Consider the following 57671-nt stretch of genomic DNA (forward strand, 5'->3'; position numbering starts at 1 on the left):
CTTTTACTTTTCATAATACTGCAATTTACTTAATTATTAATTTTGATTGCAGTCCATTTTGATGGGGTAACTATAGTGCTTTGTAGGGGTGTTGCATTGCAACGTCCGCACGAACCACAAGACATAAGCATTTACTTTTCAATTGGAATTTCTACAAAAAATTGATGTTTTAATTTTCTTCATTTTTTAAGCAAAAAAGTCCAATCCTAGTAAAAAACTAAAAGTTTGGACTTTTTATTAAGGACCTAATAAAAAGGTTTTAGAACTAATAATATGAGTTACAAACTTATTTTAAAGTATTTCAGCGTGACGTTTTCACTTAACAGTCAAAACAGATGAGGGAAGTAAATAAGTTATAGAGTTTGCATCACTTAATTTCTTAATGAGCAATCTAAAACAAAAGATTTAATCAATTTATTATCGTTTGAGAGTTTATCTGCCTCTTCGTTGTAAAATGTTTTAGCTTCAATTAGAGTTGATTTTTCAGTCTTATTTGAATGACTAACCAAAGCATCACAATTAAACCAACCTACCAAATAGATTCCATGTTTACAATTACTTGTTTCCAAATATCTATCTTTTAGTTGAGTTTCCATACTTGTATTTACACCCTCATTCCATGAGCCTTTGATTTCTATAATCACTTCAATTGCCTCTTTAGATTTGGGGTCTGTAAAAGACACAAAAATATCAGTTACTTCACCTTGTTTTCCTCCTGGTATATAGTTTGGTTTTCTCAGTTGCACCTCACGATATGTAGAAATACCATTCGCTCTTAATTCGTTATCCAAATGGTGTTTTATATAGTCAGACAAATGTTCTTCCGATTTAGGTTTAAATTTCTTACTATCAATTTTATCCCAAAGAACTCCTGATAAAGAGTTACTCCCTTGTAAAATAAATTCCAAACGTTTTAATGAATCAAGAACAAGGTTTTGTAAATCTGCTGGATTTAGAATTACCCTTACTTTAGAACTTTTCGCAAGCAATAATAATTCTTTAGGAGATAACGGTTCCCAATTATTAATTCGGAAATTAGTTTTTGCTTCAACTAGATAAAAATCAATATTTAAGTCTTTTCTTTCCGACTTGATTTTATCCAAAGCTTGAATTGATTCTCTAGTTCCTTTTCCAGTTAAATCACGTAGTATTTGGTCTCTAAAATTAGCAACACTCTCTCGTTTACCTACCATATGAGCTCCTTCAAAAACAGGATCTTCCTCACGAGGGAAAGTGTCAATTAACCATAAAAAGAGTTCAGAACTTTGTAATTCAGACAACCTTTCTAGTAAAGGAATCATATTAACATCATAGGTATTGACGAATGACAAGAAAAAATCTTTTCCAAAATCAGGATTAGATCTAATTTCACTCATTATTATATCCCAAATCTGACTATTACAGAAACTTGCAAGAGATTTAGCATAAAGAACCTTCTCTTCCCCTTTTGATTTATTGAACAACTCAATATTGTAGTTACTCGCATCTTTATTTTCTTTTTCCAATAACTTGGTAAGTAATATGTTTTTAATTAAGGGTTTTAGCGTTGAGTCTTTTACCTTTTCCAATAATGCATTCTGAAATGCGTCATCAAGGCATGAATCTATTTTGTGTAAGAATGTTAAATGATTATCATCATCTCGATTAGCAATGTCTATTTTTTCTAAAATTATATCAACAATTCCTTTGGGTATTTTGGAGTACGCTAATGTAATTAAACTAAGATATGTTTCATCTTTCCCACCAATACCATATGATTCTGGATAATCAATCAATATATGTTTCCAATTTTCCCAAATAGTAGAACAACTTTTTTCAATAAAAGAATTCTGTAAATGAAACAATAGAACTAATGACTTGTAACCTGCCGTTGCTGGACGATGAAATGTATTTGTACCAAACCATTCTGATTTATTGTCATTGAAATTATTTACATAAAATTTTGCCGATTCAATTATTCTTATTTTTAAATTAGAATCAACATATTCCCATCCAGGTAAATTTAAAACATTTGAATTTAATTCATCTCCGTAATGTGTACTTGACTCACTGAGTGTTAAATCCATGAACAATTGATACCAAGAACTTATATTTCGATCCGATTCAAATTGTTCAATGTCATTAGTTATTCTTAATGCAACGTCAATTTTTCTTGTTTCTTTTGCCTTATCTCTCTCTTTTTCTTCCTCTTCCCATTTTTTACGTTGTTCTAAATCTTTTTTAAGCTTGTCAGCTTCTTCTGAATCAATTTCAATCGTTCTTAACCAATGTGAAAAGACACTTTGAAATTCCTTATATTTTTGACATAAAGTCAGAATTATATCAATACTCTTCGAGTCCGAATAGTGAAAGTAACTTAATACTTTAGCAATTTTTACAATTAATTCTGAATTTTCAATTTGTTTAATAATGTTAATCAACTCCTCAAAATCATTCTTTTTTATTATTTCATTATGAGTAACAAAATGAATTTGTTCAATACCAACAATTTTAATTAATTCTTTAAATATAGAATATCTTACTTCATTACCAACAGACAAAGAATTCCATGTTTTATGTATTTTCTGAGGGGTAGGAAAAATTGTTTGATATTTCTTCATCCTCAACAATAACACCTGTGCAAAAAGGTTCTTATCCTTGATGTTTTGGTAGAAATTCCAACATTGATTTATAATGACATCTTCAAGGTTCCCAAACTTATAATGTATATTTTCTTTAAAAGAAATATTATTTAGTATCCATTTAAGTCCAGAATCCAAATCAGATTTTGTAATACTATCATGTAGCAAATACATAAAGAATACATAACCACCACTATAATTACTTCTTTTCGGAGATGTTAAAAATTCAAAAACATCGTTAGTAGTTAAAATATCAGGCCATAATGCTTGTAAAGCGTAGCCTTTTAAATCATCATCTTTATCTAGCTCTTGGGGTTGAGTTGCAAGTGGAATTAATTGTTTTTTAGTTTCTGAATCTCCAATTTCAATTAAAGCATGTACAACATGACTTCTTATATGAATATCTTCAGTCTCATCAAATACAACTTTCAAAAGACAAGAATTTAATTCATATAACTTACAGGCTTCTGCAATATCAATTGCAACCCTACGAGGTAAAAAATTTCTCTCTTTATCTTCAATATATGGCTTCAATTGTTGATAAAGGTTTGGATGATTAAGTTTCTTATATTGTTTATGTAGTCCCCAATCTCCATCTACAATTGTATTCTCACTAAATTTCTTTAATAATGAATCTACTATCTTTTCTTTATAACTAATACTTAAAACATCCAAATCGCCATGCAATATATTTTGTGGGTCATTTTTTATTGTTTCTTCTGCAACTTTTGTGTCAATGATACTAAGCCATGAAGCAACTCCTTTCATTTGAGGTATGACCTTATCTTCGTCGTCTGTTGAAAGAGAAATCAGGGATTTAATCTGCTCTATTTCCAAGTGATTATTTGCAATAAATTTTGAAGCTAAATATTCAGCAAATGCTAAATGAGTAAAACCAAATAATAAATTTCCTCGACTTGTAAAAAGTGAAGTATTAGTTATTGTATCAATTAAATCTTGCTGAATATATTCAAAACTAAAATCATCAGTATTTTCTTCTCCTTCAAGAAGTAAATCAACAGTTATTCTATCATTAGAATATGTTTTAATTTTACCTAAATCAATTACTCCTTTATTACAAAAAATCATAACAGCCGCAATTCGTGAAGCAAGAGCTATTCGTTTTTCAGGGGAAAGGTTACTTGTTTTGTAAATCATTTGACGCTCAAAATTCGGTTCTGAGCATAAAGTTTTACAACCATAATAGAATAATTCTTGCTTGGAAGAAGGAAAACTATTTGTTTTAATATATTCTTGGATTAAGAAGTCTAATGTTAAAGGATTTATAGCTAACGGCTGTAACTCCTTATCTATTAATTCATTAATGAAATTTTCTGAATTTAAACCAATTTGATTGGTTGCTAATTTAACATCTAATTTCTTTAAAGGTGTAAGTTCATAAGCTTCAACATTCTCACCTCCAAATAGTTTTTTCAAATATAGAGTTAGGTAATCAGACCAAAATCCAGTACGACAAGTAATTCTTATAAAAAGTCTACTTGAAATATCTTTAAAGTTATCGAATTGCCTCTTTAGAATTTGAAATAATCGTTTTATTTCAAGCAAACATTCATCGAAGCTGTCTAAATAGTAATACAAAGGCTTATCTGACTTAAACCATTCTTCTATCTCCCTTGATTTAAACACTTCATCAATGAGTCTATTTTCATCACCATATTCACCTAAATCTTTATAAATGAAAATAGCTTTTTCCTTCTGTTTTTCTTTATGTTTTAGATACTCTTTTCTTAAAGTTGTAGATTTACCAATTCCTGGTTCTCCTAGTAAAATAAGACAGTGTAACTTATTAATTTCTGAGTATTTAACAACGTTCGTTTTACGATAAAAACTTTTCTTAGTATCTGGGTCAAATAAAAAACCAGACTCATCAAGTGCAAAAATGTAACCTTGTTTACACCACAATCTGTCCCAATTCAGTTCTACCTTATCTAAATATTTCATGTAAGTATTATCTGAGTTAACACAAAAGTTGAACTCTTTTTCAAATTTTCGTTTGAGCGTCAACCTATTTGGTTGACAAATATATAAATAGGATTCTCTAACTAGTATCTAGAAACAAATGCCACTTTACAAAAAAAATATCTTTCTTATACAAACTTTAAAATCAATTATACAATAATTTAAATCAAGTTATTATTAGATAGTGCTATCTCATAGCAATGTATACAACATCAAAGATACCTATATTTTATTGTACTATATTTCTCTACATTGTTTAATTAAAACCTCTCACACCATCACACCAAGTCTTTAGCTAAAGTTCAAAAATAAGTCCGCTTGTTGTTTTAGTTTTTGTAAGAGATGCTTGAATTTAAAGAATTTACAAATAACAAGAAACAAAACGGACGTAAAATTTGTATTTCGTTTCAAAAATAACATACAAAACACGTTGGTTTGTCCTATTTTAGGGGTTACATTCTATATGTAGTCCGTTTTTGGTGGTTATGAGGACGTTGCAATGCAACATCCCTACATAGAGATTTTTGTTTTGAGTGGTGCGTGTTGTGGTTCTGAAAACGTTGCAGGCAACGTTACTACAACGGTATTTATATCGATTGTCGTTTGTGATAAAAAAAAGTGGAAGTAATAAAAAAAGTTCTCAACGAAAAAAGAACCTTCCGTAAAGCGAAAAGTTCTTCCTTATTTCCATACAAGGAATGTATGATAATCAATACTTCTTTTGTTCTACTTGAGTTTATATTTTTGGCCTTTCAGACCAAACTAAGCCCTAATTATTGTACACAGTTAATCTACTTTGGACTGCTCGTATTTTTCAATTTTGGTCATGATTGATTTGTAGTCATTAGAATTATTCATTTGTGTCCATTCAGCTTTCAATAAATTAACATTCTTTTCACCTATAATTGGGAGTAGAACAATCATTTTATTTCTAAACGATACATTCTCTTTAGTTATAGATTTGTTCAAGGCATAATTGGAAAAAAGCAAAATAACCATGAAAGAAATTAATATTGTCAACGTCAAAAATTTGTTGCTTTTCTTTTCTAATACAAGGGAGAGGTTTTCAGTTGATGTTTCTAATTCTTCTAATTCTTGCTGAACTATGCTCTTATCAATTTCTTTTTTCTCTTCTTTAATTTTTTCTTTTAAACTCCGTATCCTATCAAGGTTGGATGTTGCTTTAGTTATCAATTTATTTCTTCTTTCAAGAAAATTCTTTAATAGCTCAAGAAAAAATAGAACGGTACCAATAGTTAATATATAACTATTAAAATCGTCAAATAAGAAAGGATTATTGAATGCAATACTTCCATAATATGATTCGCTAAAAGAATCACTCGTAAAAATTAAAAAATCAACTACTTTGTTTCCTATGTAACTTAAGATCGGCTGTATGTAAAAAATAAATACACCAATTACTAATGATATTATAATTGAGCTTAAATGTTTCTTTAAGTATTTCATTGATTTATTCTAATTGTGTACAACATTTGATAAACAACATTATGTCACATTATTGAAATAATATGACAGTAGCATTTACCTGTAAATAAAACCTCTCACACCACCACACCAAGTCTTTAGCTAAATTTCCTTATAAGTTCGCTTGTTGTTTTAGTTTTGTAAGAGATGCTTGAATTTAAAGAATTTACAAATAACAAGAAACAAAACGAATATGAAATTTGTATTTCGTTTTCAATTTTTGAGAAAATGCAATTTTCACAAATGATAAGAAGTGTAAACTAATTTTGGATAGTTGAAGGTTTAGTAAAATACAACAAAAGGATTAAGGTTGTTTCGATCTGAAATCTGATTCAACATTTGGCAAAAATCTGAAAGCATACCCTCATCAATATGCTTGATACTATAATCAGTCATTCCTGAGGCAATATGTATAAAGTTAGATTGTGAAATAACAATTAAATCTTTTTGAATTTGAGGATCAATTCCTGCTGCTTGAACCTGAGAAAGTAGGTTCACATTTTGTTTAAATTTAATTGCAGCTCTATTAATTACCTCATTATAATTTTTTCCATTTATTATTGTTAAACTAGTTGGGCTTTCTTCTATTAGCACATCAAATGATTCATTAATCAATGAATCATCAACATTAATATTGCTACTTAAGTCAAAATTTCTAATCCTATCCAAAAAATCAACTTCACAATATTGAATAAAATCCACCTCTAAATTGTCTGAATTTATCTGAGAACTAATAATTCTAAACGGTATTAATAATTCTAATAACATTAAATTAGCTCTTCTTTCATTTAACAAACCAGTAGTTGTACCTGTTCCATCAAACCTATGTGAAATTTCAACAACATCCTTAGTTAACTCATAATGCTTATTTTGCCCATCTTGTGGATAAAAATAAATATCAGTCAATATCTTTTGTTTCGTATTTAGCAATTCAATAGGAAGTGTTTTTATAACTGCTTCCCCATCTTTTGTAAATTCTCCTCTGCGAATACCTGTTGGTAAATAAATTTCTACATTTGCTTTTCTTTCTGAAAATACAATTTTCCCATCTAAATCAACAGCACGTACGGTCAAATCAAAGTACGACTCTCTTGGTATTAACCAAAAACCTCCAAGAATAACTAAAAATGCAAATGCTGCAGGCCCACCTAGCTGAAATCGTATATCATTCCAAACACCCTCTACTTCTGCTAAAGACTTTGACTTAATCACTCCAAAAACAAAAATTGCGGAGAATATACCTAATAAAACAAGTAAAACATAAAATACTCTATCTTGAAGAATCCCTAATATTTGTAAAGGTTTAGCAAACACCATCAGAAGCAATAAACCAATCGCTACTAAAAGCGATATGACAATTAGAGTAAAGGTATTTTTTTTATTCATATCGTTAGTTGATAATCTAAAACTTGATAAATAATTGTTAGAATAAATATTTCATTATTAAAAAAACCTCTCACACCATCACACCAAGTCTTTAGCTAAAGTTCAAAAATAAGTTCGCTTGTTGTTTTAGTTTTTGTAAGAGATGCTTGAATTTAAAGAATTTACGAATAACAAAAAACAAAAGGAATTAAAAAATTGTATTTCGTTTTCAATTCGTGAGCAAATGCAATTTTATTTTAGAAGGCCGGGGAAGTAATATATAGAAAAGTTCTCAACGAAAAAAGATCTTCCTAATTCCCATACAGCTAAAAGTAAGAAAATTTACAGCACCTTTGTTCAACTAGAACTTAATTTTTGGATCTAAAGACCAAACTAAGTCCTAGTTATTAATAACCTATTTTTTCATATTTCGATTTAACACATATCCAGATATTCCGCCTAGCAAAGTTCCTAAAACTTCACCAGTTATCATTTTGGCTAAACCAAGAATAAGAATAGTCATTGTTAATAATAATACGGTAGCTACATCCAATAGATATTGTTTGTTGTTTGCATTCGGGTCAGTGGTTTCTGTTTTTCTTTCTAAATAATATGGAAATAGAAATAGGATTAAAATTGTTATACAAAAAGCCGGCAGACCTAACCAAATTGCAACCTTATGTAAATCGGAGCTTTGTCCTTTGTTAGTGTAGAGAGCTTCCAGTTTTGAATGATTATCTGATACTAATAATTCTAAATTAGATTTTAATTTATTGATTTGCATCATTCCATTTCCAACAGATCTAGTAACTTCGTTTAAATCACCTTTAATTTTACTGAAATCAAAATTTTGGGATGGGTAATCTTCGGGATAGAATACTCTTTCTAAAAGAATATCTAATTTGAACATTGAGCGTGAAACATCCCTTCCAATACTTTTAAGATCATAGTTTTCAAACTCCTCATAATCAGACCTACTCAATCTTACAAAACCTTTGGACTTTAATGAATTGAAAAGTGATGACGAGTCATTAGAAGACTGAATTAAAGCCTTCAATTCGGACTCAATGGTTGAAAAAGTATTTCTTAACCGGTCACACTCCTTCATCTGTTTTTTGTATTCTTTGCTTTCATCCTCTAATTCATCGATCATTTTATTTATCAAATACTCATTTTCAGGTGCTTTGAAAGATGATTTTTCTTCTGCAAACAAATAGGAAAACAATATTGAAAAACTTAGAACTAAAAATAATTTTTTCATGATTTAGACTTTTGGTTACTAACATTAAATAAACACCATATTAACTTTAATCTAAAAAAAGTAACAATAGCACATATCTATTAATAATAACCTCTTACTCTTCTCTATTACACCAAGTAAGTATTTAGCTAATTTTCAAAGTAAGTTTGCTTGCTGCTTTTAGTTTTATTGTAAGAGATACCACAATATAGATGATTTGTTAATAACACCAAATAAACTGAGTGTTAAATTTGTATTTCATTTTCGATACATGAGAAGATCTGATTTCAGATTTAAAGCAATTATTAAGAGACAATTAGATGTTTTTTTAAAAGGCAAAATATATTGTTAACTAAGTTTTTGACTATTTATCGCACTTAGAAATCAGGAGATTTCTGATGATTAGTAGGACAAAAATGACGCTGCCGCTTAACATTTGCGACAGTGAAATTACTACCCTATTAGATTGGTAGTGCCTCGGCATTGAAGGGAAAAGCGTTAAGAATTTCATGGATTGAGCCGTAAAAAATGGTTTTCTTGTTTGAGCTTTAGCGAGTTTAAAATCATTGAGGCGAAAGGAAGGAAATTTAGCTTTTGAATTCAAAGCCTAGATTTTTTGCTTCGTTTTTCATCAATGGAAAAATGAAGAAGAGGTGGAGCTTGGAAGTAGAACATAGAAAAACAGGCACAAAAAAAGGCTACTCACCATGAGTAGCCTTTCATTTCAAGAACTTGAATCAGCTTATGAAAGTTGAACGTTTACCGCATTCAAACCTCTTCTTCCTTCTTCAACTTCAAATTGTACTTGATCATTTTCTTTGATCTCGTCAATACAACCTGAGATGTGTACAAAGATTTCGTTGTTTGTTTCGCTATCTACGATAAAACCAAAACCTTTTGTAGCGTTGAAAAATTTGACTGTTCCTTGTTTCATAACTATATTTAATTAAAACCTTCTTTTCAGAATTTATATATAAAATATACTCTTTCATTCTTACACTACACAAAATAGTGTTTCAATGAAAAAAGTATTACAATACTAATTGATGATTGAATTGCTACTGATGTTGTAGACTTCAAACATGATTACTCTTTAGGTGCCTTTGTAATATCAATACAAGATCTACCTCTTGGTGTATCTTTTAAGTCAAATGACACAAAGTCCTTTTCTTGAATGTTATATTCCTCATCTACATCGCTGATATGGAAGAAATAACGTTCTCTCGAACCTTTTTCTATGATAAAACCAAACTTTTTATCTGGATTGTAGTAATCAACACGACCTTGTCTTTTTTGTTCCTCAATGTCCTCTTGACGCGAAGTTGAAATTTGAATGTCTTCTAATTTGATCTTCTCTTTTGGCTTATCAGGATCTGGTGGAGTAGAGGTAATATTACCAAACTCATCCACATACGCCATCATATTTTCTAGATCGCCTTTGACTCTATTCTTTTTCTGCTCTTCTTTTTTAGCTAGTTTTTCTTCACGTTTTTTCTTTTTCTTCTTATCCTTCTCTAATTTATTAAAGGTCTGTTGAGATCTACCCATATTGAATCTTTAAAAGTTACTGCCAAGTATAACCTGGTAAGTATTCAACATTCAATAAATAAATTTTTTGGAAAAAGATTATATCTCAAATGAAAAGTAAATACAAAGTTATGTGTATTCAAAAAAACGAATACCTCATGCACTACAAAGGTAGGCATTTATTTTTCAATAAAAATATTTTAAATCAAATAGTAAACTTTAATAACATTCTAGCTTTCAAATAGAAACTATTATTAAGTTTTAAACATAGAGACAATAGGACCTAATACTCAACTAAGTTTTCTTTAACTTTCAATTGATCTTTCTACAAGATTTTATAGGGTCTGCTTTCAAACTTCTTTCTTCTTCATTTTTGTCTTGAAACAAAAACGAAGCAAAAAATTCAAGGCTTTGAAGTCAAAAGCTATATTTCACTCCTTTCGCCTAAATGATTTTAAACTCGCTGCGCTCAAACAGCAAAATCATTTTTAACGGCTCAATCCATAAAATTCTTAACGCTTTTCCCTTCAAGGCCGGGGAAGAAGTACCAAACGAATTGAGTAGAAAGTCCACTGACACGAATGTTAAGCAATAGTGTCATTCGTCTCTTACAGATCAGCAGAAACCTCCTGATTTCTAAAAACCACAAATAACTTAGTTGACAAAATACTACATGATTTTGTAGGACCTGCTTTCAAATTTCCTTCTTCTTCATTTTTTTCTTAACACCAAAACAAAAAAGACTACTCCTAATGAGTAGCCTTATAGAATAGAGGGTTGGGTAAAAAACACTGTATTATTTCTTCTTCATCACATTGATGGTTATTTCTTGGCTTTTAGGAGGATCACTTCGTTCATCTTGCACATAGAAAAAGAACTTATGTTGACCTACTTCAAGGTCATTCAATACTTCTTTCATCAAGTAAACTGTCGCCTCGGTATTTCCTTTTACGTGATAATAATATTTACCATTCAGTAAAGAATAATGAACTTGTTCTTCATAATGAGACTTGGTTTCCATGGCCAAATCAATACTCATATCTTCATTTTCTACCAGAAGGTTCGCTATTTTTCCAGGTGCATAGATCCAAATCTTAACGGTATCTGTAAATGACCCTTGTTGTTTCGTTATGGATGTTCCATGTGATAGTTCAAAAGTGGTCGTCTTAGGTATTGCCTCATTGAGTGTCCTTTCCTTGCATGAACTACTACATACAATTAGCAACAAGCCTAAGAAAAACGATAATAACTTTTGCATACCTTATTATTTTATTAGTGGAACAATGGACGAAAAGTGAGTTTACAGTACAATTGAAAACAAACTACATTAATTCATACGATTGATTAATTTTTAAAGTTTATACTATTATCATTCATTAAAATATGACATAGAAAAAGGCCATTACATACGTAATAGCCTCGTTTTCAATCTAAACTTAAACCGTGTTTATTTTTTTACTGAAACCAATGTGTCAGCTTCCACATTAGATACTTTTACCTCTTTTTCTTGGTATCCAGGAGAGGCAGTGCTATACATCATTGTGGTCACAGCAGCAATAGCAATGATTATAACAGCGATAATTGCAAAAACAGTTTTCATAGTAATAGTAAATTAATTTTTATTTTGAGCTAATTTGAAAAACGTCGTCACTCTTAAGCAATAGGCATAGGGTTGACAGACTTCCTAGAAAATTTTCCATGACGATTTGTGTGGACGCTGCAAAGCAACGCCCCTACGGCACTACCTGAAAAATAATCTAAAACTCTCCGTTAACTTTGTCCCAGTACTTCCTTTAATTTAAATGAGCGAAATAATTTTGAGCGACAAATAATTACTTCTGCATTGATACAATTGTACCAACATTGGCCTTTGTGATTGTTACCGCTTCATCTTCTAACCCCGGCAAAGCCGAAGTATACATCACTGTCGTAGCAGTGGCGATAACAATAATTAGGGCAGCAATAATTCCAAAAACAGTTTTCATAGTAATGGTAATTTAATTTTTGTTTATCAATTCAGACCAGCCTTTGAGCGAAAAAGACTGAGCTATTTAAAAGTTTCAATCCAATAAAGGACCATAACCTTCCGGTGTACTCAGTTTTTTTTTATTTTTTTCAAAAAAAAATCATTTTACCGAAAAAGAGCATGTTTAACCCCTTATTTTCATCAAAATAAAGTGCTAAACATGCTCTTCTTAATTTTTTTTTAATACTATATCTACTCTTCTTCTAGAAGGTTTTTGTCATATTGCTATTACATATAATGGTAAATTCGTTGGTTCCTTTGTTTTCATCAGATAGTTTTGAAAGATCAGTTTGCTGCCCAAAAGCAATAACACCTGCTTTCAAATTTTTATTATAATGATTGACATACCAAACAGTTCCTTCATGATTTTTGGAATGGAAGTCACCATTATAGTGTAAGAATAATTTGCCCTTATTTTTCTTCTTCAATCCTTCCACAATAGAATATCCCATTGTTGCATCTTTGATGGCTTGTGCTTCTACAAATTGCTTTGCTTTTCCGGTCATGCCGTGCCCTGCCATCATTTGCTCCATTTCTTTGTAAGATGGATTTTCGTAAGGTACTTCGATAGGCAAAGGGGCAATGTAGTTTTTCTTCGCTTCTTTGCTTAATGTCTCCAACTCTGCCAATCCTTTTTTAGAAACAAGACTCGCGTATCTTCTTGGTACGTTAGTGGCAATAAATGGGATGTTATGTACTTTAGCAAAATCTACTAAAGGAGCATAATCCGTTTTATAATTGTCCCATGCTTTACCGTCTTTGATTAAAACCGCTTCTTTGATAAAACCTTGTAAATACTCATCCAATACTAATTGATTGTCCTTTTCGAACATTTCTGCTCCAAGCACAATCTCATTGTTTTTTTGTTCTGCTAATGATTTTGTTAATTCAAATTGTAACCAATGGGCAATTGGGTTGTTGTGCAATTCTCCAAAAAACACAACATCATAGTTCGAAAGACTTTCGGCCATTTCCTCAAAAGTGACTTCTTTTCCTTCTTTGTCAAAGATTTGGTAAGCTTTCAATGGCGTTTGTGAAAATGCTGCTACTGCATAAAGGGTCAATAGCAAGGTGATAATATTTTTTTTCATGACTTTAAGTTAAAGACTTTTTGTGAAATTCGACGAGTTTAATTTTGATGGAATGCAACTTATTTTCTGGTATGAAAAGTGGCTTTTCTCTTTCTAAATTGTGATGATTTCAATAGAAAATACAGAATAAACTACGTTATCATCAACTTTTAAAAAAGCGTTAAACACGCTGTAAACTAAATTACCGTAAACTTTCAATCAATTATTATGCAAGCTTTTATGTCCTACTTTCAAGCTTCCTTCTTCTTCATTTTTCCATTGATGAAAAACGAAGCAAAAAATCTAGGCTTAGAAGTCAAAAGCTAAATTCCATTCCTCTCGCCTAAATGATTTTAAACTCGCTAAAGCTCAGACAAGAAAATCATTTTTAACGGCTCATTTCATGAAATTCTTAACGCTTTTCCCTTCAAGGCCAAGGGAGATACTACTAAATAATGGTCTGATTACATGCCGAAAGACAAAGATTTTATAATAACCTTCTAAAATGCAGTTCTGTAGGGACGTTGCATTGCAACGTCCTCGCGAACCACAATACACTACCATTAATTCATCATAAAAGGAGTTGTATTAATTAACGAAAATTTAGTTTACAATGTGTTAAGCACTCAGATGTTTCGTGCACCATAGTTAAAACTATGGGCAGGTGATAGTTCAACCTCATCAAGACTGAAGTCTTGAAGGTTGGTAACATAAGTAACACTTTAGTGTTGATGGAGGCTGTATCACTTGCCCATGACTTCAGTCATGGTGTGCGGTATTTTGTCAATTTACTTTGACAGATACTCCACAAACGAAACTAAAAATGATTTACAATACACTAAACCACACAATTAACCGTATTGTTTTTACAGAATGAAAACCGTAACCTTATAAAAGGCCACGGCTTTACACACTTCTTAATTAGATTAACAAGGACTTCATCCTTGCAGATATCACGATAATTATTCTGCTATCAAACGTTGGAATTTGAAAGCAGGATAACCTTGCTCTAAATCATCGTTGTAGAAACCTGTAAATGCTAATTTAAAGAATACTCCATCAGTCGTTTCAATAATATAGTATTGGTTTTCAACGATTTTATAAGTGAATGTAGCAAAATCTAATGCTTTCCAATCAGAACCAATTGCATCAACTTCTGATGACAATGTTAAGTTCATTGCGTCTTCGTAAGAAACTTCATCATAAGAAATGAAAGTCTCTCCTTCTTCTTCCAATTCTTCTTTGTTCAAACGAATCGCTTTTACTTCACCTTTGTTGATCAAACCACCTGTCATCATATAAGGAACATAATCTGTACCGTCATGTGCTTTACCATTGTAATAAGCCAATACGATATCCCAACCTTCAGAACCTTCTGCATGATCTTTATCCGTATCCCAAACATCAAATTTCACATACTCTTCGTCGTTGTAGTGATACCCAAGCGTATCTGCATTTGAAGTTAATGAAGCTGCATCAAGGTCTACAAATACTTGACGGTTGTAGCTCAATTTTATTTCTTCTACTTGTTGTGTGTGGTGATTAAACCCTTCTTCATATACATCTGGAGTGCTGTATAATGGCACTTGTAATTCATAAGATGAACCATCCAATACCGGTGGTAATGGTTGAGTTATTACTACATCCTCTTCTTCTGAACATGAGAATAAGGCAGCTGATAATAGTAGACTAGCGAAAATTGACTTTTTCATCGTAATTAGTATAAAAATTTGTTGTTATAATTAAATCTTGTTGAGATGATACTTTAGAGAAATAAAATAAGTTCTTCCCCAAGCAATCAACATATTCGATCCTCCAGAATGTGCCCCTCCCTGAGTGGTATTGGTCACATCTGTTACATCTAAAATGTTCTTCACTCCTGCGTTGAGAGCAAAGCGTTTATTCTTAAAATTCTTTGTTACTGAATAATTCAGCATGTTGTAAGAATCTACAGTTCCTTCTTCTAATTGACTTTCTTCAACATCTACCATAAGCAACTGCACCCTTCTACCAGTATATTTATAGTCCAACTGCATCGAGAGGTCTAACTTCGGCCAGAAATAAGCCGCCATTGCCACGAAATCTGTTGAATAAGTAAAATCAAAATCTCCTGAATCAAAAAAATCATAACCAATCCCTGTCAGTGTTACACCTGCATTCATTTTCAAGCGGTTATTATTATTATAATTCACGGAAAAAGTCCCACCATGTGTTCTCTTCTGAGAAACATTTTGATAGAAGTAAGACACTCCGTCTTCGCCCATTGCTAGTTCAATGACATCATTGAGATGATTATAGAAACCTGATATTTCATATTTCAAGGCTGAGGTTTCGGTTACATCTATTGCTTTTGAAACAGTAGCCGTTAGACTGTATGAAGTTTCTGGTTTTAAGTTTTCATTCCCAAAAATCCTATGATTAAAATCTACAAACTCCATATAGAGTTCCTTCATACTTGGTGCTCTAAAACCTTTGGCTACCGATATTCTACTCGACCAGTTGTTCTCCGTGTTCCATTTTAAATGAGTAGAATAGATCAAAGGAGCGGCGTAAGTATTATGGTTGATGTATCTCACTCCAGGCTGTAATACCAATTGTTCTGTCAAATTAATTTTAAGATCTGACCAAAGAGAGTTTTCAATCAATGCCGTTCCAGATTCTATTTTATCTCCTTCACCTGTTTCATGATTCAGTTCGTATCCCAACTGCCATTTCAACCATGCATTCAATGCTTTTCCATAAGAAAGACGTGCATTCAGAGTTTCAAATCGATCGACTGTAGGATCTCCTTTTTTATCTTCTTCATTCAAGTCTTCTTTCACCACATACTCCTGTCCTGTTCTTTTGTAAGTGTTATAAGAGATTTGACCTACCAAAGAGGAATTATCTCTAAATGTTTTATCAAATTGACCATAGTAGGTCATTCTTTGTGTAATAAAATTCTGATCAATTGCTCTATAAGGTGCCAAGTAATCTCCTTTAAGCGTAAGGTCATCATTACTTAATCGTATCCCGAATTTTGTATCCCAACCTGACAGTTTTACACCGTAATAAGCATCCGCATTGATTTGTTTTTTAGGATTCCAATTCATACTGCGATCAGACGGATCCTTATCATGACCATTGAAATATCTATAACCTCCTGAGATACCAAATTTTGAATTTCCTTTATTTCCCTGAGCACTGACATTACCATTCAGTTGTCCGATAGATTCTGCATAAGCTCCTGCATCAACAGACATACTATAGTATTTATTCTCTTTGGTAATGATGTTGATTGTTCCTGCCAGAGCATTCGAACCGTAAACCACTGACATTGGTCCTTCGATAATTTCAATATGATCTACCTGCGACATATCAATTTGAGACAAATCTATATTTCCATCCTGACGACCAACGATAGGCATCCCATCAATTAAAAACTTCACATGCTGTCCTTTCAAACCTTGCATGATGATCTGACTACCAAGCACACCATCTTCTACAAGGTTAATGTTCGGTTGAAAACGTAACGCATCTCGAATATTCTGTACCCCTTGTTTCTCCATATTATCAGCAGTGATAATACCTATTCTATAAATAGACTGATCCACACGTTCGGGTTCCACACTTGCTGTTTTCACTACTTGATCCAGCATTAAAAGATCTGTCTTCAATTTCACCTTGATTGTTTTACCTTCTTCAAGCACTAGCTCTTTGGTTTTAAAGCCAGTGTAAGAAACCGTGCATTGCATTTTTTCATTAAATGCTATGACCGCTTTTCCTTTCTCATCCGTTGAGTAATAATGCTTTTCACCCGAAGCTGAAATCAAGCAAACGTGTGCTCCCACCAATGGTAAGCCCTCCGCTGTATCTACAACTTCCAAGGTTACTTCGGGAACTTGTGCTAATGCATTCAATGTACAGAAGAACATCAACACACAAATTGTAATTTTATTTATCATATCTATTTTCCATATTTTGTATGGATTTATTAGTTCTTTGTAAACTATCAATCGATATTCCTGCAAGCTTTCAATGGTCTACTTTCAATCACCCTTCTTCTTCATTTTTTCCATTGCTGAAAAAACGAAGCAAAAAAAGCTAGGCTTAGAAGTCAAAAGCTAAATTCCATTCCTCTCGCCTAAATGATTTTAAACTCGCTCTGCTCAAACAGGAAAATCATTTTTAACGGCTCAATACATGCAATTCTTAACGCTTTTCTCTTCAAGGCCGTAGGGAGTACACTACCAAATTAATAAGGAGTGAATCCAATAGTTCGAATATTAATGTGCACCATGACTGAAGTCATGGGCTAGTGATATTGACTCCAACAACACTAAAGTGCTGTCTCCGTTGCAGTGGTTCTTCAAAACAACATTCTATTTTAAGCACCACCCCACGAACCATTACCTCTTCCCTTTTCCCTCTTACCTCTTACCTCTTACCTCTTCATTCTTTCCTCACAACACCTCTATCTCGCAACTACGGCAACTTTCTGAGGACGTTGGATCGTAATTTTCTTGCCCGTCTTTTTCGCATTTTTGACAGTAGAAAGGTCTTTCAAACTATCCAATACGCATCCCGTGGGACATGCCACTCTACACCAAAGCATCGGGTATTTTACCGATATTCCTATGAATGCAAGAGAGACGTAAAACCAATACGATGAGAATTCGCTACTGAATAAATCGGGGAACAACTCATAGTTACCAAACTCTTTATAACCGTAGACAAAACCTCCGAAAAGAACGATTGTCAAAGCATATCGGATGTATTCCGCTTGTTTGTTGGTGATGAATAATTTCTTTGATTTGAATGGTGAATATTTCAAAGAGATCATCTGTGCTGCTCCAAATGGACATACATAAGAACAATAGGCATTTTTGCCCCAAATTGCTGAAAGTAATGTCATCAATGCATATATGCTCAAGAAAAGAGAGACTTCCGTTCCCATAAATGGCATCAGATAAGTGATGTAAGTGAACGAAGAGTTCATTCCAAAACCGATATAAGCCATTGTGAAAATAGAAACTGCCAATCTAGTTTTCTTTGTTTTCTTAATCTGTGGCAACATTGCAAATAAGAATATTGCTCCGATGACAATGATGTGTACAATCCACCAATACGTTAATTCTGCTTGTACATGGAAGCCGTCCAAATCATAGTCATAATAGGTCGACAAAATTTGAGGTGCCGTAACTGTAAACGCTTCCGTAACCCCATCTGCCATTGCTTTTGTAGTAATTGTTGCTCCTGAAATGGCATCAATCACATGATCATTATCTCTTGTACTTAAGTTTCTGTACTGGTCTAAATATGAACTTCTTAATACTTTTCTTAAGTAGCTTTCAGTTTCTTTTGAAGTAATGTAGGATACTTCATTCAACATGCCTCCCAAGGTCATTTCCATTCCCATATAAATAGGTCCAGAAAAGCCTTGAACAGTGTTGTGAAGCATATTCTCAAAGTAAAGTGATCTTAGTCTTCCGCTTTGATAAATTTCTGCATAGCAAAGGTCTCCTTTCATCTTTACGACTACCTCTGCATCATTTTCATATTTCTCTTTTAGTCTTGTTGCAATGTCTTGGGCCCACTCCTTATTGTGAAGTGATTCGCCCATTCCAGAATGAAAAGAAATCATTCCAGCTTCTTTTGTTCGTTTTTTAGCAATTGGTCTTACCATACCATATTCCCCCAACACATAACTTCTCCCCTCTGAAATCATCCCTGCTTGCACGGTATGCTTCACAGCAAAATCGGTTACTAATTTTGGAGCAAAGAATTCATTTTCGATGGTCGAAATATTCTCATGTAAGTCAGTTCTTTCCAATGGACCATAATATGCGAAGAATCCAAACACACCAAAAACAAGGATAGTAAGAATAGACTTTCTATAATCTATTTTTAATTGCTGTTTCATAAATCTACTTCTACAAAACCGGTATTACACTTTCAAATAACGGAATTATATAAACTTAATATTGTCTTTCTTTAATATCGCAAGTGTTAAGCCGGTAGGCGTCACTTGTGATACAATATTGGCGAAGTCTCCCGACTTCGAAGTACAGGAGGTCTTTTGTCATCGAAGTCGGGAGACTTCGCCAAAAGTCAGTTCCAAGTGACGCTATCGCTTAACACTTGAAACATATTAATTACTATTTAGTAGCTACTGTTTTACCTTTTACTTCAGCAACAGTTTCCGCTACGATCTTGACCACCCACTTATTGATATTCGCATCTGGAAGAATCGCATCTTGCTTGTAAACTACACGCTTTTGATCTGCTACCATATCCACACCTTTTTGGATGATTTCACCTTGGAAGTGCTCATCATTGGCTACTAATACTGGGATAACGATTGCTCTTTCTTCTAAATCTAAGATTTGATCAATGGCTTTTTTCGTAGGTTCAGAAGAGTATCTTACTAAGTGACCGCACCATCCGTAAGAAATAGAACCAATACCTGTTTGTGCTTTTAAATAACGACCGATATCCTCTACCATTTCTTCCCATTGTTGGTTAAACTCCTCATCACCATAAGCGATTAAAGCTACACCTTCGTCACCAGAACCGTTAGATAATGCTTTGGCTCTGCGTGTAATATTTTTCTTTAATACTGTAGGGAAATCTAAAAGTGGTGTTACAATCACTCTTGCTTTAGAAGTATACGTCTCTATTCCTTCTTCTTTTAAGCTTGCTTTTACCTTAGGATCATTGGCTAATCCAACAATGTTCGGAATATCGTTAGAGGTATGTGATGAAATCGTCAAGAAGATGGGCACTACAATTACTCTATCGTAGTTTTCTTCATCAAATTTCTTCATTTGAGTAGCAATTGATGGCTCTGTATACTCCATAAATGCTGTACGAACGTCAGTGATTTCACCACTTTTCATGATATCATCTTTGACGTCTATCTCAATATCTTTTAGCATTTGTCTCCACCCTTTAGAGTGAGATCCATGATTTACCAATAATACACCGATTTTTTCACCTGTAGTTGAATTGGATGCAGTTTCACTCTCTTGGTTTTTCTTCTCTCCTGTTGCACAAGAAAAAGCAACCAATGATACTAAAGCGAAAAGGAATGAGTTGAATAATTTCATTGTTATTTGTAATTAATCTAAATAAGGATACTACAAATGTAGGGTGAAAGATGCTTAAAGGTTTATCGAAAACGGAAATCATTTTTTCGAAATCGGAAAAACATTACTTACACCATTCGATAAAACACCTCAACAATAACAGTAAATAACTGATTACTAGATTAATACAATTTAATTATGTTTATAAAAACAGAATCACAACTCTTTTACTATTTTTAATTAATCTAAATTAAACTACTTTTGTGATAGAAATTATTAGAGAAATCTATTATAATTCGACACTACAACTAATCAATTTAATTAGGTTATCAGATTTTTTTCCGATCAGAAAATAAAGCAATGCTTCACTTTTTTAATAAAATAAATAAGCAGAATACAGTCATTATTTCTTCAAAAGAAGAATTTGGATTATTAAATGAACATAGGCAGTATTTACCTCACTTCGGAACGGGTGATGTGAAAGCGATCTCTTATGAGTCATGGGCTATTTATTTAATTCAACTAGAAAAATGTTTATTTAAACATGAAGCATTTCATGTAGCCACAAAGAGTAAGTGTATTGTATTTAACTTAGATCAAAAGAACGAAGTGGAGTGGTCTTCTCATCAAGAAAAAGTTCATAAGATCAAACCTCAAACTGCCACCTTTTTTAATACAATTGACAGGAGTTTTGAGTTAAACCTTACCAAACCGATCAATATTTTGATCATCGAACTAAGAGAAAATTACTTTGAACAAGGGCTTTTCCATCCTTCTTTAAAGCAACTTATACTGGCGGTATTTAATGATAACGATCGATTATCTTTTTCAATTTCTAAACAACTTTCTGTTTACATAGAAGAAATCAATCAATCAACCAAAAGGGGTGTTTGTCAGTTGATGTTTCTGAATGCGAAGATATTTGAAGTGCTTTCTGAAATTACCGATGACCTTGAAACACTACCTGATATTGACTCCATTCATCCCTACCAAGAACAATTGGATCAAATCAAAAGCCTTATTGACTCAAAGCTTCATATTCAATTTTCGATTACAGAATTAGCCAAGAACGTAGGGTTAAACACCTCCTATCTAAAAAAGTATTTTAAAGAAGCTTTCAATGAAACGATCTTTGAATATGCCACCAGAAAAAGAATTGAATACGCTAAGGAACTTTTAGAAACAACAGACCTACCAATATCTTCTATTTCTGAAAAAATAGGCTATCAACAAGGAGCACATTTCTCCTATGCCTTCAAGAAAAATACTGGACAAACACCGAATCAATACCGAAAAAACTTCAATTAACATCTTTTAAATCAACCACCTACCATCTGTTAATTTGGAATTATTAAAAAAGTAACAATCCGCAAAATGGAATCAGTCTAAATAAAGGATTATGTTTGCAACTGAAACAATTCACTTTATTAGACCATGACTATTTTAAGACTTACCCTAATTTTATTACTATCTCCAATTATTCTGTTAGCTCAACAATCCGTGTCAGGTAAAGTAACAGATCAAAATGGAGAAGCACTTCCGAGTGTAAGTGTGGGTATACTCAATACAAGTATCAGTCAAACGACTACTAATGAAGGTCATTTTACATTAAAAAATGTCCCTGAAGGTCAACACCAACTTATTGCCTATTTTGTTGGTTATGAGAAATCTGTCACAAATATTGAGATCAAAAGTGGAGAAGATTTGAACCTGTCTCTTACTTTAAAAGAAAATACTAGAGAACTTCAGCAAGTAGAAATACTTGGAGTAGAAGAAGAATCCTACAACAACTCCTATACTTTTAGTGCAACAAGAACGGGGACGCTTATCAAAGATGTTCCTCAATCCATTTCTACCGTTACAAAAGAATTAATTATCGATCAGCAAGCCTACTATTTAGGTGATGTTGTAAGAAATATTGCAGGTGTAAGTCAGTACACTATATATAATGACTTTGCAGTGAGAGGGTACAGAAACCAAGATGGTCAATTGGTCAACGGTCTGAAAACCAACTTAAATTCATGGACTCAACCTATTATTGGGCTTTATGAAAGAGTGGAAGTTATCAAAGGACCAGCCTCAGCTTTATTTGCCAATGCTAACCCGGGTGGTACCATCAACTTCGTAACCAAAAAACCTTTAACTACACAACAAGGTACAGCAACCGTTTCTGCAGGTAGTTTTAATACGTACAGCGCTAATGTTGATGTTACAGGTCCACTTACTAACAACAAAAAATTGCTTTATCGTTTAAACGCTGGATACCAAACCACAGATACTTTCAGAGACAATAGTGGTGGCGAATCGTATTATGTTGCCCCATCCATTTCATACATTCCTTCTGATAATACAAGGTTCAATGTGGACATGGTTTACATGAAAAACAATACAATCCTTGACCGAGGGAAACCCAATTACGAAGGAAGTAAAGATTTGAATCAAACGCCTATCAACTTGTCTACTTCTCAGCCGGGAGATCATATGAATAATGAAGATTTATACATTACATTTTCTTGGAATCAAAAAATTACAGACTGGCTGTCGTTTAACTCTTCTTATTTGATGTTTAGATCTAATTCAGATTTAGCTGAGCACAGAACGAACGGAAAGTACATTACTCCAAGTGTACTTGAGATGCGTTACGTGGAAAGAGAGGAATACAAGAACTCTGATAATATCACCAACTACTTTGTTTCAAAATTCAATACCGGTAAAGTAAAACATACTGTAATGGTAGGAATGGATTACAGTGAAAAAATATATGATAAAAACGAGAGACAAGCTCGTGGTGAAGCTCAGGGTGTTCCTAATTTTGATTTGGATAATCCTCAATACGGAAATAGCAACCCTGCGGATTATGATTTCGACCCGAAAAGAACTATCCACATGGGAACTACAGCATATACTAAAAACTACACCACTGGTTTTTACATTCAAGAACAACTCAATTACAAGAAATTAAATGTATTAGTAGGGCTCCGTCAAGAGTTTTATAAAGATGTACGTTTGGAAAATGGTAATGAACTAACCAAAGAGCAATCGGCATTACTTCCCCGTTTAGGCATCACCTATGAGTTGACGAATACCATTAACTTATACGGTACGTACACTGAAGGTTTTGAACCACAAGACTTTGGTATGAATGCTGAGCAAAATGGAGGACCTTTTGATCCGAGAATCTCCAGCATGTGGGAAACAGGTTTGAAAGGAGAGTTTTTCGATGGAAGGTTGTCTGCAACTACCTCTGTCTATTGGATCACGGTCAACAATATTTTGGTACAAGACCCTAATGATGTGGATCGTCTGATACAAAGAGGCCAAGAACAATCGAAAGGTTTTGAAATTGAAGTCAACGGACAAATCACAAAAAACCTAAGTTTAACGACTAATTATGCCTTCAACAACGCCATTATCACCGAGTCAGATAATCCTGATGAAATCGGAAAACAAAAGGAAAATGCTCCTCAAAACCAAGCAGGTTTTTGGGCTAAATATGATTTCCTAGAGGGTACTCTAAGAGGGTTTGGTGTTGGCTTTGGTGGTCAATATATTGGTCAGAGAAATACGAATACTACAGATCTTGTCTTGGACGATTATTTGCTTTGGGATGCGGCTATGTATTATAATTTTAAAAACTTCAGAATCTCAGCCAATCTCAAAAATATTACAAACGAAACTTATTATGTAGGCGGTTACAGTTATGATAGAGTTTTCCCTGGTGCACCAAGGAATTTCACTATTGGTTTGACTTATAAATTCTAATACCTTTTTCGGGGTACACAAAATATACAGCGGGCAGTCACATAGGACTGCCCCTACGGAACAATATGATGAATAAAAAGAAACTTTGGAAATGGCATAGCTGGCTAGGACTATATAGTGGTCTTGTAATCTGTATATTGAGTTTTACAGGTGCTTTGGCTGTTTTCAAAGTTGAAATAGATCACTTATTAAATAAGGAATTATTTTATGTTCCTCCCCAAGAAAAGGTAGGAAACGTCAATCAATACATCTACGCTATTCTTGATACATACCCCGAACATAGCGGTTATATTGTTGAACCTGCCGAAGCTGTTGATCGCTCATGGAAAGTATCATTTAGACTTAAAGAAGAAGGACGTAATATTGCAAAAGAAGTTTTTTTCAATCCCTACAATGGTGAGGTAGTAGGAGAAAGAGACATGTATAAAACTGTGTCGTTTTTTATTAGAAATATCCACGTTAGATTATTTGATCACTGGTATGGAAGACAATGGGTAGGACTGGCAGGCGTATGTATGCTCATTTCACTTACCGTGAGTATTCCATTGTATTTTGATTTTACAAAAAAGCAAAAGTTTGGTAAAGTCAGAACCAAAAGAAGCCGTCAGAAATGGGCTGACCTCCATAAATTTATTGGTTTGGCCACCATTGTTTTCCATTTGATCATTGCCATTACTGGGGCTTGGCTGGGATTGCAACCCAAAATCCAAAAACCTCTAATGGGCGACCGTCCAGGTATCTACAAACCTACCGAATTTCCTTTGTCAAAATCAGAAGATAACCGAACAGCGATTGATTTCATCCATCTTCAGACACAAGTCAAAAAAGAATTTCCTGAGTTGACTTCCTTAAAAATCAAATCCTCTGCTGACGGTAGTCGAACGGTTTCTGTTTTTGGTAATATACCTAGAATGCCCTATGAAAGGCAAACCAATTTTGTCGTCTTTGATAAAGGCGATTTATCACCGGTTTATAAACTTGATCTACGAAAAACAGGAATAGGAAGCCATATTTTCTATATGCAAGAAGCCTTGCATTTTGGAGATTTTTGGGGTACAGGATTGAAAGTGATCTACTGCTTTTTGGGGTTGATTGGAGGCTTTTTAGGGATCAGTGGTTTCTTTGTTTATTACAAAAGAACGGAGAAGAAAAGAGTGCAAAAACATCCTCTCTTGACGACCTCCAATATCATTTATGGTTTTACTTTAGGAATTTTATTGATCACCCTATTGATCGCTTACTCAAGTATTACTTTTGGCGCCGACTACCCTACAAGTACTATTACTACTCCTGCTTTTTATGGACTGATCTGCATCTATATTCTATACCGACTTATTCGGTACTTCAAAACAAAAAACCTCAACCATATAAATAGTTGAGGTTTAAATGTGATTAAGATTTTCTAATCTCATAAAAAATTATAGGAAACTTCAACGAAGAATCATCGTTGATCGACACTTTATCATGACTAGAACCTCTAGCCGATAGGGAATTTTATAAACTTATCTCATATAGCAAGTTTATTGGGTTATGATGCTTTGCTCAAGATCTTTTCTGTTTCAATCATTAATAGGGCAATCTGCATTCCTGTCTTCAGGTCTTCAAACTCCTCATGACTCAAACAGTAATTCACTTGTTTATCTTTTGTCTTCAAAATCAACCTTCCTTCTCCATCATCAAATTGAAATGAATGTTGATGAAAATCGATACTTGATATCTTTTTAGCGTAATTGAAAAATTCATTTTGTTCAAAATTGAATAATAGGCCTTTCAGATGTATACCTACTTTTTTACAATCCTGACATTGACTTATAATTAGTTCTTTTTCTGAGTATAATTTCTTTGCTCTACACATTTCACAATGCTTTTTTATGACTCGATTGTTTGTTTATTATTTTTATTTAGATCAAATATAAATAACAAATTTTGATTTACAATGAAATGCTCATAAATTATATGAGAATAAACATATCTTAATACTTTTTTCACTAACTTTGGTTTACAATTTAAGTCGATAATATGGGGTTTATAGATACACTAAAAAAGAGGTGGAACGTTAAAAGTGGTTGGCAAGTAGGTGTTATATTACTTGTCTTTGCACTCACTGGTACAACATTTATGTACACTGTAAAGCCTTATGTTTATCCATTATTTGGCATTACCAGTGAGACCAGTACTTGGATCAGAGTACTTGCATTTTTCTTTATTGGTCTCCCTTGTTATCAGGTGCTTCTTCTTATTTGGGGAACACTTCTGGGACAGTTTAAATTTTTCTGGGAATTCGAAAAACGAATGTTTAGAAGAATGATTGGCAAAAAATAGCTCTTGTCACACTCTTGTTCCTTCAACTTTCATATTATTATTTTCTGGGCCAGCAATTTTATTTATGCTTCTTCCATTTACTGTATCTAAAGAGGATGACCACTTACTAGCTTTATACCGTCAAGAACGTATCAGAAAGTGCTATTCTGCCATACCTTTTTTCTTTATAAGTTATCTGATGATCATCTCTTACTATGTATTAGATGACTTTAGAGTATTTGAACCTTCCTCTCTTTTTACATTCAGTAGAATTCCTTCTATCATTTTTTCTTTAGTTTTAATCGTTCTTCGTTTTACAAATTCAAAAGACGGAAAACTAAAAAACTATTGGATTCCAATGTATACCGTCACCATTACCTCTATTATTTATAGTTTGTATGCCGTGGCTTTTCTCGCTTATGAGCAACCCGATTATTTTCTTTCGGGGTTATACGTTATTACTGGATTTCAATTTACGGCATTAATATATAGTATAATGCCCACCTCTGTTGCAATTGGTATTATCGGTGTTGGTGCCTCTACTTTTACAACCGCTATTTACTATCAATACGGAGCTTTTTCCTCTTCTTATGATATTCCTAATTTCATTGCTGTCAGCATTATCAGTATCGTTGTACTTTTTGTCAAATACAACAATACCTTCAGGCACTTTAAAAGTCATATTTTACTAAAGGAAGAAAAAACAAAATCGGACTCGTTGTTCCAATTGACTTTAGAGCAAAACGAAAAACTCCAATCACAAAAAGAATTTATCAATCAACAAAAAGATATACTTTCCAACCATTACAATGATATGCAAGAAAGCTTGCAGTATGCACAACGCATTCAAAATGCTATGCTGCCACTGCCTTTCTACAACGTTGAAAAGGTAAAGGAATATTTTAATTACTCTGCTCCCAAACATATTGTAAGTGGTGACTTTTACTGGTTTGGAAAATCCGAAAATGCTCAAATCATTGTTGTCGGTGATTGTACCGGACATGGCGTACCCGGTGCCTTAATGAGTATGTTGGGCATTTCTATTCTGAACCGTCTTGTTACACAAGAAAATGTAGATGATCCTCTCTATATTATTGAGAAAATGCACCTTCGTCTTAATACCTTATTACAACAAAACTCTACTCATAACAATGATGGTATGGCTTTATCAGTCATCCGCGTGCCTCTTTACCATGACCAAAATAGTATTACTTTTTGTGGTGCTAAAAGCCCTGTTTTATTTGTAAAGAAAGAAGGAATAGAGTTTTATAGAGGAGGTCGTTACTATATCGGAGGAAATATTTCACCTATCAATAAATGCCAAAATATTACAATAGACATTGAGCCAGGTATGATGATGTATTTGTATTCTGATGGGTTCAGAGATCAGTTTGGAGGTATTTTAGATAAAAAATACACTGGCAATCAATTCAGGTCTTTCTTACAGAAAATCGCAACTGAACCAACTGCGATACAAAAGCAATTGTTGGATTCAGAATTCCTTAAATGGAAAAATGCCAAGGATGAAGATAATACTCAGGTGGATGATGTGTTGGTTGCTGGGTTCCGTTTTTGATAGTAATAGTTCATAAGACTGAATACATTGTAAACTAAATTTTAGTTAATTAATATAACTCCTTTTATGAAGGATTAATGGTAGTGTATTATGGTTCGCGAGGACGTTTTACTAAAACGTCCCTACACCACTGCATTTTAGAAGATAATTATAAAACCTTTGTCTTTTGATATGTAATCAGATAATCATTTAGTAGTCTCCCCCTCGGCCTTGAAGGGAAAAGCGTTAAGAATTTCATGGAATGAGCCGTTAAAAATGATTTTGCTGTTTGAGCGCAGCGAGTTTAAAATCATTTAGGCGAGAGAAATGGAATTTAGCTTTTGACTTCTAAGCCTTGAATTTTTTGCTTCGTTTTTGTTTCAAGACAAAAATGAAGAGGAAAGAAGCTTGGAAGTTAATTCTATAAATGCTTGCAGAAAGGTCGATTGAAAGTTGACGATAATTTAGTATAAGTACTAAGACAAAATTATATACCACTAATTCTATTTATTATTTTGCGATTACTTCCTTTAAAAAACGCTAAATAGAACCACTATTCATACGTTTTTTAGCGTTGTACTCCCAAAAAATAAATAAGAATTAGTTATCATTTATTTTTGACTTAGTACTTACAATGTAATAAAGGATAAGGAAATCAGATGGACTTCTTCCCTCATCCTTCTTTTTACAATTTTAGTGAATCATAATTTGATCAATCTCCCATTTCCCTTCATTCACACCCACTGCAGGCTGTAGTGCCACTTGCATAATTCTTGATTTTATATCTGAAAATTCCGCTAGATCTATAGTGTATGTTTTGAATTCACTTTGATTGGGAGTAATTGGAATACTAACCCACTGCTGAGCACTCCAATCCAGCTGTCCTGTACCTGTTTTCCAGAAACCTCTCCCCTCATCTCTAGAATAAATTGCAAATTTCATTTCTTCTGCCTTCGTATTATTTTTTATTTGGAAAGTTACTTTCGAACAAAGATCAGACTGCGTATATAGCCAAGGAGCACTTTGAATAGTTGCATTATTTTCATCAATTTCTCCCTTAATTTTACCTTCATCATAGACCACTTTTGTGCCATTGAGTGCCATCCACCCCATCGTACTTTTCTTAAATTGGAAAGGCCTTCCTGGAGCAGGATACATTCGGTCATCTTCAGGAATCAAAATGGTATTGTCTTGATTAAAAAATACTGGTTTTAAGCTTGCTCCTCTGTAAAAAGCACTGATATCATGATTTTCTTGTAAAACATACAATTGTCCATCAGTCCATTCGAAAAAGCTCGTATGACCTCCTTCCAAAAAGGCGCCTTGAAATTCATAAGGACCGTAAAGATTTTTAGCCATAGCGTACTTGTCACCATACACCAGATAATACCAATCTCCTCTTTTAAATAAAGTCGACTTATCACTCACTCTCACTTTTTTACCTTCCTTCGTTTGTACCAAGATAGGTTGAGGTTCTGTGGTAAGCGATTTCATATCCTCTGAAAGTGTAGCCATATAATAAGTTCCACTACCAAAACAGATCGTATAAACGCCATCTTCTTCAAAAATTTCAGGATCATAAGGCGACTCTTTTATGATATCTGTTGGAAGTAAGGGTTCACCAAGTAAATCTTTGTACTCACCGTCTATTTGATCAGCTGCAGCCACACCTGTATTATGATATCGATTAGAGAAAAACCAATAATACTTGCCATTTCTCTCGCAGATGTCCCCAGCAAAACAATTGGGTAAATCACCTATATATAAATCTTTAGGGTGAATGCTCCTATGGTATTCCCAATCTTTCAAATTAGTAGTGGACCATACTTCCCATCTATCCATGGGGAAAGAAGTCATAGGATGCCAAGTCTGATCGTGTCCACAGATGATATAAAGTGTATCTCCTTTCATCAGAGCATGTGGATCTGCCATACCATGCTCCTCTACAATTACATCTATCTTCAGTGCATCGGGGTTAATCCCATAGGTAAGTTGAGGAGATTTTTGGGATGTTGAACACCCTACAAAAATACAAACCATCAAAAGGGGTAGTAGTCTCACAAAATCTTTTAAATAATCACTCATTTTATTTACATCATTACATTAAGAAAATAATGTCTTCAAAATAAAAAGGAGCATACAAAAAATAGGGTGAGGTATTTACAAACCACCTTAGTTCGCCTTAATTTAGCCACCACTTTAACGGGTAATCCATAAGTTCTATCTTACAAACCGCAACCTCTGTGGCTCTGAATACTTTGTAAACCAATTTTTCAAATGTTCATGATATTTGGAAATCAGGAGGTTTCTGATGACCTGAAGAGCACTGATGACACTTTCGTTTAACATTCGCACCATTGAGCTCTATATCATTTTAGTTTGGTAGGAATATCCTTAAAGATAGCTGAAACCTCGATTGATAATTTAATTACAATATTTCTACCACTTTCACTATCTCATCCAGCCTTACCTTCTCCCCATTATCAAGTACGGCATATTCTACTTTTTCCTCTACAACAAGCGTTTTTATCACTGCTTTAATCTCACGTTCTTTTAATTGAAAATGAAGAGGTGTTTTATGCATGGCCCATATTTCATACTGATCATAAGTGGCACATGCTATGGGTTGATAACTTTTATTTTCTGACATCTTTGTACGTTTTTTAATAAGTAGTAATCGTATCCAATAACTGACAAAACCTACCTATAATTTCATCATAAAAAAGCGGAAAATATAGTTTTTACTCCACACCTTCCGCTTTATAAAATTTTCTTTCTTCAAGGTTTAGATAAAAGTCTAAAAAGGATTTGTAACCTCCTCTCCATTTTCTTCTCCTTCCTTGATAAAAAACTACTGAGTAACAACAACCACTTCTTCTTTACGGATTTCTTCTTGTCGTTTTCCCTCATACTTCAATGCTTTTCTCATACCCAAGGCATACCCCAAATGTACTCCTTCGTGTACATTATTAAATTCCACAGCTTCTGCCACTGTGTGAACTCTAACACCAAGACCTGTCACATACGATTGGTATTTTCTAAAAATACCTGTTACCTGATCTTCATCTAATTTCTCCAATAGATAAAGTGCCAAGTACTTCAGTTCATTGACTTCGTCTTCAGAAAGGCTTCGTTCTGGTTTTGATCCTTTACGGAACATCTTGATCCATTTCTTGTCCATTGGTGGCGTCAGGCCAGAAAGGCCATAAGTAAGCAGTTGATGGGTGACTATTGCGTGTCCGAAATTCCAAATGATGTTGTTGTTGTATCCAACAGGAATAGTATTTAATTCCTCTACAGAGAATTGATTAATAAACTCAATAAATCTCTTGCGTAATTTTCTAGTAGTGTTCAACATGAAATAGATCCTTAGGGATGATAGTACTGCGTTATGTTGACTGAATTTACAAAAAAAAGATAGGACTTTTAAAGTATTTTAAGAAAAAAAATAAAGGTCTTGCAACACAATTTTGTATTACAAGACCCTGATATTGTACTTTTTATATAGAATCATAACTGGCTGAAAGAAGGTTAGTTTTGATGCATATTACATGTTTCCAATAGAATAATTCGATCCATGTACGCATTTATCTCTTCCTCCACATTATATTTTAAGTCTTTGCTAAATTGGATATTCACAAGACGATCTAATTCTTCTTGTAAATCCGCAATTTTTGATTTTAAAGAAACTCTTCTGTTTAACTCCTCAATAATCGCCTCTAAATGCGGCACATTGTGGGCAGTTATAAATACCTTCAATTCCTCTTGATCATCTGGTGCTAACCCCTCATGCGCAATACGTGCTAACTTCAACCCCTCTACTAGATCTGCAGAACTAATATATTCGTAGAATTTTTCCTTTAAAATTTCTGATAGAAAAGATGATGAGATATTCATAGTATTTGTTCCTTAAGTATTACAATGCTTTCATTTCTTACACATTAACTACTTCAGCAATGAAATGGGTTAATAATGTTTACTTTATTTTTAAACTCCTAAGTGCCTCATAGCGTTCGATTTATTGATTTGCATTAACAATTAACTTTGAGAAATAGATTAGAACATCTGAATTTTAATACACTTTTAACTCGTTTTTCGTCAACTACCAAATTACATTTCTACAAACTTTCAAAGCCGATGAAAGCATTACCATACTAATGGGTAGAATGGTCACTGGTACGAATGTTAAGCAATAGCGATGTAACTTGTAGACGACAGAAATCTCCTGATTTCTAAAAACCTTATAAAATAAAAAAGAGCTCCGCAAAGCAAAGCTCTTTTCCAACCCAAAAACTAACTATTTCTCATTGCTATAATCTTTAATGACTGATTTACTCAATACAATCATTTTTATATCTTCAATTCAAAATGAAGCAATCACTCACTTTAAATATTATGCTCTTTTGTGTTTCCTATATCTTATACACCTCACCCCACTTTCCCCCTACCTTTTTTATAATAAACAAATGTTAATTTTAATCTTTTTTTTACTACACATTCAAAGTCAGTATTTTACATATCACTTTTCTTTAAAAATTTTTGATAAAAAGAAATTAATTTATCTAATCCGTCCCTTTTCAATTCAGTATCATAGAGATAGAATGATATAACATTAAAAATTATTTAATGATTATTTTTTAAACATAAATTGATTAATAAATAAACATTACTATATTTACAACTGCTCTCCCTTTAGCAATTAGACACTATCAAAAAATATCGATTCAACATTTAAAGGAAATTAGAAAATGACAAGAGACTTGTTAGGGAGACCTCAACATAAATATGCACTCATTGATTGTAATAGTTTTTATGCATCATGTGAAATTGTTTTCAGACCCGATTTGGAAGATAAACCCGTAGTTGTGCTTTCCAATAATGATGGGTGCGTAATTGCTGGCAATAAAAAAGCGAAAGCACTCGGCTTTAAGATGGGAACACCTTTCTTTAAAATGAAATCTGTAATGCAAAAGCAAGAAGTGGCCGTTTTCTCTTCGAATTACGCACTGTATGCTAGTTTATCACAACGTATCATGGCATTATTGAGACAATATGGTTCTGCTATTGAAGTCTATTCTATTGATGAGGCTTTTCTGGACCTTACAAATACTGAAGAAACCACTGGTATTGGAACATTAATCCGGGAAAACATCAAAAAACAGACAGGTGTTCCAGTAGCGGTTGGGATTGGAAGTACGAAAACCTTGGCAAAACTAGCCAACCACATTGCCAAAAAAGATCCTAACTTCCCAGGAGTTTGTGAGCTAAGGTCTTATCAGGAAGATATAAAATACATTGCACATTGGCCCATTGATGAACTTTGGGGAATTGGTCGGCAGCACTGCAAATCATTACAAGAGCATAATGTATTTACTATTGGCAGCTTTATGGAACTTCCAGAAGCTTATATTAAGAAGAAATGGCATGCGCCTGTTTGGCGTATCTATAAGGAACTACAAGGCGTTAGGTGCCATAGCTTTAAAGAAAGACCTCCTGCAAAACAAGGTATAGGTACTGCTAGAACATTTGCCCAACCTATCAATGATTGGTATAAGCTGAAAGAGATCATGTGTGGTTTTGTGGCTTCAGTGACAGAAAAGCTTCGGAAACAACATAGCCTAACACAACAAATTTCTGTTTTTGTAATGACAGATAAACACAGAGAGCAAAATCACTACTATGCCAGTGAGAAAATTACATTAGATGTTCCAACCGATGACACCGCCATCTTAATAAAAATAATGACGGTTTTGTTAAAAAAAGTTTTCAAAGCAAAACATAACTATAAAAAAGCAGGAGTACATCTTATGAAAATCACACCTAATCAGTCTTTTCAACAGACACTAAACAATGTGCACGACAGTAATAAGGTTGAAAAAAAATTTCATCTATTAGGCACGCTAGATCGTATTAACAGAAAGTATGGAAAAAACACCTTAGTCTTTGCTTCTCAACGGTTATCGGCTCGTCAGCCTTTTGACATGAAACAAGAAAATAAATCCCAGAAATTCACAACAAATATTAACGAAATTGCTTTTGTACGATAATTTTACTAGAAATAACCAAGGAAGTATACACAATTTAGGTAGTTTGAAGCATTTAAAAGTGGACTTTTATAACATAAACAAGAAAAACATTACGTAAGCCTCAACTTTTTCTATCAAATGCATTGCATAATTATAGGATTTTACTGACATTTGTAATGTACATTTCTAAGAAGGAGTTAAAAGGTACTAAAGTTTAGTTCTTAAGGGAACAAAAAGTACAGAAATTCAGTTAGATAAGTACGAAACAAAAAAAGTCATAAAAGTACTCTTGATTTATCATCAAGAGGATATTTATAAAGAACTCATTTTTAATTGGTTTTAGTTTTTAGCTAAGTTGTTAAAGGTCCTGCTCTATGAGCACGACCTTTTTCTTTTTATGATATTTTAAGAAATAGAACCCAATAAAAAAGGCCTAAACCCTATTTCATGGATTTAGACCTCCCTTTTGCAACACACTAGTAATACTTATTGTAATCCTTTTGTCAGGTACTCAATGATTACTTCGTGTTCTACTTTTATATCTCTTGCAAGCATTGATTGTGCTCCTAACATTACAGTACCAGCAAAAATCATCTTGTTGACATCCCCATCAAAAAGCGACATATACGCATCTCGTATGTATCTCATAAACGGGTTTGCCCCTCTTCCTTTTGATTCTAAAAACTGAATGAGAATTTGATTGTCATAGAAGAAGTCAATTTCAAAACGATAGAAGGCAGCGATTGTTTGTTCTAATTCTTGGTATTGCTTGGCTTTTCTTTCACCAATAAGCTTTACGATCTCATCTACCAAGCCGTATTCACCATCAAAGCGAGTATAAAAAACCTTGGTAGTTGTACCACAGTGTGCCGCTAATTTTCTTAAAGACCACTCCCCACCATCTAAAACATACTGTATAGTCATCTCAACCATGGATTCTTTAGAGGGAGCCGCATTTTTTCGAGTTTTAATCATTTTCGTACTTTTCGTGCTAATTATTTAATTCGTAGTATTGTGACAGTCATATGAAAAAATGAAACATCGTTTCAAATATGATATTTTTTCAGGAAAAAACAAGTGACTTTAGGCAAAACAAACAAGTTCATAAAGCGTTTTAAGTCCTGTTAAGAAGTCATTAACAAAAAAAGTGGAAGACAATAAATAGTTTTGCAATAAAAAGAAAAACAAATCTATGAAGGCGAAAGAATTACATCAACAATTAACCCAAGCGTTAACCGCTGTATACGAAGAAAATGAGGCACAAAGTATTGCCTATATTTGGTTAGAAGAACGCCTTCAACTCGAAAAAGTAAACATACTTTTAGATCAAAAAGAGATCGATATTGCCGCCACTACTTATGATAGCGATTTGAAAAGACTTTTGAATCATGAACCGATTCAATATATCATTGGGGAAGGTGATTTTTATGGGCGAAAATTCCTGCTTAATCAAGATACTTTAATTCCTAGATCAGAAACGGAAGAGTTGGTATGGCATATTCTCCAAAATCATAAAGAAGGCTTGTTGATTGATATTGGTACAGGTTCTGGATGTATTCCAATTTCACTAGCTTTAGAAAGTAATCTTCAAACCATTGGATTAGATATCAATAAAAATGCATTGGAGAAGGCCACCGAAAATGCCAAAAAACTAGGAGCAACTACGCAATTTTCCCATAAAAATATATTAGAAGAAAATCTAGACGATCTTGATCAACCTGATATCATAGTGAGTAACCCGCCTTATGTCACAGAGGCTGAGAAAGAGATTATGGATGAAAATGTGGTACGATATGAGCCCGAATTGGCTCTGTATGTATCGAATGAAGATCCTTTGATTTTTTATAGAAGAATTGCTGATCTCGCTCAAAAAAGGTTAAAGAAAAACGGTTGGCTTTACTTCGAAATTAATGAGCAGTTTGGGAAAGAAACAGAACAGCTTCTAACAGAAAGAGGTTTTACTAATACTGAAATCATTAAGGACTTTCAAGGTAAAGATAGAATCGTAAAAGGAATGATTTAGATTAAAATATTGTATTTCAATATAAAAAACACCACAAGATACAATTTAAGTGCTGTAGCTTGTGGTGTTTTTTATTTCTAGAAACATCTTCTAAAAAGTCATCTCAAACTCATTTTCTCCCACCACTACATCATCCATTAAAGCCTCTACAACCACTGTTTCGTTTTGGGTTTTACCTGCTTGAACCAGCAATAACACTTTGCCTTCTGAAGTCATACAGTGATCCGCTTTGAAAGGGTTTGTATTATTGTTTTGACCGTTATCAATACCAATAATTTTGGCATCACCTTTCACCTTAAATTGTATCTCTTTATTGAGGTGTTTTACAGGGTTGCCATTGATATCATGCAGTTGAGCCACTACATGTACCACATTTTTTCCATTGGCTTTTACCTTGTTTTGATCCAGGTTCATTTGGACATATTGTGGTTGATCTGCTGTTTTAATTTCATATTCTGCCACTACACTTCCATGAGTTCTAGCCACTGCTTTCAACTTCCCTTTTTCGAAAGGAAAAATCCATTTTAAAATGCGGTCTTCATTGTCTTTTAGATATTGAGATCCCAGTGATTGATCATTCAAGAACAACTCTACTTCCTCAGCATTGGTATAAGTTTCAATGTAAACAGATTCTTTATTTTGATAATTCCAATGATTATTCAACGCTGCCCAATGCCATTTTGTAGGTCTCTTTTTCTTTGGATTTTCTACCACTTTTCCATCTTCTAGAAGATAATGAGAGCTTTCCGTTTTTTGTGTTCCAAAATAGACCGTAGGTTTTTCTTGCCAGAATGTTTTGAAGAAATGATACACTGGCTTTTTGAAGCCTGCAATGTCCATAAGACCAATATCCAATGCTTTGCTAGGATAACCGCTTGTTTCACCCAAGTAACTGATACCCGGCCACAAGAAGACTCCTGAAATAAAATCTCTATCCAAGCAATCTTTCCATTCTTGCCATTGTGCAAAATTCTCTGAACCATAAATAATTCGATCAGGATACGCTTTGTGATGAGCATCATAGTGATGAGATTGGTAATTGTACCCTGTTACATCTACGGCATCACAATAACCTGTTAGGTTGCCCGCCTGAGGTAACACTTCACCCGCAGTAGAAGGTCGAGTAGTATCTTCTTCTTTGACCCATTGATGCAATTGACGGGCAAGTGCTACCAATTGTAAGTTCCCACCACTTGTTTTATTCAGTACCTTATTGAAATCATCTTGGTTAGAAATCGCTGTTTTCCAATAATAACCAAACGTCCATTCGATCTCGTTCCCCACACTCCACATAATGACAGAAGGATGGTTGCGATCACGACGAATCATATCTTTTAAATCACGCTCAGCCCATTCCTCATAAAGAGGTCCATAGCCTGTTGTTTTTGCTCCAAAATCATATTTCCAAGCATTCGGCTTATCATCAATCCATTTATTTTTATTGACGGTCCATTCATCAAAAGCCTCCACTTGTACCAAGAAGCCCATTTCATCACACAAATCCATAAAATCAGCCGAGGCAGGATTGTGTGCCGTTCGGATAGCATTGACTCCCGCTTCTTTTAAGATTCGAAGTCTACGTCTCCACACATCCACCGGAACGGCACTTCCCACTGCACCTGCATCATTATGTAAACACACACCTTTTAATTTTTTATTTTCTCCATTGAGGAAAAATCCTCTCTTAGCATCAAAACGAATAGATCTTACACCGAATGGAGTAGTGTATTCATCTAAAATTTCACCTTCACTATTTTCTAAAGTAGTGACCATCTGATAAAGGTTTGGCGTTTCGTCGGACCAAAGGAAGGGCTTCTCTATCATCATTTCTTGCTTCAGACTGTTTTCTCCTACTTTCAATTGAAGAACTGAAGAGGTCGTTTTGACTAAAATACCCTTTGAGTTCTTGATCTGTTGAGTGACTTTAATATCTTGCGGAGTATTGCTTTCATTCAAAACAGACGTTTTAATCGCCACTGTACTTTTCTCCCTGCTTACATCGGGTGTGGTTACAAAAGTCCCCCAATGTGCAATATGGACAGGATTAACAGTAACTAATTCAACATTCCTATAAATGCCACTTCCCGGATACCAACGAGCATCCATGAAGGCTTTTCGATTCACCTTCACAATAATCTCATTCGCTTTTTCTCCATAGTTTAAATGGTCTGACAAATCGATTTTAAAGGCAGAATAACCATAAGGTCTACCTCCCACATATTTGCCATTGACCCATATTTTTGAATCTCTATAAATACCATCAAACTCAATCCATGTCACCTTATCTTTTGCATCAGTAGGCATCAAAAAGCTTTTTTTGTACCATCCTATTCCTCCCGGAAGATAACCGGTACATCCTGCCGTATTTTTATGAGTGTACTCCATTTCTATACTCCAATCGTGTGGTAGCGTCACTTCCCTCCATTGTACCTTATCCTTTTCTACCATTTCGGAATCAATGGAATCTGCCCAATAGAATTGCCAGTTTTCATTAAAATCAGCTTCTGCTCTTGGCGAAGTTTCCTTCGTACCACATGCCGCTATTACCACAAAGAGTAGGAATAGCAGGTTATATTTTTTGATATTATTCATTGTTGTTTGTCGATTTAATTATTGAGCGATAAATGCGATAGCTTGCCCACCACTTGTTGCCAATTTGATTTCTAATTCGTCCTTTGAAGTCACCTGCTTTTTAGAGGTTTCTACAGGGTAAGGGTTGGTGACCCAGTCTGCGTCTTTTCCATCGGCATAGATGATCGCTTCATACGTTTTATCAGCATCCAAGAAATCTAATTTTACTGTAAGCTGACGAGCATTTTCGTCTGTGATACTTCCCAAATACCAGTTATCCGTTCCTCTTTCCTTGCGAGCAACTGTATAGTAATCCCCTATTTTCGCATTCAACACTTTGGTTTTACTCCAGTTGGTCGGTACTGTTTTCAAAAATTCAAAAGCAGGTTTTCCTTCATAGTTCTTAGGTAAATCTGCCAACATTTGAATCGGGCTGAACATCGTTAGATAATAGGCTAATTGCTTTGCTACAGTCGTTCTTACACGGATTTCAAATTTCGCCCACTTTCTCTGCGGAAGCATCACTTCAAAAATACCTGGTGTAAAATCAATGGGACCTCCTAAGATTCTTGTAAAAGGAAGTACCACGCCATGTTCGGGGGAATTTCCTTTACTCCATGCATTATACTCTTGTCCTCTCACCCCTTCACGCGCCATGATATTCGGGTAAGTACGCTGTTCGCCGGTAAACTTGATGGGTTCATGATTGATGATCAACAATTGATGTTCCCCTGCCGTCTGAATCATTTTTTTGTAGTGACGTACCATGTATTGTCCATGATGATGTTGTCTATAAGTATTTCGTTCATAATCATAATTTACATCACCCGTATACCCTACTTTTACCGTTTTAATCCCCAAGTCGCTACACATTTTAAAGAGCGTATCCATCCTTGGTTCGTAATGATCGATATCCGAAATCGTTTCATGATACATCATCATTCTTACCCCTTTTTCTTTGGCGTAGTCACACACCTCTTGAATATCAAAATCACTTGTAGAAGTACTCCAATCAAAAATGCCATAACCGGTCCACGATCCCGTCATATCATCCCAACCTTTGTCCCATCCTTCAATCAATACATCTTTAATACCGTGTTTTGCTGCAAAATCAATATGGTATTTGGCGTTTTCAGTCGTGGCACCATGAGGTCTATTTTTAGACAATGGTTTTCCGAATTGCGTCTTCTCCGCCCATGAGGTTTTCCCAATATGCAACTCCCACCAAATACCGATGTAAGTATACGTTTCTATCCAATCTGTATTCTCATAAACACAAGGAGGATTTAAATTCATAATCATATTGGACTCCACTAAATCACCTGCGTTTTCACCCATTTGTATCGTTCTCCAAGGGCTTTGAAAAGGTGTTTTTGCTCTTACCAAATCTCCATTCATCCAAGGTGTCAAGTGGGCTTTAAGTTTTGGACCATTTTTTTGATTCAGTAAATTCATTCCTGCGTAATCTGTCAAATCTGCTTCATGAATACTGATCACTAAATCATCACTCACCTCCACTGTTAAAGGTGTGTTACACATATTGGCACGTTCTTCTTTATCGGGTCTTCGTGCAAAATTCACCGTATCACCAATAGAAGTAATTGGAGAGTTATAATACTCCTTTTCATAATTATCATAATCCGCAAAGTTCCACCAAGCCTTGTAGTCACCAGCAAAATTGAACTCTGTTTTTTCATCCATTATGACAAAATCCTTCAGCTTGTTTTGTGCAGGAAAGGCATAACGGAAAGCGATCCCATCATCAAATGCTTTTGCTATGATGTCAATTAAAATACCGCTTTTCTTTTGCTTCAAATGTAAGGTCAATTCATTGTAGTGATTCAATACTTCTTGATGTTGCCCCCAGACGGTTTCCCAAGTTGTAGAGCTTGATGTAACCGAGGAAGAAAGTACCTCAAAGTCATCACTCAAATCTGTATTTTTTAATGTAAAACCAAGGGCTGATTTCGTCAGAACAGGACGGTCAATTCTTTGAATATCGTAAAAAACACGTCCTTTTTCGTCAATAGAAAAATTGATTTTGTTTTTAGCATCAGGCGATGCGACTTCTAGTACTTCATTCTGTCCACAAGAAAGAAATAATAGAGAAAGTAATAGTAAATAAATTGATCTCATACTTTGATAGTTTTGTTAATTCAGTGCTTTATTGAATGCCTCAAGATAAAAAAGAGGGAAGTAGAGATACCGTATAAATAGTATGAAAAATCGGGTAATTTTTAAGCGGCAGAGGATTCAAGGAATTATTACCTTATAATCCTATTATTTTTTAGGGGGAGTATTTTTTCACTTTCAGCTTTAATAAGGAAAGAAAGTCTTTATAATCAACAAAGCAATATTGTATTTCAAAAATATAATCATTGATTTTCAAACTATCTTTCTACAAGATTTAATAGAATCTACTTTCAAGCTACCTTGTAGAAATACCGATGGAATTTCCATCTTATTAGTTTGGTAGTCCTATCCCCGGCCTTGAAGGGAAAAGCGTTAAGAATTTCATGTATTGAGCCGTTAAAAATGATTTTCTGTTTGAGCTTTAGCGAGTTTAAAATCATTGAGGCGAGAGAAATGGAATTTAGCTTTTGACTTCTAAGCCTTGACTTTTTTGCTTCGTTTTTGTGTTAAGACAAAAATGAAGAAGAAAGAGAGTTTGAAAGGATACCATAAAAGGCTTGTAGAATTATCAATAGAATGTCATCGAAAACTTAGTTTACAGCGCATTAATATTATATTATTAAAAAAAATTACTAGCTTATAGACAATAAAAAACTTAAAAGCTAAACTTATGCTCAGAAAAGCATAAACTAATACTATTTATTGAAGGCTTAACGATCAAATAAGGCAGACATGATTCATCAAAACACTGGTTTTACTTGGCCTAGAACTTAAGATATGTTCTAGTTTTCATCAACAGTTGCTTACTGTTGTCTCTTCAATATACCCTAGCTTTTTGACACTTTTCAAGCCACTGCTGAAAGGTGTGTACTGTAACTATTTACTCAAAAACAACCTCAAAACTCTAACTTATGGATTATTACAATTCCAATGCGGCTATTGACTACATCAGAGAAAACGACATTGAAGACTTTAAGTTTGTCATCAAAAACCAATGGCAACTGATCTATGGTGATCATCAAAGTGCTCCCAAACTTCTTGTGGCTGTCTCTGGCGTGACTTGTGAAGAAGAACTTTTACATCCCCAACTTATGCCATCGGAAACAGACCTTTGGCTTCCATTAAAACAACTGTATAAAAGGACCAATATCCCTTTGATTTTACTTCGGTTTATTATCACAAAACCTGAAGTGCGAGATGTGGCTATTGTGGATTTGAAAACGTCTAAAGAAATAAGGAAAATTGAACTAGCAGATTTACCTGAATATTTTAAGAAATATGGCCTACCTATCACCAACAATGCTACGGCAAAATACCTCAACGACAAGACCTCTAGTTTTTATCATAAATGGCAAAGAAAAAACCTTGGCAGTACCATCAAAGTCACGGATATTGATTTGATAAAACTAGATACCGACCACAAAATCTCACATATCATAGAGCTTAAAAGATCAAAGATTCATATCAGAAAATGGACTCCGTATAAAGATGACTATCCCAACTTCAAACTCATTGCGAAGCTCATTCTCAATACCGGAATTAAATTAGAATATCTTTATAACTACCACACCAAAAAGCCTGATTACATCGATGATATTAATACTGTAAAAGTTTTCAACACTCCCCTTCCTTCTTCAAAATTTGAGATCAAGGAAATTGGAATCATGAACATGACAGAATTTATCCACTACCTAAATAAATAGGAGTTGTATAACGATAATACGCTCATTTTGTATAATTTTAAGGACATTTTCGCAGAAAAAAATGAACATGAAGAGTAAAGAACCTAAAGAGTTTGTGAGCAGCTTGAATATCATCAGAGATAATATTGAAAAGTTGAGTAAAGTTTTCCCCGACACGGTAAAAGACGGAGCGGTGGATGTAACTTCATTGCTCCATCACTTGGGTTTAACCAATGATCATGATGAAGAGGAATTCTATAATTTCACTTGGAAAGGAAAAAAAGAGGCCATACAATCTACTCAAGAGCCTTCGGAGGGAACACTAAGAAAAGTAAAAAACTATGGAGATAAAACCACCAAAAACTTATTTATTGAGGGCGATAACTTTGAGGTGATCAAGATACTCCAAAAAAGTTATCAAGAGAAAATAAAACTCATCTATATAGATCCTCCTTATAATACGGGAAAAGACTTTGTCTATAAGGATAATTATAAAGACAATATCAAAAACTACCTTGAAACTACGACTCAAAAAGACAAAAAGAGCAAATTATCTTCAGCCAACATTGACACTACAGGAAGGTTTCATACGAATTGGCTGAATATGATGTATCCAAGATTGAGTATATCAAGAAACTTGCTCAAAGCAGACGGAGTAATTGCTATTCACATTGATGAACATGAGTATGCTAATCTTGAAAAAATCATGAATGAGCTTTATGGTGAAAATAATAGATTGGGTACTATTGTATGGGATAAACGCAATCCTAAAGGGGATTCCAAAGGCATTGCCTACCAACATGAATCCATATTGCTTTACTGCAAAGACATTCATGAATTCAAAAAGAAAAATGCATTTAAAAGAGTAAAAGAAAATGCAGGAAAAATCATAGCCAAAGCCAATGAATTAGTCAAAACGAAAGGACTCTCCATGGCTCGAAAGGAATTGAAAGCATGGATGAGAAAGCAAGATTTTAGCGGAGGTGAAAAAGCCTATCAACTCATTGATGAAAAAGGTAAAGTCTACCGTCCGGTTTCTATGGCTTGGCCCAACAAAAAACAAGCACCTGACGACTATTTTATTCCTTTGGTTCATCCTGTCACAAAAAAAGCATGCCCTATTCCTGCTCGTGGCTGGAGAAACCCTCCTGCTACGATGGAAAGACTTCTAAAAGACGATTTAATTTTATTTGGAGCAGATGAAACTACTCAACCCAATCGAAAATATCTTTTGGAGGAAAATATGTTTGAAAACGTTTCTTCTATGATCTATTACGGGGGCAGCGATGATGCAAAACTAAAAGAACTTGATGTCTCTTTTGACACTCCAAAAGTAGTGGACGTTTGCAAAAAAATCATCGAACCGATCTGCCAACCTCATGATATTGTACTCGACTTTTTTGCAGGTTCAGCCACTACCGCCCATGCTGTATTAGAGCTGAATCAAGGTAATCAAAAACAGCTTAATTTTATCATGGTTCAAATACCAGAACCTATTGCAAAAAAACATGAAGCCTACAAAAAAGGCTACCAACTTATCTCTGATGTGGGCATCGACAGGGTCAACAAAGTACAGCAAAAAATAAGGAAAGAAGACCCCGAAAATGCTGATAAAATGGATTTAGGATTTACCGTTTTCAAAATTAGCTCTTCCAATATCAAATCATGGAGTCAAAATGAAGACGACTCTATTTCCATCACACCTCAAAACCTAAATGAACACTGTACAGAAGAAGATATCATCTATGAAATTTTGCTCCAGCGTGGTCTTGATCTTACTCTTCCTATTAAAGAAGAAACAATAAAAGGAAAAAAAGTATTTAATGTTGGTGACGGTCTATTGTATATCAATAGTATGAATAGCTAGAATTATTAATTGTGAATTATTAATGATAAATTATAGTAATAATTCACAATTAACTATTAAAACAGTGTATACTATTTCTCTATCTCGCTTTAATCTAAAGCTATTGAATTACCTATTTCTATCACTGACATTCTCATGGAATATTTATGGTCAAGACATTAAAGTGCCGGCTGTTCATTCTAATATTGAAGTAGATGAAAAGGGTAAACTTTATTACGTGGAAGATGGTACGAAGTACTATGAAAAAATCAGTAAACCTAAGTACACTATTCAAAGTGTTGTAGGTACTCCCAAAGGTACTGATGACGGTATTGAAATTGATTTTGGGGATCTAGAAGGACAAATTACGTATGGTCTTATTCCTTATAATCAAGTGAAACATCCATTGCCTATCTATAGATTTAATAAAAAGCTAAAGAAGGGTAAAATAGCCATCAATATTAAAGATGACTTCAAATATCCTTATGACTTTGTCAATTGGAAAGAAAACAAGAAACTATCTATTGGCTACCGCTTTACGAATCCTAAAGGAAAAATCATTTTTGATGGTGTGGTAAGTGTAAAAGGAGATGGACCATTTACAATTGCTCCTGCCATTTACGAAGGACCTTTTGTTAGTAATATTACTGATAATAGTGTTGACCTGTGGTTTAGCACAACTTTGGCTGTAAAGGCTAAAGCCAACGTTGATGGTCAGTCCTATAATGAAAGTACAGCTTCTACCTTTCATCATTGGAAAATTGATAACCTTCAAGCAAATAAAGAATATACTTACAATGTAGAATACGATGGTATACAACAGGAATATCATTTTAAAACAGCACCTTCAAAAGGAAGTCGAGAAGCCTTTGTATTTGGGTATTCAAGCGACAGTAGACAAGGACACGGAAGCGGCGAAAGAGATGTGTATGGAGCAAATACCTATATTATAAAAAAAATTGCAGCATTGGCTTATAGTAAAGACGCCTCTTTTATACAATTTACAGGTGATTTGATTAATGGATATTTATCAGACTATCAAGAATTACAACTTCAATACACCAATTGGAAAAAAGCGGTTGAACCTTATTGGCACTATATCCCTTTTTATACTACGATGGGTAATCATGAGATATTAGGAAAAAGGTTTGTAGACGAAAAAGGAAAAGTGAAAGCCTATATTGGCAACTTCCCTTATGCTACCAACTCTAGTGAAGCGGCCTATGCCGAAGCATTTGTCAATCCTATCAGCTCCTTAGAAAGTGAAGATAATAGTAAATACGATCCCAATTCCAAGGAAATTAATTTCCCTTCTTATAAAGAAAATGTTTATTCTTATACCTATGATAATGTAGCTATGGTGGTACTCAATAGCGATTATTGGTATGCTCCATCATTGGGTAAGAATACAAATTCAAGTGGTGGTCTGCATGGTTATATTATGGACAATCAATTGAAATGGTTGAAAAAGACTATCGCCATGTATGAAAAAGATAAAAACATTGACCATATTTTTGTGACACAGCACACTCCTGCCTTCCCTAACGGAGGGCATGCTAGAGATGACATGTGGTACTTTGGTAACAACGAAAAACGTCCTTTTGTAGCAGGCAAGGCAGTAGACAAAGGAATTATACAGAGAAGGGATCAATACTTGGATATATTGATCAATAAAAGTAAGAAGGTAGTGGCCATGCTCACTGGTGATGAGCATAATTATAACTGGCTGAAATTGACCAAGGACATGCCTATCTACCCTGATAATTACCCACACAAGAAACTCAAAATTTCACGCCCTATTTACCAAGTCAATAACGGTGCTGCAGGAGCTCCATATTATGCTCAAGAAGTTTTGCCATGGAGTGCTCACACCCAATCTTTCAGTGTTGAAAATGCTGTTTGTCTTTTTTATGTCGAAGGCAATAAAGTAGAAATGGTGGTTTGGAACCCTGATACGCTTAATGAAATTGATAGGGTACAACTTCGTTAAAGTTATTATCCGTTAGATATATCAAACCGCTTCTATATCAAAAATAGAAGCGGTTTTTATTTTTATTATAGTAATTTGCTTGCTAATCAGTACTTAACTATCCTACTATGAAAAAAATAAGTAAACTTTTCTTTCTATCACTCTTATTCTTGTCCCAAACCATAATAGCACAAGATTTCAGAAAGTTTGATGCCATACCCCAATACGCCAAACAAGCAGTCCTTTCTGAAAATTTCGATGATAACAGGAATGAATGGACTATTGTAAAATACTTGTCGGATGATGTACGTGAGAGTAAAATCAAGAAAGGGGAATACCGACTCACTTCCTATTCCAAAGATGAAATGGTGGTTGAAATCAAATCTGGTTTTGGCTATAATCAGTTGGAAAACTTTGAGATTGAAACAAGCATCAAACATGAAGATTTTCAGAAAAACAATGACAATGGATTAATATGGGGTATGTCTGCTGACGGACAAAATGCCTATGGAATTGGATTCACAAGAACGGGGTATTACACTATACAGGAAATGACCAACGGAGTGGAACACAACCTTGTAGAAAAAACCTTTTCAGACCTTCTTCATAAAGACGATTTCAATCACTTCTTAGTGAGAAAAATAGGCGATTGGTACCATATATTTATTAATAAGCAATTCGTCTATTCTTTTCCTTATCAACCACTACAACAAGATCAGGACATCACGGGTTTCTTTGCGGAAGGAACTTCAATAAGTGTGGATTACATTAGAGTTTCTAAGATCAACACAGATCAAATACAAACTTATACGCAACCGACTCCTGAAGTCGCTTCACAACCTTCTAATAATAACGCCTCAAGAGCATTGGTCATTACCAATCCTACGAACACAAGTGTTTATCAAAAAGCGGGTGATTATCATGCACTGATCATTGGGGTACAAAACTATAAAGATAACTCTGTAAAAGATCTCCGCTTTCCACTAAGAGATGCACAAAACTTCAATGACATATTGGTACAGAAATACGGTTTCCTTCCTAAAAATATCATTTTCTTAACAAACCCTACCCGTTCAGAAATACTTCAAGCACTGAATAAGTTGAGGGAAAGTGTAAAACATGATGACAATGTAATCATCTTCTATGCAGGACATGGCTTTTATGATCAAAAAGTAAAAGAAGGCTATTGGCTTCCATCTGATGCGGTGGAGGGTGACGATTCCAATTGGCTCGCTAATGCCAACTTGAGCACAAAGCTAAAAGGTATAGATGCGAAACATATTCTACTGATTTCAGACTCTTGCTTTGGTGGCAGTATCTTCAAGCCTTCAAGAAGTGCCTTTGCTGATGCGAGTCGTTCTATCACTAATTATTATGAAAAAAGAAGTAGAAAAGGCATGACGAGCGGTACACTCAAAACGGTTCCAGATGAAAGTGTATTTGCGAAATATCTTCTAAAAAACCTTCAAGAAAATAGAGATAAATTTCTGACTGCTTCTAAATTATTTTATAGATTCAATGATGCTGTCGCCAACAATAGTGAGAACGCTCCTCAGTTTGGTACGTTGCATAATGTCGGAGATGAAGGCGGACAATTTGTTTTCATCAATACATTAGCAGATTAGATAAGTATCTTTTCCAATCAATATTTCAAACCACCTTGATAATTACATTGAGGTGGTTTCTTTTTATAAAAGGATTTGTGAAGGGGAAATAATTATCCAATTTGGAGAGACATTTCTACACAACACTTTATTCTGAAAGAAACTAACCTTACCCTACCTTTTAAAAAGCTAATTTTAATTCTTAAGAATTAGGGTGATGTTTCACTATCAAACTATTATTCATCATATAAAACCTATTTGACTACATAAAACACGTTTATAATAATGAAATACAAACAACGCAACTTCATATTACTCTTAGGTTTACTAGCCTTCTCCCTCCAATTACACGCTCAGGAATTTTGGAAAGACAAGCAGGTGTATACCGTTGGAACTGAACCGCACACCACTACGCATTATCAATTTACAAATGAACAATCGGCTTTAGTAGGAGACTACGAAGCTTCTGAATATTACAAAAGTCTTGCAGGCAATTGGAAGTTTCATTGGGTAGAAAGTGTGGCTGAAAAACCAGAAGATTTTCATTTACCTTCTTATAATGTGGAGGATTGGAAAGAAATTCCGGTGCCTTCTTGTTGGGAACGTCATGGTTACGGTACGCCTTCTCATAGAGGTATTGGGATGTTGGTCAAAAAAGAACAAATCCGTATTCCGAATGTGCCTGACTATAATCCCGTAGGAAGCTACAGAACCACTTTTGAGATTCCGGAAAATTGGGAAGAAAGACAAACTCTTCTTCATTTTGATGGCATTTCTAGTGCCTTTTACCTTTGGATCAATGGTGAAATGGTAGGTTATGATGAAGATGCGATGACAAGTTCGGTTTTCAATATTACACCTTATCTAAAGAAAGGAAAAAACACCATGGCGGTGCAAGTGTACCGATGGACGACAGGTAGTTATTTTGAGTCGGGTGATACTTGGACATTTAGCGGAATTTTCAGAAATGTGTATTTACAAAGTCGTGCAGGTGTGCAAATCAGAGATTTCTATTTGACTTCTGATTTAGATGAAGAATATAAAAATGCGACGTTTAATGCCAAAATCAAGGTATTCAATAATACAGACATCGTCGCCAAAGGACATAAAGTAAAAATAGCGTTGTATGATGCTGACGGTACTTTAGTGCATGAATCGGGAGATAAAAGTCCGAAGTTAGGTTGGCGTATGGGGAATTTAGGAGCCGAAAGCGTTTTAGATTATTCTGCGATGATCGAAAATCCTAAACTTTGGTCGGCGGAATACCCGAATTTATATACAGTGGTATTATCGCTTTTAAATACAAAAGATGAAGTGGTAGAAGTGACACGAACGAACTTCGGATTCCGTGAGGTGAAAATCGAAAATCTACAACTTTTAGTCAATGGAAAATCGATTAAGATTAAAGGGGTGAACCGTGGTGAATCACATCCTGAATTGGGGAAAACTTTGACAGAGGAATCCATGATTCAAGACATCAAATTGATGAAGCAACATAACATCAATGCCGTCCGTTCTAGTCATCATCCTAATGATTCCCGCTGGTATGCATTGTGTGATCAATACGGCCTTTATGTAATGGATGAAGCCTTGGAAACACCCGATTATTTTATCCGCAATAATGGCGTACCGGGCAGTGATATCAGCTGGATGGCTACAGCCTTAGATAGAGCTGTAGCGATGGTAGAACGTGCTAAAAACCACCCTTCCATCATCTTTTGGTCATTAGGAAATGAATCCGGTTGGGGACAAAACTTCGCTTTATTAAGTGATTACATCCGTCGCTTTGATTCTACTCGACCTATCTCTTATGATGGTAGAGAAACGGACTGCTGGGCCACCAAAGATTACTTTGATATGAACAGTTCGATGTATCCATTTATTGAAAATACTGAAAACCTAAAGCATTGGAAGAAGTTGAGTTTTTGGGCGGAACCAAAATACAACAAGCCTTATATCATGATTGAATATGCTCATGCACAAGGCAACTCATTGGGCAACTTCTCGGATTATTGGAATGTAGTCGAAGAAAACCCTTCATTTTTGGGCGGTTATATTTGGGATTGGGTCAATCAAACCTATAATGAGAAAATGCATGATGGAAGCATTCGTCAAAGTCATAAATTAGATTATCATCCATTAGACTCCCTGCCCGTGGATGGTGATTTTTCAGATATTCTGGAATTAGAAAATGAATGTGCAAAAGGAATTGTCTTTGCAGATCGAAGTGTAAAACCTTCCATTTACGAAGTAAAAAAAGCACAACAATACATTGCGATTAAAGCAGACGACAACAAGGAAAACACCTTCATCGTTCACAACAAGTACGCTTTTACTAACCTTAATAATTTCGCAGGAAGTTGGACCCTTCTAAAAGATGGTAAAGCCGTAAAAGATGGAGAAATCCCCGCATTAGATTTAGCACCTGAAGCTTCAGAAGCCTTCAATCTATCACTACCAAAAATGGATAAAACGGCTGAATATGCCCTTGATTTTAGTTATAAATTAAAAGAAGCAACAAGCTGGGCAGAAGCAGGACACGAAGTAGCCAAAGAACAAATCCTCCTTCAAAAAGCATCTCCTGTAGTAGCAAAAGCTTCAGGAAAAGTTACTTTATCGGAAAACGGAAATAAGGTACTCTTAAATGGTAAAAACTTCAGCATTCACTTCAACAAAACAACAGGAATCATCGAATCCATCTTATCCAACAATAAAGAAATTATTGCTCAGAATGGAGACATCAAAGGACCTGAATTAAACGTCTACCGTTCATCAATTGAAAACGACAGACAATTTGTAAAAAGCTGGGATGACGCTGATTTGAAACAACTAAAAAGAAAAGTGGTTTCCTTCCAATCTGAACAAATTTCTAAAGAACTTGCTCGTGTAAATGTAGTCCTTGAATATCTTTCTGATTCTGGTAGTATTCAACATAAATGCATCTATGAAATCAGTGGAAACGGTACTATCAAGATGGAGAACACCGTCATTCCAACAGGTTTTGAAACTATGGAAACCCTACCAAGAGTTGGTTTAAAACTTGGGTTAGAGGAAGGATTTGAAAATGTGAACTGGTACGGTTTCGGTCCTCACGAAAACTACCCCGATCGTAAAGAATCTGCTCACTTGGGTATCTATAATTCAACGGTAACAGACCTTTTTGTTCCTTACGTTGTTCCTCAAGAAAACGGTGCCCGTTCGGGAATTCGTTGGGTAGAACTTTCTTCCAAAAAGAAAACTTCCTTGAAGGTAAAATCAGACTCTCCATTTATTTTCTCTGCATTACATTATGATGCGAAAGATTTGGATAAAGCTTGCCGTCCAGCTTTCCTCCAAAAGAGAAAAGAAACCATTTTGTGCATCGATGCTCAAATACTTGGACTTGGTAATGCTAGTTGTGGTCCAAAGCCATTGAAGGAGTATTGGGTACCGGTGAAAGAATATGCTTTTAGTTTTGTGATGGAGTTGTAGGGATGTTGCATTGCAACGTCCGCTGAACCACCATAATAAAGATTGCATAAATAGTATTTAGAAATCGGGAGATTTCTGATGACCAATAGGACACGAATGACGCTAGCGCTTAACATTCGCGCCAGTGGTACCACTCCCTAGCGCAAGAGTTAAGCGACAGCGTCTCTTGTGTTTTTTAGATCTTTAGAAGTCTCTGACTTCTAACCAAAAACCGCACTTTTAGATTAATAAAGGTGCGGTTTTCTTCATTTTAAAAGTATTAAAAAAAAATTTAGCCTTGCTTCTTATGATTCGCGTGGACATTGCAATACAAAGACCCTACAGAAAATATCTAACACATCTCTTCCCCCTAAAACCCCTCCCAAAGCGGGTATAAAGTTGAACTTTTTATGCATTTACAGGGGGTAAATGTGTAACAAATACATTTCTCTCTCGGATTTAAAAATAATATGTGTTATTGCATTCATATTTAAAACACTTATTCATATTTGAAATAAACAATGCAGCAAAATCCAATAATCGGTACTTTATTACATGCAGTGGGAGGCGTTTCAGCATCTACTTGTTATGTGCCTTTTCAGAAAGTAAAGCAATGGAATTGGAATTCCTATTGGTTGGTTCAGGCCGCTTTCGCTTGGTTTATTTTCCCTTTAGTTATTGGTTACATTACGGTGCCTGATTTATGGGAAGTCTTCGCAGAATCGCCTTCTGAAGTAATCTTCAATGCTTTTATTTTAGGAACGATTTACGGTTTTGGAGGCATGTGTTTTGGATATGCTATTAAAGAAATTGGGTACTCACTTACCTATACCATTTCAATTGGTATCTCTGCCATTTTGGGTACGATTGTGCCGTTGATTATGCATGGTGAATTGGTGTCTAAATTCTATGAACCGGGTGGAAATATTATCTATCTGGGAATGTTTATTTCACTTATCGGTATTGCACTTTGTGGGGTTTCGGGATATAGAAAAGAAAAAGATCTTAAGAATTTAAATATTGAAACAGGCAACCAACCTTCTTTTAATATGAAGAAAGGTTTTATGCTCACTTTAATAGCCGGTGTACTTTCAGCAGTGTTTGGTATCTCATTAGAAGTAGGTGCTCCAATTGCTGAAATTGCCGGAAAACATGGAGCAGGTTATTTCGAAGGAAATGCCAATCTGATGTTATCGACAATGGGTGCTTTTGCGACTAACCTTGTTTGGTTTGTGGTTGTAGGAATTAAGCAAAAAACATTAAAAGAAATTGTGGATGTAAAAGGGCTTGGGTCAAAAACAATCGGCACCAACTTCCTAATGTCTATTCTAAGTGGTGCATTATGGTATGGGCAATTCTTCTTCTACAATATGGCACATGTAAGAATGGGTGATTTCAAATTTGCCAGCTGGGTAATTCACATGTCTATGCTCATTTTCTTCAGTTACATCTTGGGTATTCTGATGAAAGAATGGTCACAGGTGAGCAAGCGAACTTACAATACATTACTCTTTGCCTTAGGCGTGCTAATCATTTCTTTCTTAACCATGACTTACGGAAGTAGCATGGGAACGGAAGCTATAGGGCATTAATAAAAGATACAATTAGACTAAAAATATTCAACTGAAATGAAAAAGTTAAAAGGAATTACTTGGAACCACAGCCGTGGATTTACCTCAATAGTAGCCGTTTCACAGCGTTTTGAAGAACTATATCCTGATGTACAGATCTCTTGGGAGAAAAGATCGCTTCAAGCTTTTGCTGATGAACCAATAGACCAATTGGCAGAAAGATATGACTTCTTAATTATCGATCATCCTTGGGCCGGTTTTGCTGCCCGAACTCAAGTGATTATGCCTTTGGATACATTGCTTCCGCAAGATTTCATGAAAGATTTGGAAGAAAATACGGTGGGTAGATCACACGAAAGTTACGCTTACAATAATCATCAATGGGCATTGGCAATTGATGCAGCAACTCCAGTTGCTTCTAGCCGTCCGGACCTTTTTGAAAAAGAAGGATTGAAGTTTCCAGAAACATGGGACGATTTAGTGGAGTTATCGAAAACAGGAAAAGTGGCGATCCCTGGTATTCCTCAAGATACATTAATGAGTTTCTACATGGTTTGCTCTACGTTAGGTGAAAACGTGTGTGAAACTAAAGATCATGTCGTTTCAGAAGAAATCGGATTAAAAGCACTTCAGATGCTTCGCGATTTAGGAGAAAATATTAAAGAAGAAAGTTACGATTGGAACCCGATAAAAGTTTGTGAGGCCATGACCAAAACAGACGATTATGTGTACGCTCCTTTCGGTTATGGATATACGAATTACTCACGTGAAGGCTATGCTCGTGTTCCTTTAAAGTACCATGATATGGTGGCCATAAAGGATCAAAAACTGATCAGTACGTTGGGCGGTACAGGCTTGGCTTTATCTTCTAAATGTGAAGAAAAAGAATTGGCCTCAAAGTTCTTGGAGTTTGCAGGATCTTTAGATGTTCAAAAGGGAATTTTCTTTGACAATGGCGGTCAGCCTGGACATAGAAAAGCATGGACGGATCAAAGAGTGAACAGCAAGTGCATGGACTTCTTTAGCGATACACTTCCAGCTTTAGACCGTGCATTTTTACGACCACGTTACAACGGTCACATGTATTTCCAAGATAGAGCCGGTGCACCTATTCGTGAGTTTATGATGAAGGGTGGTGATGCTAAAGAGCTATTGAAACAATTAAATGAATTGTACATCAAATCGCTTTCTCAAAATGACTAATTCAAAACCATTAGAGGGCCTTTTGGTGTTGGAATTCTGTCAGTTTTTGGCAGGACCATCCGCAGGTTTGCGATTAGCAGATTTGGGGGCTCGCGTGATCAAAATTGAACGTCCCAATCATGGTGAAGCTGGGCGTCAGATTGCCATTAAAAATTTAAGAGTGGATGGAAGCAGTTTGGTTTTCCATACCCTCAATAGAAATAAAGAATCTTATGCTGCCAATTTAAAGGACACAGAAGATCTACAAAAAGTAAAAGAACTTATCGCCAAAGCAGATGTGATGACCCATAATTTCCGTCCGGGTGTGATGGAAAAAATCGGGTTAGACTATCCTACTGTTCAAGAAATCAACCCTCAAATTGTATACGCGACTGTTACGGGTTATGGTACTGAAGGTCCTTGGTCCGCTAAACCCGGACAGGACCTTTTAGTACAGTGTATGTCGGGCTTGGCACACCTTACAGGCGATAAAAATGACGGCCCTACTCCTTTCGGATTGGCGGTCGCTGATATCATCACAGGGTCTCATTTGACGCAAGGGATTTTAGCCGCTTTGCTTAGAAGTGCGAAAACCAAGAAGGGTGCTTTCGTAGAAGTGAGCTTATTAGAATCAATGTTGGATTTCCAATTTGAAGTCATCACAACGTACCTCAACGATGGAAATAAACTTCCTCAAAGAGCGGAAAAAGGATCTGGACATGCTTACCTCAGTGCTCCTTATGGAGTGTATGCGACCAAAGACAGTCATATTTCTTTGGCAATGGGTGGCTTTGATAAACTGGTTGAATTGCTTGATACAGATCAATTAAGAGGGTATTCAGAAGAGGAAACGTTTACGAAGCGTGATGAAATTATGAATACACTTCGTGAAATATTAGCCACTAAAACAACTCAGGAATGGTTAGATCTTTTCGAACTAGCAGGGATTTGGTGTTCAGCCGTTTTCGACTACGAACAACTGCTTCAACATGAGGCTTATAAAGTATTGGAAATGGATCAAAAACTACCGCTTGACACAGGCGAGTTTATCCATACCACACGTTGTCCGATCCGCTTAAATGATGAGAAATTATTTGCATCAAAACCAGCTCCTAGAGTGGGTCAAGATACAGATGCAATTGCCAAAGAGTTTAACTTATAAAGACAAAAATATGCTTCCATTAAAAGATATATTAGTAGTTGATCTAAGCCAGTTTTTGTCTGCCCCATCAGCTACACTCCGATTGGCAGATCTTGGTGCAAGAGTCATCAAAGTAGAACGCCCCGAAACAGGTGATATCTGCCGTCAGCTTTATGTTTCCAACGTAATGCTCAATGGTGAGTCTTCGGTTTTTAGAGCCATCAATAGAAATAAAGAGAGTTTTCAAGCCGATTTAAAATCGGATATTGATAAAGAAAAAGTACTGAAGCTTATCGCAAAAGCGGATGTTTTGGTACACAATTTCAGACCTGGTGTGATCGAACGTTTAGGGTTGGATTATGATACGGTGAAAGCAATTAATCCTTCAATTGTTTACGGTGATATTTCTGGATATGGATCAGAAGGACCATGGTCAGCCAAGCCTGGGCAAGATCTTCTGTTGCAATCTTTATCAGGGGTAACATGGCTGAGTGGCAATGCTGACAAAGGGCCGGTACCTATGGGTATTGCGATCGTCGATATTTTGGCGGGTGCTCACTTGGCACAAGGTCTTATCGCCTCCTTAATCAAAAGATTCAAGACCAATCAAGGAAGTAAGGTCTCAATAAGTATGCTGGAATCGATTTTGGATTTCCAATTCGAAACCATCACTACATATTACCACGATGGTGGCGAACCTACGGTAAGAACAGCAAGCAATAATGCACATGCTTATCTAGGTGCTCCTTATGGGGTTTATGCTACGAAAAACGGGCATTTAGCTTTGGCTATGGGTGCCATTCCTGTATTGGGAGAATTACTCGGTTGCCCTTCTTTGGCAAACTACCCTGAGCCTGATACTTGGTTTACACAAAGAGATGAAATAAAGAATATTCTAGCCGGTCATTTACTGACTGAAACTACTGAACATTGGCTTTCGATCTTAGAACCTGCCGATATCTGGTGTGCGGATGTATTGAATTGGGACACCCTTTTCAAACACGATGGTTTTAAAGCCCTCAACATGATTCAGAATGTAAAAATGGGCGATGGATTCGAGTACAAAACTACTCGTTGTCCGATTAAAATTGATGGAGAATACCTCACTTCCACATTAGGATCTCCGGCTATTGGAGAACATACGCAAGAAATTTTGAAAGAACTAAACGCTATGGATCATGAAGGAAAAGTTGAGAATTGCTGTTCGTAAATTTGGCCCTTTTGAAAGTGCTATCCAAAAGATTTGGGACGACTTCAGCTCACGGCATAAATGTGATGTAGAATTGGAAGCTGTACCAATGGACCTGCATCCTCTTTATGATACTATTTTAAAAGAGGATGGTTTGAAGAACGGCGATTGGGACATTGCATTAATGAACACCGATTGGATTACGGAAGCTTACAGCAGTAATTCCATCGCTGATTTAATGCCTTTTATAGGTGATGATTCCTCTGTTTTGGAAGAAGCATGGAGTCCTTCTCTTTTAGGAAAACAACGGTTCGGAAATGCAGTTATGGGGCTTCCATTTCATAACGGACCAGAGTGCTTAATGTACAGAACGGACCTTTTTGAAGATGCGAAAGAACAAGAGGCTTTCAAGAATAAATACAACAGAACACTGACTGTTCCCAAAACATGGAACGAACTGATGGAAGTCGCCTCTTTCTTCCACCGCCCTCAAGCAGGTTTATACGGAACGACTTTCGCCGCTTACCCTGATGGACATAATACTGTCTTCGATTTCTGCCTTCAATTATGGACAAGAGGTGGTCAATTAATCACTGAAAACGATAAAGTGGTGCTTCATTCGAAAGCGACTGTTGAAGGCATGAAATTCTACCGTAAAGCTTTACAAAACAAAGAGGCCATTCACCCTAAATCAAGAGAGTTTGATTCTGTAGAAGCTGGTTTAGCGTTCGCTAACGGTGAATTAGCCTTAAGCGTCAACTGGTTTGGCTTTGCCGCCAATTGTGAAGTGAGTCCTGATTCTAAAGTAAAAGGGAAAGTGGATGTGGCTTACATCCCTGCAGGGGAAGGTGGAGAAGGCGTTTCTCTCAATGCCTATTGGATGTACGTGATTGGAGCAGGCAGTAAAAAACAACAATTGGCTTATGACTTTATCAATTTTGCGACCTCCGCTAAAAACGATGAATTATTAACGCTAGAGGGTGGTATCGGATGTAGAGTTTCGACTTGGAGAAGTCCAAAGGTCAATCAAGAAATCCCTTATTATCATAAACTAGAAGAACTGCATCAAAACACCGAATCTCTTCCTCGAATGAACAATTGGTCGCAAGTCGCAGACATCATCGACGAGTTAGTGCTGAAGGTGATCAATACAGAAGAAGACATCGAAAACATCTTAGCTACTGCACAGGAGAAAGTGGATCAGCTGGAGCTTGTGAATACATAATATAATACAAGAATATTGCGTGCACCACGACTGAAGTCGTGGGCTAGTGATACCAACTCC

General features: G+C 35.0%; 39 protein-coding genes and 1 pseudogene. 17 read left to right on the plus strand and 23 right to left on the minus strand.

Translation table 11 applies throughout. The annotated features are described in order from the left end of the window. Nucleotides 1-371: 371 nt before the first annotated feature. The 14 genes from IC221_RS19720 to IC221_RS19785 all read right to left on the minus strand — a co-directional run bounded on the left by IC221_RS19720 (nucleotide 372) and on the right by IC221_RS19785 (nucleotide 20402). Nucleotides 372-4583 (minus strand): hypothetical protein, encoded by a 4212-nt coding sequence (locus tag IC221_RS19720; RefSeq protein ID WP_188170606.1) that lies wholly within the window; start codon nucleotides 4581-4583, stop codon nucleotides 372-374. Nucleotides 4584-5387: 804 nt separating this feature from the next. Beyond that, a complete protein-coding gene (locus IC221_RS19725) occupies nucleotides 5388-6068 on the minus strand; it encodes a hypothetical protein (RefSeq protein WP_188170607.1) in 681 nt (226 codons plus the stop codon). 300 nt (nucleotides 6069-6368) lie between these two features. After that, the gene (locus tag IC221_RS19730) at nucleotides 6369-7472 is read right to left on the minus strand and encodes a hypothetical protein (RefSeq protein ID WP_188170608.1); all 1104 of its coding nucleotides are present in this window, start codon (nucleotides 7470-7472) and stop codon (nucleotides 6369-6371) included. Between the two features lie 394 nt (nucleotides 7473-7866). Next, the gene (locus IC221_RS19735) at nucleotides 7867-8712 is read right to left on the minus strand and encodes a hypothetical protein (RefSeq protein WP_188170609.1); all 846 of its coding nucleotides are present in this window, start codon (nucleotides 8710-8712) and stop codon (nucleotides 7867-7869) included. Between the two features lie 721 nt (nucleotides 8713-9433). Further along, the gene (locus IC221_RS19740; protein ID WP_044206309.1) at nucleotides 9434-9625 is read right to left on the minus strand and encodes a cold-shock protein; all 192 of its coding nucleotides are present in this window, start codon (nucleotides 9623-9625) and stop codon (nucleotides 9434-9436) included. Nucleotides 9626-9777: 152 nt separating this feature from the next. Beyond that, entirely contained in the window at nucleotides 9778-10239 is a 462-nt protein-coding gene (locus tag IC221_RS19745) for a cold-shock protein (protein WP_188170610.1), read from the minus strand. Nucleotides 10240-11014: 775 nt separating this feature from the next. Then, a complete protein-coding gene (locus IC221_RS19750; protein ID WP_188170611.1) occupies nucleotides 11015-11476 on the minus strand; it encodes a hypothetical protein in 462 nt (153 codons plus the stop codon). A 189-nt stretch (nucleotides 11477-11665) separates the two neighbouring features. Next, nucleotides 11666-11818 carry a hypothetical protein gene (locus IC221_RS19755; RefSeq protein WP_156152365.1) on the minus strand — a complete coding sequence of 51 codons (153 nt, stop codon included), beginning with the start codon at nucleotides 11816-11818 and terminating at the stop codon, nucleotides 11666-11668. 232 nt (nucleotides 11819-12050) lie between these two features. Further along, on the minus strand, nucleotides 12051-12203 hold the full coding sequence (locus IC221_RS19760) for a hypothetical protein (protein WP_188170612.1): 153 nt from the start codon (nucleotides 12201-12203) through the stop codon (nucleotides 12051-12053). Between the two features lie 244 nt (nucleotides 12204-12447). Then, nucleotides 12448-13335, minus strand: a complete 888-nt coding sequence (locus IC221_RS19765; RefSeq protein ID WP_188170613.1) for a ChaN family lipoprotein — start codon at nucleotides 13333-13335, stop codon at nucleotides 12448-12450. Nucleotides 13336-14276: 941 nt separating this feature from the next. Next, nucleotides 14277-15026: an HmuY family protein gene (locus IC221_RS19770; protein ID WP_188170614.1), complete on the minus strand. Its 750-nt coding sequence runs from the start codon at nucleotides 15024-15026 to the stop codon at nucleotides 14277-14279. 30 nt (nucleotides 15027-15056) lie between these two features. After that, nucleotides 15057-17258, minus strand: a complete 2202-nt coding sequence (locus IC221_RS19775) for a TonB-dependent receptor (RefSeq protein WP_188170615.1) — start codon at nucleotides 17256-17258, stop codon at nucleotides 15057-15059. Nucleotides 17259-17767: 509 nt separating this feature from the next. After that, the gene (locus IC221_RS19780; protein WP_188170616.1) at nucleotides 17768-19216 is read right to left on the minus strand and encodes an FMN-binding protein; all 1449 of its coding nucleotides are present in this window, start codon (nucleotides 19214-19216) and stop codon (nucleotides 17768-17770) included. A gap of 235 nt (nucleotides 19217-19451) precedes the next feature. Next, the gene (locus tag IC221_RS19785; protein WP_188170617.1) at nucleotides 19452-20402 is read right to left on the minus strand and encodes a sirohydrochlorin chelatase; all 951 of its coding nucleotides are present in this window, start codon (nucleotides 20400-20402) and stop codon (nucleotides 19452-19454) included. A gap of 339 nt (nucleotides 20403-20741) precedes the next feature. Here IC221_RS19785 and IC221_RS19790 point away from each other — a divergent pair, with 339 nt between their 5' ends. The 3 genes from IC221_RS19790 (at nucleotide 20742) to IC221_RS19800 (ending at nucleotide 25522) form a co-directional block, all read left to right on the plus strand. Then, nucleotides 20742-21689, plus strand: a complete 948-nt coding sequence (locus IC221_RS19790) for an AraC family transcriptional regulator (protein ID WP_188170618.1) — start codon at nucleotides 20742-20744, stop codon at nucleotides 21687-21689. A 126-nt stretch (nucleotides 21690-21815) separates the two neighbouring features. Further along, a complete protein-coding gene (locus tag IC221_RS19795) occupies nucleotides 21816-24143 on the plus strand; it encodes a TonB-dependent receptor (RefSeq protein WP_188170619.1) in 2328 nt (775 codons plus the stop codon). Nucleotides 24144-24208: 65 nt separating this feature from the next. Beyond that, nucleotides 24209-25522, plus strand: a complete 1314-nt coding sequence (locus tag IC221_RS19800; RefSeq protein ID WP_188170620.1) for a PepSY domain-containing protein — start codon at nucleotides 24209-24211, stop codon at nucleotides 25520-25522. Between the two features lie 149 nt (nucleotides 25523-25671). Here the strand turns inward: IC221_RS19800 and IC221_RS19805 are convergent, their stop codons facing one another. Beyond that, nucleotides 25672-25998 carry a DUF6686 family protein gene (locus tag IC221_RS19805; RefSeq protein ID WP_188170621.1) on the minus strand — a complete coding sequence of 109 codons (327 nt, stop codon included), beginning with the start codon at nucleotides 25996-25998 and terminating at the stop codon, nucleotides 25672-25674. Between the two features lie 164 nt (nucleotides 25999-26162). Between IC221_RS19805 and IC221_RS19810 the strand changes: the two genes are divergently transcribed. Together IC221_RS19810 and IC221_RS19815 are read left to right on the plus strand one after the other, a co-directional pair. Beyond that, complete coding sequence (locus IC221_RS19810) at nucleotides 26163-26465, plus strand: DUF6787 family protein (RefSeq protein ID WP_188170622.1); 303 nt, start codon at nucleotides 26163-26165, stop codon at nucleotides 26463-26465. Further along, entirely contained in the window at nucleotides 26452-28020 is a 1569-nt protein-coding gene (locus IC221_RS19815; RefSeq protein ID WP_188170623.1) for a PP2C family protein-serine/threonine phosphatase, read from the plus strand. Before IC221_RS19810 ends, IC221_RS19815 begins: the two co-directional genes overlap by 14 nt. Nucleotides 28021-28692: 672 nt before the next feature. On the opposite strand, the gene IC221_RS19820 is transcribed toward IC221_RS19815, so the two are convergent. From IC221_RS19820 to IC221_RS19835, 4 genes are all read right to left on the minus strand, one after another. After that, the gene (locus IC221_RS19820; RefSeq protein WP_188170624.1) at nucleotides 28693-30084 is read right to left on the minus strand and encodes a family 43 glycosylhydrolase; all 1392 of its coding nucleotides are present in this window, start codon (nucleotides 30082-30084) and stop codon (nucleotides 28693-28695) included. A 343-nt stretch (nucleotides 30085-30427) separates the two neighbouring features. Continuing rightward, on the minus strand, nucleotides 30428-30649 hold the full coding sequence (locus tag IC221_RS19825) for a Rho-binding antiterminator (protein WP_188170625.1): 222 nt from the start codon (nucleotides 30647-30649) through the stop codon (nucleotides 30428-30430). A gap of 201 nt (nucleotides 30650-30850) precedes the next feature. After that, nucleotides 30851-31357, minus strand: a complete 507-nt coding sequence (locus IC221_RS19830; RefSeq protein WP_188170626.1) for a DinB family protein — start codon at nucleotides 31355-31357, stop codon at nucleotides 30851-30853. 173 nt (nucleotides 31358-31530) lie between these two features. After that, a complete protein-coding gene (locus IC221_RS19835) occupies nucleotides 31531-31896 on the minus strand; it encodes a hypothetical protein (RefSeq protein ID WP_044213262.1) in 366 nt (121 codons plus the stop codon). An 851-nt stretch (nucleotides 31897-32747) separates the two neighbouring features. On the opposite strand from IC221_RS19835, the gene IC221_RS19840 reads away from it, so the two are divergent. Beyond that, entirely contained in the window at nucleotides 32748-34046 is a 1299-nt protein-coding gene (locus IC221_RS19840; protein ID WP_188170627.1) for a Y-family DNA polymerase, read from the plus strand. A gap of 465 nt (nucleotides 34047-34511) precedes the next feature. Here the strand turns inward: IC221_RS19840 and IC221_RS19845 are convergent, their stop codons facing one another. Next, nucleotides 34512-35000, minus strand: coding sequence for a hypothetical protein (locus tag IC221_RS19845; RefSeq protein WP_188170628.1), 489 nt, complete (start codon nucleotides 34998-35000; stop codon nucleotides 34512-34514). Between the two features lie 217 nt (nucleotides 35001-35217). Here IC221_RS19845 and prmC point away from each other — a divergent pair, with 217 nt between their 5' ends. Next, complete coding sequence (gene prmC, locus IC221_RS19850; RefSeq protein ID WP_188170629.1) at nucleotides 35218-36048, plus strand: peptide chain release factor N(5)-glutamine methyltransferase; 831 nt, start codon at nucleotides 35218-35220, stop codon at nucleotides 36046-36048. Between the two features lie 90 nt (nucleotides 36049-36138). Here the strand turns inward: prmC and IC221_RS29935 are convergent, their stop codons facing one another. The 3 genes and pseudogenes from IC221_RS29935 to IC221_RS19860 all read right to left on the minus strand — a co-directional run bounded on the left by IC221_RS29935 (nucleotide 36139) and on the right by IC221_RS19860 (nucleotide 40755). Beyond that, nucleotides 36139-36888: a DUF4982 domain-containing protein gene (locus IC221_RS29935; protein WP_367397780.1), complete on the minus strand. Its 750-nt coding sequence runs from the start codon at nucleotides 36886-36888 to the stop codon at nucleotides 36139-36141. Nucleotides 36889-37113: 225 nt separating this feature from the next. Continuing rightward, nucleotides 37114-38640 (minus strand): annotated as a pseudogene (locus IC221_RS29940) (glycoside hydrolase family 2 TIM barrel-domain containing protein); the annotation flags it as partial. Nucleotides 38641-38658: 18 nt separating this feature from the next. Further along, entirely contained in the window at nucleotides 38659-40755 is a 2097-nt protein-coding gene (locus IC221_RS19860) for a glycoside hydrolase family 97 protein (RefSeq protein ID WP_188170631.1), read from the minus strand. Between the two features lie 908 nt (nucleotides 40756-41663). Here IC221_RS19860 and IC221_RS19865 point away from each other — a divergent pair. From IC221_RS19865 to IC221_RS19910, 10 genes are all read left to right on the plus strand, one after another. Beyond that, a complete protein-coding gene (locus tag IC221_RS19865) occupies nucleotides 41664-42455 on the plus strand; it encodes a hypothetical protein (RefSeq protein ID WP_188170632.1) in 792 nt (263 codons plus the stop codon). Between the two features lie 67 nt (nucleotides 42456-42522). After that, nucleotides 42523-44301 (plus strand): site-specific DNA-methyltransferase, encoded by a 1779-nt coding sequence (locus IC221_RS19870; RefSeq protein ID WP_188170633.1) that lies wholly within the window; start codon nucleotides 42523-42525, stop codon nucleotides 44299-44301. A 64-nt stretch (nucleotides 44302-44365) separates the two neighbouring features. Next, nucleotides 44366-46270: a metallophosphoesterase gene (locus IC221_RS19875; RefSeq protein WP_188170634.1), complete on the plus strand. Its 1905-nt coding sequence runs from the start codon at nucleotides 44366-44368 to the stop codon at nucleotides 46268-46270. Nucleotides 46271-46377: 107 nt separating this feature from the next. Then, a complete protein-coding gene (locus tag IC221_RS19880; RefSeq protein ID WP_188170635.1) occupies nucleotides 46378-47874 on the plus strand; it encodes a caspase family protein in 1497 nt (498 codons plus the stop codon). Nucleotides 47875-48138: 264 nt separating this feature from the next. Continuing rightward, nucleotides 48139-51324, plus strand: a complete 3186-nt coding sequence (locus tag IC221_RS19885; RefSeq protein ID WP_188170636.1) for a glycoside hydrolase family 2 TIM barrel-domain containing protein — start codon at nucleotides 48139-48141, stop codon at nucleotides 51322-51324. Nucleotides 51325-51824: 500 nt separating this feature from the next. Next, nucleotides 51825-52895 (plus strand): L-rhamnose/proton symporter RhaT, encoded by a 1071-nt coding sequence (locus IC221_RS19890; protein WP_188170637.1) that lies wholly within the window; start codon nucleotides 51825-51827, stop codon nucleotides 52893-52895. 36 nt (nucleotides 52896-52931) lie between these two features. After that, entirely contained in the window at nucleotides 52932-54077 is a 1146-nt protein-coding gene (locus tag IC221_RS19895) for an extracellular solute-binding protein (RefSeq protein WP_188170638.1), read from the plus strand. Then, on the plus strand, nucleotides 54070-55218 hold the full coding sequence (locus tag IC221_RS19900) for a CaiB/BaiF CoA-transferase family protein (protein ID WP_188170639.1): 1149 nt from the start codon (nucleotides 54070-54072) through the stop codon (nucleotides 55216-55218). The genes IC221_RS19895 and IC221_RS19900 overlap by 8 nt, the downstream gene beginning before the upstream one ends. Before the next feature lie 10 nt (nucleotides 55219-55228). Next, nucleotides 55229-56407: a CaiB/BaiF CoA-transferase family protein gene (locus IC221_RS19905; protein ID WP_188170640.1), complete on the plus strand. Its 1179-nt coding sequence runs from the start codon at nucleotides 55229-55231 to the stop codon at nucleotides 56405-56407. Continuing rightward, nucleotides 56376-57611 carry a sugar ABC transporter substrate-binding protein gene (locus IC221_RS19910; protein WP_223241441.1) on the plus strand — a complete coding sequence of 412 codons (1236 nt, stop codon included), beginning with the start codon at nucleotides 56376-56378 and terminating at the stop codon, nucleotides 57609-57611. The genes IC221_RS19905 and IC221_RS19910 overlap by 32 nt, the downstream gene beginning before the upstream one ends. Nucleotides 57612-57671: the final 60 nt, after the last annotated feature.

Origin of the sequence: Flammeovirga sp. EKP202 (assembly GCF_014534745.1) — a bacterium.
GTDB lineage: Bacteria > Bacteroidota > Bacteroidia > Cytophagales > Flammeovirgaceae > Flammeovirga.

Excerpts from the sequence above, each read along its gene's own strand:
- IC221_RS19720 (WP_188170606.1), bottom strand. The coding sequence starts at position 4,583 with ATGAAATATTTAGATAAGGTAGAACTGAATTGGGACAGATTGTGGTGT.
- IC221_RS19725 (WP_188170607.1), bottom strand. The coding sequence starts at position 6,068 with ATGAAATACTTAAAGAAACATTTAAGCTCAATTATAATATCATTAGTA.
- IC221_RS19730 (WP_188170608.1), bottom strand. The coding sequence starts at position 7,472 with ATGAATAAAAAAAATACCTTTACTCTAATTGTCATATCGCTTTTAGTA.
- IC221_RS19735 (WP_188170609.1), bottom strand. The coding sequence starts at position 8,712 with ATGAAAAAATTATTTTTAGTTCTAAGTTTTTCAATATTGTTTTCCTAT.
- IC221_RS19740 (WP_044206309.1), bottom strand. The coding sequence starts at position 9,625 with ATGAAACAAGGAACAGTCAAATTTTTCAACGCTACAAAAGGTTTTGGT.
- IC221_RS19745 (WP_188170610.1), bottom strand. The coding sequence starts at position 10,239 with ATGGGTAGATCTCAACAGACCTTTAATAAATTAGAGAAGGATAAGAAG.
- IC221_RS19750 (WP_188170611.1), bottom strand. The coding sequence starts at position 11,476 with ATGCAAAAGTTATTATCGTTTTTCTTAGGCTTGTTGCTAATTGTATGT.
- IC221_RS19755 (WP_156152365.1), bottom strand. The coding sequence starts at position 11,818 with ATGAAAACTGTTTTTGCAATTATCGCTGTTATAATCATTGCTATTGCT.
- IC221_RS19760 (WP_188170612.1), bottom strand. The coding sequence starts at position 12,203 with ATGAAAACTGTTTTTGGAATTATTGCTGCCCTAATTATTGTTATCGCC.
- IC221_RS19765 (WP_188170613.1), bottom strand. The coding sequence starts at position 13,335 with ATGAAAAAAAATATTATCACCTTGCTATTGACCCTTTATGCAGTAGCA.
- IC221_RS19770 (WP_188170614.1), bottom strand. The coding sequence starts at position 15,026 with ATGAAAAAGTCAATTTTCGCTAGTCTACTATTATCAGCTGCCTTATTC.
- IC221_RS19775 (WP_188170615.1), bottom strand. The coding sequence starts at position 17,258 with ATGATAAATAAAATTACAATTTGTGTGTTGATGTTCTTCTGTACATTG.
- IC221_RS19780 (WP_188170616.1), bottom strand. The coding sequence starts at position 19,216 with ATGAAACAGCAATTAAAAATAGATTATAGAAAGTCTATTCTTACTATC.
- IC221_RS19785 (WP_188170617.1), bottom strand. The coding sequence starts at position 20,402 with ATGAAATTATTCAACTCATTCCTTTTCGCTTTAGTATCATTGGTTGCT.
- IC221_RS19790 (WP_188170618.1), top strand. The coding sequence starts at position 20,742 with ATGCTTCACTTTTTTAATAAAATAAATAAGCAGAATACAGTCATTATT.
- IC221_RS19795 (WP_188170619.1), top strand. The coding sequence starts at position 21,816 with ATGACTATTTTAAGACTTACCCTAATTTTATTACTATCTCCAATTATT.
- IC221_RS19800 (WP_188170620.1), top strand. The coding sequence starts at position 24,209 with ATGATGAATAAAAAGAAACTTTGGAAATGGCATAGCTGGCTAGGACTA.
- IC221_RS19805 (WP_188170621.1), bottom strand. The coding sequence starts at position 25,998 with ATGTGTAGAGCAAAGAAATTATACTCAGAAAAAGAACTAATTATAAGT.
- IC221_RS19810 (WP_188170622.1), top strand. The coding sequence starts at position 26,163 with ATGGGGTTTATAGATACACTAAAAAAGAGGTGGAACGTTAAAAGTGGT.
- IC221_RS19820 (WP_188170624.1), bottom strand. The coding sequence starts at position 30,084 with ATGAGTGATTATTTAAAAGATTTTGTGAGACTACTACCCCTTTTGATG.
- IC221_RS19825 (WP_188170625.1), bottom strand. The coding sequence starts at position 30,649 with ATGTCAGAAAATAAAAGTTATCAACCCATAGCATGTGCCACTTATGAT.
- IC221_RS19830 (WP_188170626.1), bottom strand. The coding sequence starts at position 31,357 with ATGTTGAACACTACTAGAAAATTACGCAAGAGATTTATTGAGTTTATT.
- IC221_RS19835 (WP_044213262.1), bottom strand. The coding sequence starts at position 31,896 with ATGAATATCTCATCATCTTTTCTATCAGAAATTTTAAAGGAAAAATTC.
- IC221_RS19840 (WP_188170627.1), top strand. The coding sequence starts at position 32,748 with ATGACAAGAGACTTGTTAGGGAGACCTCAACATAAATATGCACTCATT.
- IC221_RS19845 (WP_188170628.1), bottom strand. The coding sequence starts at position 35,000 with ATGATTAAAACTCGAAAAAATGCGGCTCCCTCTAAAGAATCCATGGTT.
- prmC (WP_188170629.1), top strand. The coding sequence starts at position 35,218 with ATGAAGGCGAAAGAATTACATCAACAATTAACCCAAGCGTTAACCGCT.
- IC221_RS29935 (WP_367397780.1), bottom strand. The coding sequence starts at position 36,888 with ATGGACATTGCAGGCTTCAAAAAGCCAGTGTATCATTTCTTCAAAACA.
- IC221_RS19860 (WP_188170631.1), bottom strand. The coding sequence starts at position 40,755 with ATGAGATCAATTTATTTACTATTACTTTCTCTATTATTTCTTTCTTGT.
- IC221_RS19865 (WP_188170632.1), top strand. The coding sequence starts at position 41,664 with ATGGATTATTACAATTCCAATGCGGCTATTGACTACATCAGAGAAAAC.
- IC221_RS19870 (WP_188170633.1), top strand. The coding sequence starts at position 42,523 with ATGAAGAGTAAAGAACCTAAAGAGTTTGTGAGCAGCTTGAATATCATC.
- IC221_RS19880 (WP_188170635.1), top strand. The coding sequence starts at position 46,378 with ATGAAAAAAATAAGTAAACTTTTCTTTCTATCACTCTTATTCTTGTCC.
- IC221_RS19885 (WP_188170636.1), top strand. The coding sequence starts at position 48,139 with ATGAAATACAAACAACGCAACTTCATATTACTCTTAGGTTTACTAGCC.
- IC221_RS19890 (WP_188170637.1), top strand. The coding sequence starts at position 51,825 with ATGCAGCAAAATCCAATAATCGGTACTTTATTACATGCAGTGGGAGGC.
- IC221_RS19895 (WP_188170638.1), top strand. The coding sequence starts at position 52,932 with ATGAAAAAGTTAAAAGGAATTACTTGGAACCACAGCCGTGGATTTACC.
- IC221_RS19900 (WP_188170639.1), top strand. The coding sequence starts at position 54,070 with ATGACTAATTCAAAACCATTAGAGGGCCTTTTGGTGTTGGAATTCTGT.
- IC221_RS19905 (WP_188170640.1), top strand. The coding sequence starts at position 55,229 with ATGCTTCCATTAAAAGATATATTAGTAGTTGATCTAAGCCAGTTTTTG.
- IC221_RS19910 (WP_223241441.1), top strand. The coding sequence starts at position 56,376 with ATGAAGGAAAAGTTGAGAATTGCTGTTCGTAAATTTGGCCCTTTTGAA.